This is a genomic window from Streptomyces sp. NPDC005576, assembly GCF_042871745.1.
Taxonomy (GTDB): domain Bacteria; phylum Actinomycetota; class Actinomycetes; order Streptomycetales; family Streptomycetaceae; genus Streptomyces.
The window spans coordinates 274,473-332,143 of sequence record NZ_JBIAJC010000008.1 but is presented as its reverse complement, the minus strand read 5'-3'; the positions used below and the strand labels follow the sequence as shown (position 1 = coordinate 332,143).

Annotated in this window: 31 protein-coding genes (2 of these 31 cut by a window edge); 23 read left to right on the top strand and 8 right to left on the bottom strand. The window is 70.7% G+C overall.

Annotated elements, in window-relative coordinates; translation table 11 throughout:
• The 6 genes from ACFYPN_RS17025 to ACFYPN_RS17000 form a co-directional block, all read left to right on the top strand.
• Positions 1–921, top strand: the 3' portion of a protein-coding gene (locus ACFYPN_RS17025) for an AAWKG family protein (RefSeq protein WP_389298943.1). 2,106 nt of this gene lie to the left of the window's left edge; the window shows 921 of its 3,027 coding nt (coding positions 2,107–3,027); its start codon lies off the left edge, out of view; it ends in the stop codon at positions 919–921.
• 64 nt (positions 922–985) lie between these two features.
• Positions 986–1,480 (top strand): YbaB/EbfC family nucleoid-associated protein, encoded by a 495-nt coding sequence (locus ACFYPN_RS17020; protein WP_358757023.1) that lies wholly within the window; start codon positions 986–988, stop codon positions 1,478–1,480.
• Positions 1,477–1,797: a hypothetical protein gene (locus ACFYPN_RS17015; protein WP_358757021.1), complete on the top strand. Its 321-nt coding sequence runs from the start codon at positions 1,477–1,479 to the stop codon at positions 1,795–1,797. Before ACFYPN_RS17020 ends, ACFYPN_RS17015 begins: the two co-directional genes overlap by 4 nt.
• 3 nt (positions 1,798–1,800) lie before the next feature.
• Positions 1,801–15,189, top strand: coding sequence for a hypothetical protein (locus ACFYPN_RS17010; RefSeq protein ID WP_389298939.1), 13,389 nt, complete (start codon positions 1,801–1,803; stop codon positions 15,187–15,189).
• A 97-nt stretch (positions 15,190–15,286) separates the two neighbouring features.
• Positions 15,287–17,845: a hypothetical protein gene (locus ACFYPN_RS17005; protein WP_389298936.1), complete on the top strand. Its 2,559-nt coding sequence runs from the start codon at positions 15,287–15,289 to the stop codon at positions 17,843–17,845.
• Between the two features lie 101 nt (positions 17,846–17,946).
• Positions 17,947–19,401 carry a hypothetical protein gene (locus tag ACFYPN_RS17000; protein ID WP_389298934.1) on the top strand — a complete coding sequence of 485 codons (1,455 nt, stop codon included), beginning with the start codon at positions 17,947–17,949 and terminating at the stop codon, positions 19,399–19,401.
• Positions 19,402–19,474: 73 nt separating this feature from the next.
• Here the strand turns inward: ACFYPN_RS17000 and ACFYPN_RS16995 are convergent, their stop codons facing one another.
• The gene (locus tag ACFYPN_RS16995) at positions 19,475–20,995 is read right to left on the bottom strand and encodes a xylan 1,4-beta-xylosidase (protein ID WP_389298931.1); all 1,521 of its coding nucleotides are present in this window, start codon (positions 20,993–20,995) and stop codon (positions 19,475–19,477) included.
• A 388-nt stretch (positions 20,996–21,383) separates the two neighbouring features.
• Here ACFYPN_RS16995 and ACFYPN_RS16990 point away from each other — a divergent pair, with 388 nt between their 5' ends.
• The 5 genes from ACFYPN_RS16990 to ACFYPN_RS16970 all read left to right on the top strand — a co-directional run bounded on the left by ACFYPN_RS16990 (position 21,384) and on the right by ACFYPN_RS16970 (position 28,100).
• A complete protein-coding gene (locus ACFYPN_RS16990; protein ID WP_389298929.1) occupies positions 21,384–22,673 on the top strand; it encodes an ABC transporter substrate-binding protein in 1,290 nt (429 codons plus the stop codon).
• Between the two features lie 10 nt (positions 22,674–22,683).
• Positions 22,684–23,706, top strand: coding sequence for a sugar ABC transporter permease (locus ACFYPN_RS16985; RefSeq protein WP_358757009.1), 1,023 nt, complete (start codon positions 22,684–22,686; stop codon positions 23,704–23,706).
• Positions 23,706–24,599: a carbohydrate ABC transporter permease gene (locus ACFYPN_RS16980; RefSeq protein WP_358757007.1), complete on the top strand. Its 894-nt coding sequence runs from the start codon at positions 23,706–23,708 to the stop codon at positions 24,597–24,599. The genes ACFYPN_RS16985 and ACFYPN_RS16980 overlap by 1 nt, the downstream gene beginning before the upstream one ends.
• A 121-nt stretch (positions 24,600–24,720) precedes the next feature.
• Positions 24,721–26,220 carry an alpha-N-arabinofuranosidase gene (locus ACFYPN_RS16975; protein ID WP_389298925.1) on the top strand — a complete coding sequence of 500 codons (1,500 nt, stop codon included), beginning with the start codon at positions 24,721–24,723 and terminating at the stop codon, positions 26,218–26,220.
• A complete protein-coding gene (locus ACFYPN_RS16970) occupies positions 26,217–28,100 on the top strand; it encodes a CocE/NonD family hydrolase (RefSeq protein ID WP_389298922.1) in 1,884 nt (627 codons plus the stop codon). The genes ACFYPN_RS16975 and ACFYPN_RS16970 overlap by 4 nt, the downstream gene beginning before the upstream one ends.
• Here the strand turns inward: ACFYPN_RS16970 and ACFYPN_RS16965 are convergent.
• The 3 genes from ACFYPN_RS16965 to ACFYPN_RS16955 all read right to left on the bottom strand — a co-directional run bounded on the left by ACFYPN_RS16965 (position 28,029) and on the right by ACFYPN_RS16955 (position 32,462).
• Positions 28,029–29,072 carry a LacI family DNA-binding transcriptional regulator gene (locus tag ACFYPN_RS16965; RefSeq protein WP_389298920.1) on the bottom strand — a complete coding sequence of 348 codons (1,044 nt, stop codon included), beginning with the start codon at positions 29,070–29,072 and terminating at the stop codon, positions 28,029–28,031. The genes ACFYPN_RS16970 and ACFYPN_RS16965 overlap by 72 nt on opposite strands.
• Before the next feature lie 133 nt (positions 29,073–29,205).
• Entirely contained in the window at positions 29,206–30,735 is a 1,530-nt protein-coding gene (locus tag ACFYPN_RS16960) for a glycoside hydrolase family 43 protein (protein WP_389299000.1), read from the bottom strand.
• A gap of 263 nt (positions 30,736–30,998) precedes the next feature.
• Entirely contained in the window at positions 30,999–32,462 is a 1,464-nt protein-coding gene (locus tag ACFYPN_RS16955) for an endo-1,4-beta-xylanase (RefSeq protein WP_358756999.1), read from the bottom strand.
• Positions 32,463–33,026: 564 nt separating this feature from the next.
• On the opposite strand from ACFYPN_RS16955, the gene ACFYPN_RS16950 reads away from it, so the two are divergent.
• Positions 33,027–34,493 (top strand): non-reducing end alpha-L-arabinofuranosidase family hydrolase, encoded by a 1,467-nt coding sequence (locus tag ACFYPN_RS16950; RefSeq protein ID WP_358756997.1) that lies wholly within the window; start codon positions 33,027–33,029, stop codon positions 34,491–34,493.
• A 609-nt stretch (positions 34,494–35,102) separates the two neighbouring features.
• Here the strand turns inward: ACFYPN_RS16950 and ACFYPN_RS16945 are convergent.
• Entirely contained in the window at positions 35,103–35,450 is a 348-nt protein-coding gene (locus tag ACFYPN_RS16945) for a VOC family protein (protein ID WP_389298998.1), read from the bottom strand.
• Between the two features lie 1,038 nt (positions 35,451–36,488).
• On the opposite strand from ACFYPN_RS16945, the gene ACFYPN_RS16940 reads away from it, so the two are divergent.
• The 3 genes from ACFYPN_RS16940 to ACFYPN_RS16930 all read left to right on the top strand — a co-directional run bounded on the left by ACFYPN_RS16940 (position 36,489) and on the right by ACFYPN_RS16930 (position 39,781).
• Positions 36,489–38,816 (top strand): chitobiase/beta-hexosaminidase C-terminal domain-containing protein, encoded by a 2,328-nt coding sequence (locus ACFYPN_RS16940; protein WP_389298917.1) that lies wholly within the window; start codon positions 36,489–36,491, stop codon positions 38,814–38,816.
• Positions 38,817–38,873: 57 nt separating this feature from the next.
• Positions 38,874–39,011 (top strand): hypothetical protein, encoded by a 138-nt coding sequence (locus ACFYPN_RS16935; RefSeq protein WP_389298914.1) that lies wholly within the window; start codon positions 38,874–38,876, stop codon positions 39,009–39,011.
• A gap of 386 nt (positions 39,012–39,397) precedes the next feature.
• On the top strand, positions 39,398–39,781 hold the full coding sequence (locus ACFYPN_RS16930) for a hypothetical protein (protein WP_389298912.1): 384 nt from the start codon (positions 39,398–39,400) through the stop codon (positions 39,779–39,781).
• A gap of 109 nt (positions 39,782–39,890) precedes the next feature.
• Here ACFYPN_RS16930 and ACFYPN_RS16925 read toward each other — a convergent pair whose 3' ends face one another.
• The gene (locus ACFYPN_RS16925) at positions 39,891–40,313 is read right to left on the bottom strand and encodes a secondary thiamine-phosphate synthase enzyme YjbQ (RefSeq protein ID WP_389298909.1); all 423 of its coding nucleotides are present in this window, start codon (positions 40,311–40,313) and stop codon (positions 39,891–39,893) included.
• Between the two features lie 130 nt (positions 40,314–40,443).
• Here ACFYPN_RS16925 and ACFYPN_RS16920 point away from each other — a divergent pair, with 130 nt between their 5' ends.
• Positions 40,444–41,562 carry an NAD(P)-binding domain-containing protein gene (locus ACFYPN_RS16920; RefSeq protein ID WP_389298995.1) on the top strand — a complete coding sequence of 373 codons (1,119 nt, stop codon included), beginning with the start codon at positions 40,444–40,446 and terminating at the stop codon, positions 41,560–41,562.
• A 79-nt stretch (positions 41,563–41,641) separates the two neighbouring features.
• Here ACFYPN_RS16920 and mltG read toward each other — a convergent pair whose 3' ends face one another.
• Both mltG and ACFYPN_RS16910 read right to left on the bottom strand, forming a co-directional pair.
• The gene (gene mltG / locus ACFYPN_RS16915; RefSeq protein WP_358756989.1) at positions 41,642–42,499 is read right to left on the bottom strand and encodes an endolytic transglycosylase MltG; all 858 of its coding nucleotides are present in this window, start codon (positions 42,497–42,499) and stop codon (positions 41,642–41,644) included.
• Between the two features lie 175 nt (positions 42,500–42,674).
• The gene (locus tag ACFYPN_RS16910; protein ID WP_389298906.1) at positions 42,675–44,480 is read right to left on the bottom strand and encodes an ABC transporter ATP-binding protein; all 1,806 of its coding nucleotides are present in this window, start codon (positions 44,478–44,480) and stop codon (positions 42,675–42,677) included.
• A 231-nt stretch (positions 44,481–44,711) separates the two neighbouring features.
• Here ACFYPN_RS16910 and ACFYPN_RS16905 point away from each other — a divergent pair, with 231 nt between their 5' ends.
• The 7 genes from ACFYPN_RS16905 to ACFYPN_RS16875 all read left to right on the top strand — a co-directional run.
• Entirely contained in the window at positions 44,712–45,155 is a 444-nt protein-coding gene (locus ACFYPN_RS16905; protein ID WP_358756985.1) for a MarR family transcriptional regulator, read from the top strand.
• 56 nt (positions 45,156–45,211) lie between these two features.
• On the top strand, positions 45,212–48,154 hold the full coding sequence (locus ACFYPN_RS16900; RefSeq protein ID WP_389298904.1) for an FAD-binding and (Fe-S)-binding domain-containing protein: 2,943 nt from the start codon (positions 45,212–45,214) through the stop codon (positions 48,152–48,154).
• 119 nt (positions 48,155–48,273) lie between these two features.
• Complete coding sequence (locus tag ACFYPN_RS16895; protein WP_389298902.1) at positions 48,274–50,196, top strand: ABC transporter transmembrane domain-containing protein; 1,923 nt, start codon at positions 48,274–48,276, stop codon at positions 50,194–50,196.
• Positions 50,193–51,974 carry an ABC transporter ATP-binding protein gene (locus tag ACFYPN_RS16890; RefSeq protein ID WP_389298900.1) on the top strand — a complete coding sequence of 594 codons (1,782 nt, stop codon included), beginning with the start codon at positions 50,193–50,195 and terminating at the stop codon, positions 51,972–51,974. Before ACFYPN_RS16895 ends, ACFYPN_RS16890 begins: the two co-directional genes overlap by 4 nt.
• 245 nt (positions 51,975–52,219) lie before the next feature.
• A complete protein-coding gene (locus tag ACFYPN_RS16885) occupies positions 52,220–56,476 on the top strand; it encodes a molybdopterin-dependent oxidoreductase (RefSeq protein ID WP_389298899.1) in 4,257 nt (1,418 codons plus the stop codon).
• A gap of 158 nt (positions 56,477–56,634) precedes the next feature.
• Positions 56,635–56,955, top strand: a complete 321-nt coding sequence (locus ACFYPN_RS16880; RefSeq protein WP_389298897.1) for a hypothetical protein — start codon at positions 56,635–56,637, stop codon at positions 56,953–56,955.
• Between the two features lie 348 nt (positions 56,956–57,303).
• Positions 57,304–57,671, top strand: the start of a protein-coding gene (locus ACFYPN_RS16875) for an NAD(P)/FAD-dependent oxidoreductase (protein ID WP_358756975.1). Its footprint extends 994 nt past the window's final position; 368 of the gene's 1,362 nt are visible here — the first part of the coding sequence; it begins with the start codon at positions 57,304–57,306; the stop codon falls past the right edge of the window.

Sequence of the window (57,671 nt, the reverse complement as noted above, 5' to 3'; positions counted from 1 at the left end):
GTCTCGGCGAACGGGACCGTGACCACGGTCGACCCCGACGGCACCAGAACCGTCTCGCACCTGGGCAAGGGCACCTCCACCGTCCAGTACGCCGACGGCTCGGTGTCCCAGGTGGGCAAGGACGGCACGGTGTCCACCACGTACCAGGACGGCAGCACCACCAAGCTGGGCCCCGACGGCACGTACACCACCACCGACGCCGACGGCCACAAGCGGACCGAGCACCTCAACACCGTCGGCGGCAACGGTACGCAGACGCGGACGACGCACAACGCGGACGGCTCGTCCACGACGACGTACCCGGACGGCACCGTCGACAAGACGCTCAAGAACGGCGGCCACCGGATCAGCTATCCGGACGGGCGCACGGTCACCACCGACGCGTACGGACGGACGACCGGCACGACGGGCGGTACCGGCGGGCTCGGGCCGAACAAGTCCGGTGGCGGTCTCAGCGACTTCGACTACTACGACTACCCGGACGGCGGGAGCGCCACATCCCCCCTGAGCGGAAGCGGTTACGGATACTCCGGCACCGACACCGGCGGGGCCGGCCGGCTCCCGCTGAACCCGCTCGGCAGCCAGGGGCTCATGCCCGGCGGCGGCACGGGTGCCTCGGCGGGCGCGGCCGGAACCGGGCTGGGCGGGGAGCGCGCCCGGGCGATGGCTGCCGGAGAGGCGTCCGCGGCGCGGAACGGCAAATCGGCTCAGCTCGCCGCGGAGGAGGCCGCGACGGCCGGCCGGCGGCCCAGCACCACCTCGTCCAGCGGCACCCCGATGATGCCCCCGATGGGCGGCGGCACGGGCGGCGCGGGCGGCAGCACCCAGAGCGACGAACGCGAGCGGTCCACCTGGGTGAGTGAGGACGAGGAGACCTGGGGCACGGACGAGGGCGGCGTGGCGGCGGTGATCGGCCGGTGACGGCCGTCGTCGGGCGGACGAAGGGACCGAGTGGCATGCGTGTGACGAAGGGCGCGGAACGCATATGAGCAACCCGATGGAAGAGCACCTGGCCGAGGCGCTTGCGGAGTTCGAGGAGGCCCGGACCAAGCTGACCGAGGCCGGGGCCGCTGCCGCCCGGATCTCCGCGACCGCCATGGCGAAGGACCGCTCCGTGGAGGCGACGGTCGGGCCGCAGGGCGAGCTGACGAACCTGCGCTTCCCCACCGCGAGGTACCGGACCATGCCCCCCGCCCAGCTCGCCCATGTACTGATGGCCACCATCGGATCGGCCCGCGCCCAGGCGGCCGAGCAACTCGCGGACGTGTACCGGCCGTTCGGACCCATCCCCGGCCTCTCACCCACCGGCGAGGGCGGCTTCCAGGAGCTGGACTGGGACACCCTGTTCGCCCCGCTCCGCGAGGAGGGACTGCCGGTGCCCCCGTCGAAGGCGCCCACCCCCTCGTCCGGTGGCGCACTGCTCGACGAGATCGTCGAAGAGGACGACGCGGCCGGCACGGGCAGGGAGGCACAGCGATGAGCGGACTCGAGGTCGACACGGGCGGGCTCGACCGGAGCAGCGAGAACCTGGACCAGGTGGCCGACCACATCAAACTGATCCGCGACGACTACCTGGACAAGATCACCTCGTACCACGGATGCTGGGGCACGGACAAGTTCGGCATGACCTTCGCGGAGAAGTACCTGCCCGCGGTCGAGGACGCCAAGACGGGCATCACCGCGCTGAGCGACGCGCTGGTCGGCAGCGGGCAGAGCCTGCGCGATGCCTCGACGGACTTCGGCAACCTCCAGACCGACATCACCGACTCGCTCGGCCAGCACAACCGGAAGAGCTGAACGTTGTCACTGGAGTTCCCTCCCGACTGTGCCTGGCTGTTCGCCGCGCTGACCGGTGAAGTACCGCCGAACGGTGACGAGGACAAGCTGTTCGCCCTGGCCGAGGTCCACAAGGACCTGCACGGCAAGCTGAACAACGACATGAAGCAGCAGATCGCCGCTGCCCTCGGCTACACCAGCGAGAGCTTCGACGGTGACGCCGCCGCGATGTACCAGGCGGCGATGAAGAGCTTCATCGGCGAGGAGGGGCTCAACTACTTCGACGCGGTCGCCGACCAGGCGCAGTTGCTCGCGACGTTCACCCGCAAGGCCGCGACTCAGCTCCAGTACACCAAATACATGATCATTGCCCAGCTGGTGGAGCTGCTGTTCGAGGCGATCGTCGCGGCAGCGCTGGCGTTCTTCTTCGGGGCGTCGATCCAGGCGTATCTGGCGAAGTGCGCGATCGTGCGGTTCCTGATCCGCTCGTGGCTCGGCCGGGCGCTGATGACGCTGGTGATGCACCAGCTGATCAACGTCGGCATGGGCGTCGCGATGGATCTGCTGGTCCAGTGGTCGCAACTGAACAAGGGCACCCGCGACGAGTACGAGGGCGACCTGACCAAGGGCGCGGCGCTGTCCGGCATGATCCAGGGGTTCCTGGCCGGACCGTTCCAGTTCCTGGGCAACAAGCTGGGGAAGAGGCTCGCCGACCTCTTCGGCAAGGGTGGCGGGAAGCAGCTGGGCAGGGAGCTCGACAACGCGTTCCCGCAGCCGCCCGTGCAGGGCCCCAAAGGGCCGAAGGGCGCCGGACCGAAAGCCCCGAAGACCTTCGGTGAGGACTTCGCCCAGAACTTCGCGAACGACCTTCCCCCCACCGTGGGACCCCACAGCAAGGCGGCCGGGGACAAGTTCGTCCGCAACATCGGTGAGACCTTCAGCAACCACCTGGGCGGTGACAAGGCGGGAGCCGTCGGCCGCAATTGGGCGAGGACGCTGCTGGAGAACACCGGCAAGAAGGACCTCCCGAAGCTGCTCGAGGACGCGCTCAAGCCGCTCGCCAAGGAGGGCGACGGCGCCCTGGGCAGGATCCTCGGCCAGGGCGCGGCCGACCAACTCGGCAGGAGCGCCATCCGGGCGATGGCTCAGTCAGGCGTCCACGGCATCACCGAGGGCGTGTCCGAGGGGGCGCACGCGGCGGTCTCCGAGGGCTTCTACAACCTCTTCTTCAGCGACGACCATACGTTCACCACCTCGGGCCTGACCTTCGGCTCGGGCATGGTGGAGGGCCGCGTCGGACACATCCTCGAGGGCGCGGGCGACAAGCTAGGGGCCGATCTTCGCAACCGGACGCTGGAGGCCGGGTTCAAGCTGCCCGGCGCCCGGCTGGAATCGGGCGGACAGACGGGGTCGGAGTCCGGCGGCACGGGGAGCAACCCGGTCGGCGGTCCGGGCGTTCAGCCGAACCCGATCACCGTGAGCAACGACCTGGCCCCTGATCCGAGCGACAGCTCGTCACTGCTCTCCGTGGACGACGACAGCGCCGGCACGGCCAACTCCCCTTCCCGTTTGGAGCAGTTGTACGACGACGAGGGATTTCCCCTGCTCGACGTCTCCGGTCCCTCGCGCGACGACTACGGCAACCTCGTCGGCGAGGACGGGAACGACAACACCGGCGGGGGCGGGGAGCAGCCCGTCGTGGCCGCACAGCCGGCGACGCCCCGGGGCACCAGCGCCCCGCTCACGACCACGGCGAACACCTCCGCCGCGCCACCGGCACCTGCTCCGGCCAACAGCCCTCTGAAGACGTCGAATTCGACCGACCAGAACGCGGTTGGGAGCCCCCGTAGCCCGTCGAACGGCCCGAACACGACGTCTACGGAGCCCACCGCGGCGCAGGAACAGGAATCGCGGCAACAGGCTCCGAAGGAGGATCAGGAGCAGAAGCCGGAGCGGGATGAATCCTCCGCGCCCACGGACCAGCACTCCACACCGCGGACGCTCTCGCACTCCGATACCCCGCTCGCCACCGCCGAGTCCCGCCTCCCCCCGTCCGAGGCCCTCGACGAGCCGAACCGGTCCACCGGGACGACCGCACCCGCCTGGACGAGCAGTCAAGCACCGGGTTACGTGGCGCACACGGCCATCACCATCGAACCCGATGCCCCTACCGACACCGACACCGACACCGACGTCCGCATAGGCATCGGCAGCGACAGCGACAGCGACAGCGACAGCCGTGAGAACGACGACGCTCCGGGACCGGTCGACTCCACTCCCCCGCCGTCGCCCCCGCCACCCCCGCCGCTCCAGTTGCCGATACCGATGCCTGTCCCCGTCCCGCTGCCGATGTCGAACGTGCAGCTGTCCGACGAGGTAAGACGGTTCGGCACCCACACCTCCGAAGGCGTCAGCGGCGTCCACCTCGCACCGATCCCGGACCAGGTCGCCACCGCCCTCCAGCAGCAGGCGCTCGCCACACTGGAGGCCGTCACCGGCCCCCTCACCGGGGCAGAACGCGCCGAAGCGCGCCGCCGGCTGGCCGAGCTGCTCTCCCCGCAGGCGCTCCAGGACAACCGTCTGATGCTGCTCAGCAGGGACGGCCACCCGATCACCCTGACCGTCAACGGCACGCCGCGCTCACTGGCCGTTCAGCTGCAGCTGGAGCGGCCCAGGCCTTCCGCGCTGTTCGGCGCCGGAAACCGTATGCCGCCGCACAACAACGAGCAGCGGCACGCGGCCGCGTTCGACAGCACGTCCACCGCCTCCACCACCGGCGTTCGGACGATCTCCCTCAATCCGTTCTCGAACACCTTCAGTGCGATCAAGGGCTTCCTCACCAGCGTGCCCGTCTCGTTGAACTTCAACGTCACCCACCAGCAGAAGACCCTGTCGACGACGGTGAGCAGCGCGGTCAACTCAACCAGTCTGTTGCGCAGTTCGGAGCCTGCCAGTCCGTTCGACTACACCGCGCTGGGCCGGGTGCGGGAGGCTTCCTCGCCTCCGTTCCAGGAGATCGGGCCGGACCGGACGGGGGTGCGGGAACTCGGCACGGTCTCGGCGTGGTTCCCCGAGCACCTCGCCGTGCACGGGCACGGCACGGCAAACGGGAACATCTTCAGCCACGAGGACTTCACCGGCTTCCGAGAACATCTCGACGATTCGCCGCTGTGGGTGATGGACTCGATGTCCGATCCCGGCAGTCTGCTGCGCGAGGTCCGGACCCGGTTCGGCGGCCGGCTCGACTCCCTCGACGGCGGCTCGCTCGCCGGCGTGGAGAAGTTCTTCGGCGCCGAGCACCTGCTCGGGGCGCTCCCTCTGCAACGAGCGACAGGCCGCCCCGGCGGCAGTACGGGCACGTGGTCGCCGGTCCTGCTGGACAGGAGCGGCAACGCCGTCGGCCTGTTCAGGGTCACCGCGGAGGTGACCCCCCGTGAGGGCCAGGACATCCGGGTCGGTCCGAAGTACAGCCTGGAACGCTTCCTCGAACGCCAGTTGAAGACCGACTCGCTGGCGAAGGTGTCCCAGGGGTACGGCGTCGAGGGCGGAATCGGCGGAGTGTTCAACAGGATGCCGGAAGAGGCGGACAAGGCGTTCCGGGACTTCAATTTCGGCGGTTCCGTCCAGCCCAAGGGCGGATACGGCTTTCAGAAGGACCAGGGTCTCGGTGCGGGCGCCACACACGGCGTGACCCACAACATCCGCACCAACGGCGGCCACGTGCTCACCCCGGCGAACGTGGTCTACAGCGTGGAGTTCATCGCGGCGGACGGGACGCGGACAGCCCCGGCGTCGATGCCGGTCACCCCGGTGCGGCTCAGGACGCTCACCCCGCAGACCGCACGCGGCACCGCACCCACGGCGGACACACGGAAGCAGGCACCCCCGGAGGTGGCGCGGCTCGACGCCATCGGCCTCACCACCACCCCCCTGGCTGTGCGCGGCGAGGGCGTCACGGCGGTACTCGGACAGGCCCATGCCTGGCTCCTCGACAATGGCTACCTCCCCGTGCCGGGCGAGCAGAGCGGCAGGTCGATGGACGAGGGCCTGGTCAAGGCCCGTCTGCAGAACCTGCGCAAACTATCCATGCTGGGTTCGCAGCACGGCCTGCTCGGCACCATGGACGAACTGGTCGACGGCGGTCTCGTCCTCCACGTCGACAAGCCCGGGCCCGGCGGCGGTGTGGACCGCGTCCGGCTCCGCTTCACCCTGGACCGGGCTCCCGCGGACACCACCGCCCCCACCCACCTCACGTCGCTGAGCGACGTCCATCTGCCGAGCATCAGCAGCCTGTCCGTGCCCGGAACCAGCCAGCGGTCGTCGGCCGGATCCGGCACCTTCCAGCTGGCCGCCCAGATGACCGGTCTCGCAGCAGGTCATTTCAGGGGCGCGCTCACCGCGGATTACAAGGGCACCTGGCAGACGACGGACACCTCGACGGCCGCCGCGGGGGTCTCGCACTCCCAGATGATCATCACGACCCAGCAGACGACGGAGGTCTTCCGGGTCCCGGCGGTGTTCGCGGTCGAGATCACCGGTGGATCCGGTCCGCTGCCCGCCGGTCCGTTCACCTCCGTCACCCTGCCCGTGACCATCGATCTGGCGGTGCCGGAGAAGCGTACCGGGGGTTCCCCGGAGGTGTACGGCGAGGCGGTGCTCCAGCCGCAGGGCACCGCGCTGCCTCCGGACGCGCAGACGTTCCTGCTGCCCGACAGCTCCCTCGTCGACGTCGTACGCGGCAGCAAACAGCTGTACGAGGCGGTCGACGCGATCCTGGGGGGCCTCTCGGCGCCCCCCGTGGAGCAGGAGCGCACCGACGCCGTCGAGCTGAACGAGCTGGGCAACGCCGCCGGTTCCGGCCACGGCCCGATCCTGCCCGTGGCCACGACACGTCCGGTGGCCGCGACCCCGGCCGGCAGCCCCTCGGCGTCGACCTGGTGGGGGGCCGCGACCGGTGCCGCGAAGTCCGTCGTCGACGCGGTGCTGTCCATGGCCACGGTGGTCCGGCAGACGGTCTCCACCGGGGACCGCACCGATCAGGCGATGCTGCTGCACGAGGCCCTGCACGCGCAGTTGGCTCCCGCCGCGCTGATGTCGCGCGCGCACCAGATGGTGAAGGGGGTCTTCGTCATCGACGACCTGTTCGTGCCGGGAGTGTCGGGCGGCACCGACCTGGTCGTCGAGGTACGGGCCGTACTCACCGGTCCGCGGGACCTGGGTACGGTCCCGCAGTACGGCGAGACCGATCTCGGTGCCACCGACAGTGCCTCCCACCAGGTCACGGAGACCACCTCGCACGAGGGTGGTCCCGGGTTCACGGCGAAGTACGGCCAGAGCCCGGAGGAGGCCGTGCATTCCGCTGCCGCGCCTCCCGTCACCGATCCGGCCACGCCCGGCGCCGCGAAGCCGACCACGGGCGGCGTCGGCGCCAAGGGCGTCTACGGGCGGGGGAACAGCAGCTCGGTGACGACGTCGGCGTCGACCAACATGACGCGGGTCCCCGTGGAGGACGGCACCCACCACCGGATCAGCGCGGACATCACCTACGAGGTAACCGTCCACCGGGGACACCGGCGGGTTTCGCCGCTGAACCGGACCGCGGACTCGGTGACGCGCACGGTTCACGTACCGGGCGGCATCACGTTCCTCGCCACGGCCGATCAGCTACGGCGCGGCGGCTCGATGCTGGAGTGGATGGCGGGCGAGGAGACCGGGGCGCCCCGCCCCGCCACCGCCCGGCTGCCGTACCGCTTCGTCGAGTACGGTGCGCTCGGACTGGCGGCGGTACTGGAGGCGACGCCCCTGGTGGAGCCGCTGCCGGTTCCCGTCGAGGAGCCGGATCCGAATCCTGCCCCGGCCGACGGGAGCACTTCCCCGGAAGAGAGCTCCGCCGAGCAGACGTCCGAGGAGACGGAGCCCACCACCCCGGACCGGCCTCCTCGGCCCACCGCCAACGAGGACCCGCGCCGGCCCCATCTGCTGCGCCAGGAGCTCACCGGCCTGGTCCAGCGGCACGCGCCGGGCAGCCTCACCCCCGGCCACCGGCGCTACGTACCCGGGCTGGCGCAACGCATCGCGGACTACACCTCGCCCGCCGCTCTCGGCGCGTTGCCGGGCCGCGGCGCGGGCGGAGCGCTGAGCTTCGGCTTCCCGTACACGGACGGCCTGACCACCCGTACCGTCACCGTGCGGGTGCATGCCAAGCCCACGTGGACGAAGGACCAGCTCCGCCTGGTGACCGGCCGCAGCGGCGACGCGGGGGCGGGGGTGGAGAACTTCTCCGCCCACTCCCCCGCGAACGTCACCGAGAGCCGCGCGCGTACCACCCGCTGGGGCTTCGCGGTGCCGGGCAGCATCGTGGTGCCGACGTCGGAGGAGACCTCCCGCAAGGCGTCCCTGAGCCCGTCCGGCAGCGGCTCGACGACCCGTTCGGACACCGTGAGCCGGACACTCACCGCCGAGGACCGGCTGTGGCAACGCGTCGCGGGCGGGAACGAGTTCACCCTCGCGTACACCTTCACCGCCGATCTGCACGTCGAAGGTGATGACCCCGCTGCCCGTCCGTCCAGGGAGGTCGACGGACGGGTCACCCTGCGGTTCTCCGGGGACCACGCCCAGCAGCAGTCCCCCTCGCGCCCGACGGAGCACATTCCGCAGGTGGTCGGCACCGACGACCCGAGGCTCTCCGGTCCCCTGGCCGGAGCGACACCGCTCCGGCCCACCGGGAACGAGGTCGCCTACGCGCTCAGCAACCAACAGGACCTCCTGAGCGCGGTGCGGGAGCTGGCGCCCGAGCTGGCCGGCGAGGGCATCGGCTCCGGAAACTCGTCCGAGGCTGCGGCCGTGCGGCTGACCGAGCTGCTGCACGGCGGGAGCATCACCATGGACCCGGTGCGGGAGGCGGCCGGAGCGGGCGGGACCGTCACCGGGACCGCGAAGCACCCCCGGGTCACCCTGACGACGCAGGTGTTCCGGCCGCGCGTGACCGACACCACGAGGAACGTGGCGGTCGACCGGGTCCGGGTGACCGGCTTCAGCACGAACTCCGGCTCCTCGACCTCCCGCAGCAGCGCCTTCACCCTCGGTGTGTCCGGATCCCTCAGCGCGAAGGGCGGGTTCGACGTCGGCGGGGCGCTCCCCCTTCTCTCGAACCAGTCCACCCCGGGCGGTCGGGGCGGGGGGGTGTCGGCACTCGCCCGGCACTGGGAGAAGACCGGCACCGCGGGCATGCCCGGGGCCGATCAGGGACTCCGTACGCACGAGGTCGAGGTCGATACCGTCACCACGCTGACCGGCCCCGGCGGGGAGGTGCGGTACGCGACGGGCACCGCGTTGCTGCGGGTTTCCGAACGCGATCTGCTGGGCCTGGGCGTGCTCACCGAAGCACGCCGGGGCGAGGGGGTGTGGGACCTGTCCGCGCCGGACGTACGGGACCTGCCCCCCTCACAGGTCGCCCGGCTGATCACCGCCTCCGACGACGTCCTGCCGCCGGGAGCCGTGGTGCAGCTGTGGCTGGATCTGGGGACGGACCCCACCCCGAACGCCCGCTTCGAGGCGCTCTACCGGGCCCAGTCCATCGCCCGGGAGAGCGGGCAGCCCCTGGAGCTGGCACTGCGCGACGGCGACGGCACCCGCGTCTGGACCCTGACCCCGGACAGCACCGTGTTCCCCGACCACAACGGCGCGCGGCAACAACTGCTCCTCGCACAGGAGCAGTTGCAACTGTTCGAGGAGGAGTACGGCCGCCCGCCCGCTCCGGACCCGAATCCGCAGGACGCGCTGCGGCGTGCCACCGACGACCATGCCGCCGCCGAACTCGCCCTGCGGCAGGCACGGCAGGCGCACGCGGACCGGCAGGCTCTCGTGGCAGGTCTCGGCCGCACGGAGGCCGAGGCCCACGATGCCCAGCGAACCGCCGCCCGCATGCTGGAGTCCACCCGCGAGCGGCTCGCCGCGGCGGCCCCCGACCAGGCCGGGCCGCTGGCCCGGCGTCGGACCATGCTGCGCGACGCGGTGGACGAGTCGGAGCGGCACATCGCGGCGTACGACGATCTGCGGGTGGCCGCCGAGTCGCGGCACGAGGCGGAAGTACTGCTGGAGCAGGCGGTGCTGACCGAGGAATCCGCGCGGCTGGAGCTCCGGTGGCACGGGTTGACGCAGAGTGTCGAGCAGGCGAGCGCACGGCTCGTCGAGATCGGGGTGGAGCAGCTCACGCTCGGTGCCGGCCTTGCGCGGGCGCACCTGGCCGGCGGCGCCGGGGTGCCCGGTCTCCCGGTGCCACCGCTCTCGGACCCGGCCGCCCAGTCGCTCGCCTCGCTCACCCCTCAGTGGCCGGCCCCCCACTCCCCGGACGGCGGTGCGCCGACGCCCCCGGCCGGGACCGCCGACTCCCGCGCGGTGGGCGGGCGGACGAGGAACCCGGTGCTTCCGCACGAGGTGGCCGCGTTCCACGCGACGAGGACGGCCGCGGTGCACACCGAGCGCTTTGATCCCAAGCTGGTGCAGACCCGTAGCCGGGCCGGGCGCCTCGACGGTTCGATGACCCTGGTCCGCAACCATGTGCGTCGAGTCCGGATGCCGGACGGACGGACGGTCCGGCAGTTCTACGTGACTCTGCCCGTGCGGCTCACCGACGGGCTGAGCGCGCAGAACCTGACCGCGTTGCAGACCCGTCTGCAGTCGACCCTGGACGCCCATGTCAACACCGGTTACGTCCTCCCTGAATCCGGTGACCAACTGCACGTCACGGTCGAGCTCCTGGAGTCGGCCGGGCACAGCGAGGCGGTGACGCTGTCGCGGTCGGACGGTCCGCCGGTCCGCGCCGACCAGCGCAGGTGGGACGTCGGGCACAGCGACGCGGTGCTCACTCACGAGATCCTGCACTACCTCGGTCTGCCCGACGAGTACTCCGACGCCCGGGAGCGGCCCGAGGACCGCCACCTGTTCCGGCGCGACGACCTGGCGAGCGGGGTACGCCGCGAGGGCCTGATGGTGAGCGCCCTCCAGGAGAACCTGGAGAACCTCCCGTACGACTACCTGGCCACCATCGAACGGGTCAGCGAGAACGCGGTCGTCCCGCTGAGCCCCGAACCACTCGGCGACGAGGAGCGGCCCGCGGTCCACGAGAGCGGCCGGCACCCGGCCGACGGCTCGGGCGACGCCTCGCAGCAGAGTGTCAGCCCCGCTCCGCAGAAGGACGACCGGCTGACCTACCTCAAGCAGCCGCACTACGCCTCCGGCGACCAGTTCGCCATCGCCGCCGCGCTCATGGCGGACCCCACACTCTCAGTCGTGATCACGTACGGAAGGGAGCAAGCCGCCTCGTCGGACGGCGACACCTCCGGCGAAGAGGCGGCGGACCTGCGGAAGGCGGAGACGATCCAGAGGTTCTATCTGGAATCCGGAATTCCGGACACCCGGATCCGGGTGATCCAGGCCGCCGAGTCCAGGGCCTTCTTCAGGTCGTTCGGCGATGCGCGAGGTCTGAGCAGCAAGGACAGGGGGACCAGGGTCCTGGGGGTCGGAGATGCCACCCAGATCGTGGGAAGACTGTTCAGTACGGTACTGCGCGAGAGCGTCAGGCGGTCCTGGAACCTGGATCCGAAGCAGGACAGCGCCGTCGAGTCCTGGTTGGGGACGAAGGGCGTCACGCTCGGTGCGGACGACCGGGTCGCGGTGGTGTGGTCGCGGTTCAGCGGCAAGAAGGGTGAAGTGCACATCGAGCACGACACCGCCTACATCGGCATCGCACAGATCATCGCGGGACTCGGTGACATCAAGGCCGTACTGATCGTGGGGGACTCCGGCGCCGAGCAGGCCGGAGGGACGGAGCTGTCTCCCGGCAAGGAGAAGTTCCGTTCCATGGCGGCGTATTTCAACGAGGGGGCACTCCCCGGCAGCGACGAGCGGGTCACCCACGACACATTCGACGCCCGGGTGGTCGACCTCACGGAGTTCTGGAACGACCCCGGGGCCGCCGCCTGGGGAGGTAGCAGCCGTACCGGACAGTTCCGGCTGTTCGACTACCTCCACCGTCACTCGACGACCCGGCACCTCGGCTTCCGCAGCGGCAACCTCGAAGCCATGGCGCTCATGGGTTTTCCCGTCCGCTACCTGGAGGAGCCCAACAGCGAGATGGGCGGCGCCCGGATGACCGTCTGGCACACCGCGGGGAACGGACCGGACGGTACCGGGCGCACCACCCTGGGAGGCGTCGCCCCGGGGTACGAGCGCCTCATGGTGAGCAGGCCCCCCACCCGGTCCGGGCAGCACCAGAAGACCCTGGAGCTGACCGTGCGCGCGAAGGAGGAGAAGCACGCGCGGTGGCATGTCGAGGACCGGCTCGCCAAGCACCTGACCACCTCCCGGCCGAAGGGGTTCACCGACGAGGACCTCGCCAACTTCGACGCCTTCCTCAAGACGGGCGACCCCGGTGACGGCATCCCCACGGGCCTGCGGGAGCAGGTACGGGACATCGGCCGGCGTGCCCACACGGAGCACATCGCGGTCGAGGGCCTGAAGCAGGACATCGCCAAGGCGGAGCGCGCGACCAACGCGCAGGGCCAGCAGCGCAGGGCGGCGCTGGAGCGGAGGCTGCTCCCGGCGCAGGAGGGACTGGACAGGATTGTCGCGGAGTTCTCCGCGCTCTTCGACGCGGAAGCGGGACACCAGCGCCTGGACATCCTGCGCGCCCGCAACGTGGAGACGCAGTCGGTCGCCCACCTGCTCACCGAGCCCCTGCCGTCGGCCGCCGGCACGGGTGGACAGGGTGCTGTGCGGGGTCCCGAGTCCCGGCTGGCCCCGGACGGCATCGTCGAGACGGCCGTCAGCCAGGCACCCGGCAACGGGCAGCAGAACCGGCGGGGCGGGCCGGACCGCGACGCCGGTCAACGAGGCTCCGACAACGGCGCACGCGGGCGGGGCCAAGGACGCGGGCGGGGCGGCCACCACGGCAGCGCCGGCCGGGGACAGGGCATCCGCACCACGAGCGCCCCCAGCACGGCCACGTCGTCCGGCAGGGGCGGACCATCCAGCACGGCCACGGCGTCCGGCAGGGGCGGGCCGTCCAGCACGGCCGGGTCGTCCGGCAGGGGCAGCTCCTCCAGCCATTCCCCGGCTCCTCAGCCCGCTCCCACGGCCCCGCCCTCCCCGACGCCCGAGATCCGGTACCACAACGACTCCTTCGCCGCCCTCACCGGGGACGCAGCGGGGCGCGGCACTCTCACGCCGGAGAGCTACCTCACGCACGTGGCCGCCAGTGTCGAGCAGGGGCGCCCGGTCTCGTACGTGGTGAACGCGATCGTGGACGGAGGGACGTTCGCGCAGGAGGGCCGGCTCCGGAGCTTCATCGACTCGGTGCTGCGCGGGCTGGACCCCGCGATGCGGGGGCGGGTGGCCATCGTCATCGGCGTCAACGGACGGGTCACCTCCGAGAACGAACGGTCGCTGCTCCTCGACGCCATCGACGCCGGAACCCGGAACATCGACTCACCGGTCCCGCTGGCCGTCGTCGCCGTGCCCATGCGGTGGAATTCCAAGGCGTTCCCCTTCGGGGAAGCGCGCAACACGACCCTGACGAGCGACGCCACCCGGCAGGCCCTGCACGGCCTCGTCGCACGGAACAGCCACCCTTACCTGTCCTTCATGGACTTCGACGAGTACCCACACACCACGCCCTCGGGCCCGCACGTCTTCGACCACTTCGCGCGCGAGCTCGCCTTCCCCCCGCACACGACGACCGGCTCCGCCGCGGCGATACCGCCCTTGCGGCCGTTGCTGATGTCGGGCGGTTACCGGATTCCCGACCGGACCGACACCGCGGGGCGCGCCCAGCTCGTCAGGGAGACACGCGAGCGGTGGCAGCGGTACAACGCGGAGAATCCGAAGAAGAGTCTCGGGGAGCCTCCCGCGGACTTGGCGGAGATGGTCGACGAATTCGACCGGGAGATCAAGGAGGACATGCGCGCCAGGGCCCGCATGGCAGGCCAGGCCCCGTTCCAGGCCTACTCACCGGAGCCGAATCTGTTCGTCGACGGACTGGCCACGTTGCTGGAGGGCGACAAGCTGCGGCCCCCGGTCCGCTTCAGCCCGGGCAGTGCCGAGTTCAACGGTCTGGCCCTGTCCCTGATGCACCTCGCGGCCTGGGAGATCGTCCAGGACCACGGGACAGAGCCCGATGGGCGGCTGAGAACGGCTGCCGAAATGCTGCGCCCCTCCGTGCGCGGCACGGCCTTCGTGATCGACTTCGAAAACGCCGCGACAGAGACCGACCTGTCACGGCTGTACTTCGGCATGCTCCAGTCCCGGCGCACCGCGGCGACACAGCTGGCGCCCGGCCTCACCGAGTCGCAGGTCGACCGGCACCTGCTGCGCGTTCCGCAGAGCCACCTCAACCCGGTCCCGTACGCGAAGCTCTTCGAGGAGCCCGGCCCCTCGGCGGGGAAGGCGCTGTCGAAGGCCGGCACCTGGGAGACCTTGGCCGGCCTGCGCGATTCCGGGGTGCCGCTGACGGATCCGCCCTCTTCCGGGAACGTCAACCGGACGCCGACGATCCTTGATGTCCTCGCCCAACGGGAGTTGCTGGGAAGGCTGTCGACGCCGCTGCCGATCCCCGGTGGCCTGCGGGCCGGACTGCAACCGGGCCCGACGAACGCGTACGCGTACGCGATGAACCTGCTGTACGGAACCGACGCGGGGGTCCTTCAGCGGAGCTTCCACGAAATCGTGTCGACCTACTTCACTCCGGAGGGTGGCCACACCACGACCACGCGGCCCGGATCGTTCTTCGCCGCCCTCACGCTGGCGCTGGCCCCCGGTCCCCGGACGACAGCGCAGCGGGACCCCGCCTCCTCCGCCGTCCCGCAACCCCTCCACGACGCCGTGCGCCAGATGCTCGTGGACCTCCAGGAGAGGTACACCACCACCGCCGACGCCCGGGAACTGCTCGCGAACGCCGCACGGCAGGGACTGACCGTCGAGGACCTGACCACCCGGCTGTTCACCGGTCGCGTGCACCCCATGGACCACGGCCTCGACGACTACATCAGCGGACGGACGGAATCCCGCCCCGGCCGGTCGGCGCCCGTCGCGTTCACCATCGACGGCTCCGCGTACTTCCTGCTGAACCTCTACGCGACCTCCCTCGGTCGCGGCCTCCGTGTCACGGGGCCGGACGGAACGGTCCACGCCCTCGGTTCTGACACGGACCCCACACCGCTCCGCATCAACTGGCGGGCCGGCGAGGGCTGGTCGGCCGCCCCGGAGGACAGCGGAAACGGTCGGACGACGGCGGAGCCCTCGGAGGAGAGCACCGAGGAGCATCCGGACCACGGGCCCGCGCACTCGGCCCTCTCCGACCTCGCCCTGGACATCCTCACCGGCGGCTCCGCCACCGGCCCTGCGGGTCCCGCGTGAACGCCCGGGAGCTATGGTCAGCGTCGCAACCGGGCACAATAGTTGATGGAGGGTCAGTGCAGCGCAGCAGCGGCTTCATTCGTCGGGAGGGCTCCCGATGAGCGGACTGGCCTCGCGGCTGCCCCGATGGCGCGGGCGGCACTCGGCGGCGGCGCCCGCGTCCGGCCCTGCCGCCACCGGCCCCGTCGCCCGTGATCCCGAGGGGCCCCACACGGTCCTCGACGAGTTCGGCCCGGGATCCGGTCCCGACGGCGCGTCCGGATTCCTGCTGCGTTCCTCCGCCGACCGCCATGCCCTTGTGCGGGAGCTGGCCGGGAACCTGCCTGTCGAGCGGGAACGCCCGGTGGTCGTCGTCGATGTGGCTCCGGACGCGGCGGGGAACCTCGGCGAGGAACTCGGTGGTCTGCTCGCCCGGCTGCGGGACGAACACCGCGCCGCAGCCCGGCTGGTGATGTCCGGCGCTGCCGCGCGGAAGCCCGATGGGCAGCTCCCCCTTGCCCAACGGCTGGCCGAAGCATGGGACTTCGAGATCGAGGCACCCGACGCCGCAGCGATCCTGGTGCCCGGCGGCGGACTCTTCGTGAGCGAGCCGGCGAGCCCGGCGGGCGGTTGGTGGCGCTTCGCGCCGGGCGCGGAACCCGTGGCTCTGGGCGCACGCCTGCCCGCCCCGCGCTGGCAGCGCGCGCTGGCCCGGGTACCGCTGGGCGAACTGGGCGACCACACGGTCCGGCAGATACCCGCGGGGCTGCTGCTGCACCCCACGGGCACGGCGGCGCCCCGCCCCGGCGACCTGGCCTTCGCCCTCGCCGTGCACCCGGACCGACTCACCGTGCTGGTGAACGGCGCGGAGAGCCGGAACGACCTCGCGGAGGACCTAGCGACGCTGCTCGCCCGACTGCCCGCCGAACTGCGCGACCGGGTGCGGCTGGCCCCGGGCGGCGGACCCGATGTGCTGCCCGTAGCCCAGCGGGTGGCGGACCTGCTCGGCACGGAGGTGGAGGTCTGCACGGGCCTCCCGCTGTCCGTGCCGGACCCGTCGGGGGGCGCGCGTCAGGAGCGGATACGGCTGGTGTCGGCCGAGTGCGAACACACCTGGCCCGCCCTGCTCGCCGCGGTGCGCTGCGTCCCCGCGGAGGCGGAAGCCGGGGTAGCCGGAGCGGACGCGTCACGGCGTACCCCGCTTCCGGTGCAGTGGCTGTTGCCCGACACCGTGACCCCGGATCCGGAACCCGGCGTGGGCCGCCTGCCCGGCGGATCGTACGTGGTGGCGGTGCGGGCCGGGCTGTGGGTGGGCCGCTCCCCCCACCCTCCGGCCACGGTGCGGGAGCGGCCCGCCGAGGCGCGGGCGGTGCGCATCGAGGTGGAGGACGCCGGCGGCGACGGAGAGACCCGGGGCACCCTTCTGAAGGCACTCGCCGCCCTGTTGCCGGAGCTTGACGGTCAGGTCCGCGAGTACGCCGAGATCGCCTCGTCCGCCGGTGCGGGGGCCGAAACGGTGGACGCGCTGCGGCGCTTCGCGGTACGGAACGCGCTGATGTTCGCAGCGCCGCCCCCGCGTTCCGCGGTCGCGGCCAGGTGGACACCACCCGAAGCACCGGCGCCCATGACCGCCGCGCCCACCCCCGCGGTGGCCGCACCCCGGCCGGTCCCCGCCGAGGCGCGGACCGCGACGACACCCCCGGCCCAGGTTCCGGCGCCGGCCACCCGCCCGGCCACCAGCAGCGGCCACGCCGGACCGCCGAAACCCCCCGTGCCGGGAGCCGGAGCGCCCCCTGAAGCTCCGCAGCCCCGCCCCGCCCCGCAGGTCGCATCGGCTCCGAGCGCACCCGCGGCCCCGAGTGCGACGCCGGCTCCGGCTCCGCCTGCTCCCCGGGCCCCCGTCGCCGTCGCGTCCCCCCGTCTCCCCGCCCGTGCCTCGGCTCCGACGGATTTCAGCAGTGGCGCGGACCGGGCCGCCTTCCGCGAGTTGGCCGCTTCGGTCTGGGAGGAACACACCGGACCGGTCAACCGGGCTCTCGTACACCTGCCCGCCCTGCGCGGCCCCAAGGAGGAGCAGGCCCAGGTCGACCTCGTCGCCGTACACCTGTATCTGACGTCGGCCCCGGACGGGCGGTTCGGAGCACTCGCGCTGGCGGCCGACGCGGGTGCGGGGGGCGGCGGGCTGGCACCGTACGCCGCCTGCCTCACCTCCGGGCTGCGGAGGCTGCCCGCACTGCGGGGGACGCTGATCCGGGCCGTGCCGGGGCCCGGGATCCCGGACGAGGCCGTCCCGGGGACCGTCCTGCGCTGCGACGCGCCGCTCGACGTCGTACACCGTGAGCAGAAGGGTGCTCCCGCGCCGCCGGACGGCCATGTCCGTTACGTCATCAAGCCGGTGACCGCGCGTCGCACCTCGGTCCTCGCGGCCCCGGGTGCCGGTGGCACGACGGCGCTCTTCGCGGCGGGTACCGAGTTCTCCGTACTGGTCAGGCACGAGGCGTCCGAGGAAGCCCCGGCGCGGGTGTTGCTGGCGGAGATCCCGGGCGGGACGACGCGGTTCCGGCCGCCGTCGGACGAGGCGGTCGCCCGGCTCGACGAGGCGGCCCGCCGGGACGCCGACGGGCCGGCCGACGGCTGGCCGGCGCGCTGCACCGGCCCCTTCCCGTGCCGTACCTGAGGCGCACCCGAGCCGGCAGCCGCACCCCCCGTCCGTTCTCTCCGTCCCCATTCCGACCGTCCGATCCGCTCGATCCGTTCGATCCGTCCGAGAGGTGTCCCATGGCAACCAGCGAGTCAGCCGCAGCCGGTGCGCAGTCCGGCACTCCCGGCTCACCGGTCCCCCGCGCCGCGGCCGTCACGGTCCTGGCCGAGGAGCCGTCCACCGGGCTCTTCCCGGCGAAGCCGGCGGCCGGGGCCGCCCCGGCACCGGCCGCCGGCGGTACCCCCGCCACGGTGTCCGGCTCCGCCGCCCCGGCCGCCACAGAGGGCGGGGGCAGGAGCGGGATGGAGGAACCGCTCCGGGCAGCGGCCGAGGAGCAGCCCGGAGCGGGAACGGAGACCGAGGAGCGACCCGAGGCCGAGACCGAGCCGGAAGCCGCCCCTGCAGCCGGTTCAGCTGTTCCCGCTGCCGCCACGGCCGCCGCGACGAGTACGGCCGCCTCCGCCAAGAGTGCCACCGCGAAGGCAACCGCCGCCGCGACGGGCGGCGCCACCGGAACGCGCCGTACCGGAGTGCTCCCCCTGGGCCGCCCCGGCAAGCCGCTGATCGCCGCAGCAGTGGCCGGCGGGCTGGTCCTGGTCGGTGTGCCCTTCCTGATCTCCGGCCTGTCCGGCTCCGGCGACAACTCCTCCACGCCCACCGCGCTCACGCCCGCGGGCAGCCGGATGGGCCCGGACGGCTCCGGCCCGGGATTCGTGCCGGGCCGGCAGAACGCCCCCGGTGACAACCGGCAGAAGTCCGACGGCAAGCCCGCCGCCGGTTCCGCGGCAGGCAGCTCCGGTACGGGCGGCTCGGGCACGGGCGGGGCGGCGACGGACGCACTCCACGAGACCGGCACGAAGGGCCTCCCCGCGGGCAGCACGGCAAAGCCCCGGAGCACCGGGACGGAGAGCACCGGGACAGAGAGCACCGGTTCCGGGAAGGACACCGGATCCGCGCCGGCCGACGCTCCGGCAGCAACGCAGGACAGCGCCGCCAAACCCGTGGCGCCTCCGCAGAAGCCGGTGGCCGCGGTCACGTACAGCCACTTCATCGGCCCCGGCTGCGACACCCCCGGCTTCGCCACGTCCGACCAGTACCGCGACGGCCTCAAGGGCTGGGTCGGCAGCACCGGCAGCCAGACGTCCTACGGCTGCAGCGGCTTCTACTACAGCGTGCCGCTGTCGAACAGCACCACGACGTCCACCGGCTACGCCCAGTGGAAGTTCCCCACCGGGTCGGTGACCAACGGCACCTGCCAGGTCTCCGTCTACATACCGAACGTCAAGGACATCAGCCGGGTCGGCGGCAATCCGGCCCACTACGCCGTCCACCGCTACTTCCAGGCCAAGCCGAGCACCCAGATCGGCAGCTTCGACATCGACCAGCCCTCGCACCTGGGCCAGTGGATCAACGCCGGAACGTTCCCGGTGAGCACGGGCAAGATCTCCGTCGTGCTGGAGAACCGCGGCAAGACCTCGGGCAACCGGCACGCCGCCGCCGCTCCGGTCAAGGTGAACTGCACGGCGACGTGACCCGCGTGCCACAGGTGCCGTCACAGCCGCGTGCGTGGACGTCCGCGTCGGTGTCCGAGCGGGGGCCGGCCGGTCACCGGGTTTCGAGGCCGAAGAGCCGGTCCTCGCTCCACCACTCCGGCGTCTCGTCGACGACCGGAGTGAGCTCCACCAGCGTCACCTCGTGGCGGCCCAGAACGAGATCGAGGTCGGCGCGCCCGCCGGTGACGGGCACGCTCCGGTGGGAGCGGGCCGGTTCGGCGGCTTCGCGCAGGGCGTCGAGCCGGCGGTTGCCGGGGGCGAGCGGTCGCCCCATCTCACTCCAGGCCGCCCAGGCGTTACCGGCCTCCTCGCTCACGGAGCTGCGTCGGACGAAGGCGGAGTTCGGCGTGTCCGGGGCACCGACGGGCAGGGACAGTCGGATGGTGTGGCCGTCCACGGCATCGCGGCCGGTCGGGTCGGCCGGCGCCCAGGCCAGTACCGTGACGCGCCCGTCGCGGTGACGCGTCACCAGGTGGTCCTCGCCCCGGGCGAGGACCTGCTCGCCCATCTGGGCCATGAAGGCGTAGAGGTGGTAGGTGGGTTTCTTGATCTGCCGGTGCGTCAGCAGGCCGAAGCCGCCGTGGAACGGCGCGGTGGGGATACCCACTTCCTCGAACACGTCGCTGAAGGTCCAGTACGAGAACGAGTCCGCGAGGTCACCTCCGTTCACCAGCACCGGTGCCAGGTACGCCGCGTGGAACGCCGTGTCGTGGATCGGGTTGTCCGGCCGGTAGGAGGAGTTGAACTCGGTGATGTGCAGGGGCAGGGCCGCGAGACCGGTGCCCGCCAGCTGCCGCCGCGGGGCGCCGAACTGCTCCAGCAGCGCCGACGCCGGCATGAGCGTCTGGTGAGCGCCGAACGGCACGGACTGGACGGGGCCGGACGAGTAGGCGTGGCGGCTCACGAAGTCGATCGGCAGGTCGCGTGCCTCGACGAACTCGGCGAAGCGCTGGATCCACTCGTCCTCGTAACCAGGCGCCAATGAGGGTCCGCCGACCTGGAGTTCGGCGTCGACCTCCTTGACGGCCAGCGAGGTGACCTCGTAGAGGCGGTGGTAGGCGTCCTGGTCCGAGGACCAGAACGGCGCCAGGTTGGGCTCGTTCCACACCTCGATCGGCCACTGGCGCACCTGGTCGAGGCCGTAGCGGTCGACCAGGTGCCCGATGACGGCGCGGACCAGGTCCGCCCACTCCTTCTCGTCGCGAGGAGGAGTGATGTTGCCCTTCCACCAGAAAACGGTGTCGTCGCCGGAAGCGAGCCCGGAGGGCATGAAGCCGAGTTCCAGAAAGGGTGCGACGCCCCTCTCCAGGTAGGCGTCCACCACTTGGTCGACGTAGGTGAAGACGTGGCGCACGCGCCGCTCACCGGCGTAATCGTAGGGGCGGTGCACGCCCATGCCGTCGCTGAGCAGACCGTGCCCCCGGATGTACCGGAAACCTATCTCCCGCTGAACGAGGTCGAGCGACTCCTGGTAGTCGCGCCGCAGCGCGAGGTCGAGCCGGCCCGTGCCGACGCACTGGCGCCAGGCGTCGGAGAGCCGGGCGGTCGGCTGCCGGGGGACGACGATGCGCATGGTGGGTTCCTTTGCCGCGGTGTGGTGGGGCGCGCCGGGACGGATGGCCGGAGGATGACCGGCTCCCGCGCACTGTGCTGCGCACCGTAGGGAGCCGGTGAAAACGGTGTCAAGACGTCGGTCGGTCCGCATGCCGGCCCCCCGGCCCCTCCTCGGCGCGTGGCCCGGACGGCCGCCACCGGGCCCCCTCCTGATCGGCGCGGGCCTTGGTTCATCTTCGCGTACGACGACTGCCGCGATCGATAACGATCGCGCAACTTGCGAAAACTACCCGTTGCCTTGCGTTCATTTCAGGCGGTAGACCTTGCTCCTGCTTCGCCGATGGCTCATTAGTTTGCGCAAATTCATCAGCAGTTGGACCACTGCCAACAGATCAGGAGTTCCCACGATGACGAGGAGAACCCGCAGCGCCACCGCTGCCGCGATCGGCTTGTGCGTCGCACTCGCCGCTGCCGGCTGCGCCGGTGGCGACGACGGTGGCGGTGCGACCGACGGCCAGGGCACGGTGACCCTCTGGACGAACGCGATGGACGGCCGCGGTGCGCAGTACTGGAAGGACGCCGCGAAGGCGTACCGAGCCGTGCACCCGGACGTCACGATCAAGATCCAGTCGGTCCAGAACGAGGACCTCGACGGCAAACTGCAGAACGCGCTGAACTCGAACTCCGCGCCCGACGTCTTCCTCCAGCGCGGTGGCGGCAAGATGCAGGCCATGGTCGAGGCCGGACAGATCCAAGCACTGGAACTGACCGACACCGACAGGGCCAACGTGGGCGAGGCGGCCCTCGAAGGTGTCTCGATCGACGGCAAGGTCTACGCGATGCCGCTCGACACACAGCCCGAGGGGATCTACTACAGCAAGGACCTGTTCAAGAAGGCCGGTATCACCTCGCTGCCGACGACGATGGACGGACTCAAGGACGCCGTCGCGAAGTTGAAGGCGATCAAGACCGCGCCGATCGCGGTCGGCGCCAAGGACGCCTGGCCGGCCGCGCACTGGTACTACAGCTTCGTCGTGCGCGAGTGCAGCCAGGAGACCATGCAGAAGGCCGCCAAGTCGCTCGCGTTCGACGACCCGTGCTGGGCCAAGGCAGGCGAAGACCTGGCCGGACTCCTCAAGGAAAACCCCTTCCAGAAGGGCTTCCTGACGGCAACGTCGCAGCAGGGCGCCGGCTCCTCGGCGGGCATGCTCGCCAACCACAAGGCGGCCATGGAGCTCATGGGCAACTGGGAACCCGGTGTGGTCGCCGACCTGACGCCGCAGAAGAAGCCGCTCCCCGACCTGGGATGGTTCCCCTTCCCCGCCGTGCCCGGCGGCAAGGGCGACCCGACCGCCATCATGGGTGGCGCCGGCGGATACTCCCTCTCCAAGAACGCGCCGAAGGAGGCTCTGTCCTTCCTCCAGTTCGTCGTGACCAAGGAGCAGCAGGAGACCTACGCCGAGGCTTTCCGGTCCATCCCGGTCAACAAGGAGGCCCAGGGCGTCGTCACCGAGTCCTACAACATCTCGGCACTGGAGGCCTTCAACAAGGCCGCCTACTCGATGCAGTTCCTCGACACCGTGTACGGCCAGAACGTCGGCAACGCCATGAACATCGCCGTCGTGAACCTGATGGCCGGCAAGGGCTCCGCCGCCGACATCGTCGAGGACGTCAAAGCTGCCGCCGAGAAGGGCTGAGTAAGCAGACATGAGCGACACCCTGGGTACTGACACGGCCGACGGCCGCCAGTCGCAGGGCACGCACGGAGCCGGGGACACGGCCACGTCCGTGCCTCCGGCTCCGCCGCGAGCGGCTGCGTACCGCCGGGGCCGTGCCAGGATGCGACTGGAGATCGCGGTCCTGTCCGCACCGGCGGTCATCACGTTCCTGGCGTTCGTGATCTTCCCGGTCGCGCTCGCCGCCTACTACGGCTTCTACCGGTGGAAGGGGTACGGAGATCCCACCGACTGGGTCGGCCTGAACAACTACAAGCTGATCCTCACCGATCCCGCGTTCCACGACGTCCTGTGGCACAACGGCCTGATCCTGGTGCTCTCCCTGGTCATCCAGGGTCCGGTGGCGATCCTCCTCGCACTCCTGCTCAACCAGAAGATCCGCGGCCGCTCGGTCATCCGTGTCCTGATCTTCGTGCCCTACATCATCTCCGAGGTCATCGTCGGCAGCGGCTGGGGCCTGATCCTCCAGAGCAACGGAGCCGCCAACGACCTCCTTCACCGGATCGGCCTGGGCTCCCTGGAGGCCGACTGGATCGCCGACCCGGACCTGGCCATCTGGACGCTGACGGCCATCATCACGTGGAAGTACGTCGGCTTCGCGGTGATTCTGATGCTCGCCGGCCTGCAGTCGATCCCCGAGGAGATCTCCGAGGCCGCGCAGATCGACGGCGCCTCCTTCTGGCAGATCCAGCGCCGCATCACACTGCCGCTGCTGGGACCGACGATCCGTATCTGGGCCTTCCTGTCGATCATCGGCTCACTGCAGTTGTTCGATCTCGTCTACATCGTCTGGGGACCGTACGTCTCGGGCACGACGGGCACCTCGACCATGGCGATCTACATGCTCGCCCAGGGCCGCAACGCGGGCAACTACGGCTACGGCAGCGCCGTCGCCGTCGTGATGTTCGTCGTCTCGCTCGTCGTCGCGCTGGTCTACCAGCGCACCGTTCTGCGCCGGGACCTCCGGGGCGCCGTCACCGAAGGGACCCTGTGATGAGCGCGACGACCACCACCTCCCGGATCTCCCCCGCGGCGGAGCCGGCTCCACCCGCCGGGCGCCGCGACACGCCCCAGAAGTGGGGCAGCCCCGTCACCTACTTCGTCGCGCTGCTCTTCGTCGGCGTCTGCATCGCACCAGTGCTCTACATCGTGCTCGGTGGATTCCGCACCAACGCGCAGATCACCACCGATCCGGCGGCCCTGCCGCACCCCTGGGTGGTCAGCAACTACACGGGCATCCTGAAGTCGTCGGTTTTCTGGGGCGAGTTCGCCAACTCGCTCGTGGTCGCGATCAGCAGCACCGTGGGCATCGTCGCCCTCGGTCTGATGGTGAGTTTCGTGATCGCACGCTACGACTTCAAGCTCAAGGGCGCGATGTACTCCCTGTTCGCCGCCGGCCTGATGTTCCCCATGGTCATCGCGATCACTCCGCTCTACCTCGTCATCAAGGACCTCGGGCTCGTCGACAACCTGCTCGGTGTGATCGTCCCGCAGATCGCCTTCGGCCTGCCGACGACCGTGATCATCCTCGTGCCGTTCCTCAGAGCCATCCCGAACGAGATCGAGGAGGCCGCCGCGATCGACGGCATGAGCCGACTCGGATTCTTCTTCCGCATGGTGATCCCGCTGTCGCTGCCCGGTGTGGTCACCGTCGGCATCCTCGGATTCGTCGGCAGCTGGAACAACTACCTCCTGCCCCTGTACGTCCTCAACGCGCAATCGACCTACACCCTGCCACTCGGCGTCCAGGTCTTCTCCTCCCAGTACTCCACGGACACCGCGAAGGTCCTCGCCTTCACCTCGCTCGCCATGCTCCCCGCCCTGATCTTCTTCTCGGTCTTCGAGAGGCGCATCGTCGGCGGCCTCACCGGTGCCGTGAAGGGCTGACACCGCTACCAGGACCCCACCGGACCCGTCCCGTGCCTGCCCCTGCCACCTCTTGGCGGGGGCGGGCCGCTGACCCACGGCATCCGCCGCCCCGCGCCATCCCCGCGAAAGGACCGCCGCGTTGCCCCGCGCCCACATCGAACTCGACAGACAGGCCGTCGTCGCCCCTGTCCGGCGCCGCACCTTCGGCTCGTTCGTCGAGCACCTCGGCCGCTGCGTGTACACCGGGCTCTACGAGCCCGACCACCCGAGCGCCAACGAGGACGGGTTCCGCATGGACGTCGTCGAACTCGTCCGCGAACTCGGCAGCACCACCATCCGCTACCCGGGGGGCAACTTCGTCTCCGGGTTCCGCTGGGAGGACTCCGTGGGCCGGCGCGAATCGCGCCCGGTGCGCCGCGACCTCGCCTGGCGTTCACTCGAGACGAACCAGGTCGGCCTCGACGAGTTCGCCAGATGGCTCAGGCTCACCGACTCCGAGCTCATGCTGGCGGTCAACGTCGCCACCCGCGGCATCCTGCCCGCTCTGGACCTGCTCGAGTACGCCAACCACCCGTCCGGCACGGCCCTGTCGGACCTGCGCGTCGCCAACGGCACCCCCGAACCGCACAACGTGCGCATGTGGTGCCTCGGCAACGAAATGGACGGGCCCTGGCAGACCGGGTTCATGACGGCGGACGACTACGGCAAGTTGGCCGCCCGCACCGCCGCCGCGATGAAGCGGGCCGACAAGGACCTCGAACTCGTCGTCTGCGGCTCCTCCGGATCCGCCATGCCGACTTTCGGCGACTGGGAGCGCACCGTACTGGAGCACACCTACGACCACGTCGACTACGTCTCCTGCCACGCGTACTACCAGGAGCACGACGGCGACCTCGGCTCCTTCCTCGCCTCGGCGACCGACATGGACTACTTCATCGACACCGTCGTCGCGACCGCCGACCACGTGGGGCACAAGAAGCGCTCCACCAAGAAGATCGACGTCTCCTTCGACGAGTGGAACGTCTGGTACCTCAAGGAGCACCAGGAGTCCGACAAGACCCACGACGAGTGGCGCCACGCACCCCGGCTCCTGGAGGACGCCTACTCGGTGGCGGACGCGGTCGTCGTCGGCAACCTGCTGATGACCCTCCTGCGCCGCAGCGACCGCGTCACCTCGGCGTCCCTCGCCCAGCTGGTCAATGTGATCGCCCCGATCATGACCGAACCCGGCGGCCCGGCCTGGCGCCAGACGACGTTCTACCCGTTCTCGATCACGAGCCGACTGGCCTCCGGCGAGGTGATCCGCCCACGGATCGAGTCGCCGGTCTACGGAACGGCGCGTTACGGGGAGGCGGCCCTCGTCGACGCCGTGGCGACCGTGGACGAGGACCGGGCCGCCGTCTTCCTCGTCAACCGTGACGTGACGGAAGCCGCGCAGGTCACGATCGACGTGCGCAGCCTCGGCTCCTCACGCATCACGGAGGCGGTCACGCTCGCCGACTCCGACGTGTACGCCCGGAACACGCTCGCCCACCAGCACAGGGTGACCCCGGCCGCGAACACCGGCGCCGCACTCGCCGACGGCCTGCTCTCCATCGAACTGCCGCCGACCTCGTGGACGGCGGTCGCCCTGCGATGAGCGACGGCACCCTCCGGTGCACCGGTCCGGCGGGTGAACCGCCGGACCCGGTCGCCGAACGCCGCGAGGTGGCCTGTGCGGTGCGCGACGGAGTACGCCTCCGCACTCTCCTGCTGGTACCGCACGGGACCGGGCCGTGGCCGGCCCTGCTGACCCGTCACCCCTACGACGTGGCCCGTGAGGAGCACGAGGGGATACTCGACGTCGGGCGCCTCGTCGCCGCCGGTTACCTCGTCGCGCTCCAGGACGTACGGGGCCGCTTCGGCTCCGAAGGCGACTTCGTCCCCTGTGCGCAGGAGGTGGCAGACGGCGCCGACGCCGTGGCGTGGCTCGCGGCGCGTCCCGAGTGCGACGGCTCCGTCGGGATGTGGGGGGCCTCCTACGCTTCGGACACCCAGTTCAGCGCCCTGCTGGGAGGGGCACCGGCGCTGCGGGCGATCGCTCCCGCTCTGACGCCGGCGCTCTCGGCGCTCGACGGTTTCCGGTTCCGCGGCGGGGTGCCGGAGATCGGCAGCACCCTGGCGTGGACGCACTACGCAATCGCCCCGGACATGATCGCGCGCCTCGGTTCCGCCCACCAACGGGAGGCCGAACGGAAGCGGTGGGAGGCGACCGAGCGGGCGATCGTGAGCCGCGACGCGTTCCGGGCCGCGACTCGGGACGCGGGACTTCCGGAACGCGGCCCGAGCGCCGAGGCGATCGTCGGGTGGGGTCTGGACCGGTTGCGGGAGCCGCTCGGGTCGGCGCGCCACCGCGAGGGGAAGGTCGTCGACCGGATCGACGCGGTCGACGTCCCGGTCTTCCTGATCGGCGGATGGTTCGACGTCTTCCTCGGGTCGACCCTGGAACTCCACCGGCGACTGGTAGGTCGCGCGAGGGAGACCGGGGGCCCGGTGCCCCGCCTTCTGGTCGGCCCCTGGACGCACGACAACCTCTCGGGCCGGACGGCGGGTGTGGACTTCGGACCGGGCGCTTCCGCCGACGATCTCGGCGGCGGAGACCTCACCGCGCAGCACGTACGGTGGTTCGACGCCACCCTGCGCGGGGGCGCGGCGGAGATGCCGCCGGTGCGCGTGTTCCTGATGGGCGCGGACCGGTGGGTCGAACTGGAGCAGTTCCCCCCGCCCGGGACCCGGACGCTGGAGCTGTACCTCGACGAAAGGGGCCGGCTGACGACGGGGCCGGCCGGGGCCGGCGAGCGGCGGCTGACCAGCGATCCTGCGTCCGCGGTGCCGACGTGCGGCGGTGCGGTGCTCCTGTTCGGACCGTTCGAGGCGGGCCCCGCCGAGCAGTCGGCGATCGAGGCGCGGCAGGACGTGGCCTCGTGGCGCACCGCGCCGCTCACCGGGGAACTGACGGTGATGGGCGCGGTCCGTGCCGTCGTCCACCTCGCGACCACCGGAACGGATGCGGATGTGGTCGTGCGGCTGTGCGACGAAGGCCCGGACGGCAGCAGCCGCCTCGTCACCGACGGCGTGCAGCGGGGGTCGGCGCGGTCCGTCGACCCGGTCACGGGCGTGGGCGAAAGACGGCCGTTGGAGCCGGGCCGTGACCACGAGTTCGTCGTGGACCTCTGGTCGACGGCGCACACGTTCCTGCCGGGCCACCGGGTGCGCGTCGACATCGCGCCGAGTTCGTCGCCCCGCTGGGACGTCGGACCCAATGTCTTCGCTCCGCGCGGGGAGCCGGTGGAGCCCACCACGGCTCAGTACACGATCGGTCACGGCACCGCCCGCCCGAGCCGCCTCGTCCTCCAGCTCGTGACGCCGGCACCGCGCGATGACGCGGGCGGGAACCCGCCGCGCACGTCAGGGGGACGAGGCGGGTCCGGTGGAGGCTCGGAGGACCAATTCCGTGGCCAGTTCCATGCGGGCGGGTGACCGGGCACCGGCGTTCTCGCCCCGGGAGAGCTCGATCAGACGCTTGACGGCCGCGGCCCCCAACTCGGTGCTGGGCTGTCTGACGGTCGTCAGGCCGGGGGTGATGTACTGCGCCTCGGGCAGGTCGTCGAACCCGATGACGCTGATGTCCTCGGGTATCCGCAGGCCCCGGGCCGCCAGCGCGTCGTAGACGCCGAGGGCCATGGAGTCCGCGCAGGCGAAGATGGCCGTGATCCCCGGGTCGCCGTCGAGCAGGGTCTGGGTGGCGGACGCCGCCTTGGCGCGGTTCCAGCCGCCGTGGGCCACCGACACCGTGGTGGTGCCGACGTCCGTGGTGTCGGCCGCCGCCCGGAAGCCGTCGACGCGCGCCCTGCTGAAGAGGTGGCGGGCGTGGCCTGCGACCACCCCCATCCGCGCATGGCCGAGGGAGAGGAGGTGCTCGGCTGCCATGCGGCCGCCCTCCCAGTTCGCCACTCCGATGCTCGCCACCCCCGAGGGGGGTGTGGTCATGGGGTCGATGAGTACCAACGGGACACCCGCGGCGAAGAGTGCGCCGAACTGCGGCGACGCGGGATCAACCAAGGTGCCGATCACGCCGATGGTGCGCCTTCTCAGCAGCCGCGACACCCAGTCGCCGTCCGGCTCCGCGAGTGTCAGGACGACATCGAATCCCGCCGCCGCCGCCTCACGCCCGACGCCGGCTATCAGCAGGTTCGCCCACGAGCCCTCGAAGTGGGTGACCACGAGGTCGAGCACGTGGGAGAGGCCGCTCTCGTCCCGTACGTTCTCGCCCTTGGACCCGGCCCGGCGGGTGTAGCCGACGGCCCGCACGGCTTCCATGACCTTCGCGCGGGTCTCCGCCGAGACGTCCGTTCCGCCTCGCAGCACCTTGGACACGGTGGGGACACTCGTACCGGCGGTCATGGCCACCAAGGACAGGGTGGGGCGCGATCCGGCTGGTCGAGGCGGCATGGGGAAAGGTTAGCCCAACCGCCGAGGGGCCCAGCCGGGGGCCGGGGATGCACGTCGGAAGGGGTGGGGCCCGCTGCGGGCGTGCGGGCGGGGTTGCCCCCGGGGGCGCGGTTCCCGCCCGCTCCCCCGGGCCTCACACGGACGGCGTCGGGGCCGGGACGTACTCGAACCAGTCGAAGGCGACCGAGCTCCGTGTGGCGTACATGCCGATCACGCGGCCGGTGAAGCCGCAGGCGACCTCGGTGGAGAGGTAGCGCCCGTCCAGTTCGGCAAGCGGTCGGGCACCGGGGGCGCCGGGATCGCCGAGCCAGAAGCTGATGGTGTCGGGGCCCGTGGTGCCGCCGTCGGTCAGGTGGGGCGACGCGGGAACGAGGTCGGACGTCCGGATCGTCACGGTGAGGTGCAGCGGCCCGGCCGGGGCAGGCGTGCGGGCCAGGGTCTGGCGCAGCGGCCCGATCCGGGCGACGACGGAGACCTGCCCGTCCCCGGCCTCCACCTCATAGTGGTGGGCCTCGTCCAGGCGCACGCAGAGTCCCCCGCGTCCCGTGCCAGGGTCGAGCAGGGTGCTGACGCGGCAGTCGTGGTGCTGCTGGCGGCGGCCGACGAAGGTGTACCCGGGGCTGTCCAGGGCGGGGCCCGTGGCGTGGAGGACGAGTCGGCCGGGTCGTTCGGCGAGCGACCAGGCGCCTTCCGGGCGGGCGAACGGTGAGATCCAGTGCGGCGCGAGGGTGCCCGCGTCGAAGTCGTCACGGGCGGGCGGGGCCGGTGCGGGGTGCCAGGCACCGCCCGGGGCCACGTGGTGCTCGGGAACGGGCGCGACGACGGGCCAGCCGTCCTCGTCCCACTCCACCGCGGTCAGGAACGTCTCGCGGCCGAGCACGTGCACGTCGGGGGTGAAGCCGCGGGGGCGGACGCCCAGTAGCACCATCCACCAACTGCCGTCGGGGGCCTGCACCAGATCGGCGTGACCGGTGTTCTGGATGGAGCGGGCGGTGCCGCTGTGGGAAAGCAGGGGGTTGCCGGGTGCGCCCTCCCACGGGCCGCGCGGCGAGCGGCTGCGGGCGATGGAGACGCTGTGGCCGCGTTCCGTGCCTCCTTCCGCGATCAGCAGGTACCACCGGTCGCCGATGCGGTAGAGGTGCGGCGCTTCGGGGAACTTGAGGCCGCTCCCCGACCAGGTGGGGAAGGGTCCCTCCAGCACCTCCCCCGTGACCGGGTCGATCCTGGCCATGTTGATGCCCCCTTCGGGGCCGGAGAAGGCGCACCAGCAGGTGCCGTCCTCCTCCCATGCCAGGTCGGGGTCGATCCCGGACAGGTCGATCCAAACGGGGTCGCTCCACGGTCCCTCGGGCCGCTCGGCCGAGACGATGAAGTTGCCGCCCCCGTCGATGTTGGTGTTGATCACCCAGAAACGGCCGTCGTGGTGGCGGATCGTGGGGGCGTAGAGGCCCCCGGACGCCTTGGCGCCGGGGAGGGGCAGCGGCAGTTGGCCGGGCCGGTCGAGCACGTTGCCGATCTGCTCCCAGTGCACCAGGTCTTTGCTGCGGAAGAGGGGCAGCCCGGGGAAGTACTCGAAGCTGGAGCACACCAGGTAGTAGTCGTCACCGACCCGGCACACGCTCGGATCGGGGTGGAACCCGCTGATCACCGGGTTGTCGTACATGTGCACAGGAACGTTTCCCTTCGAGCTGCCGGGCGCCGGGAAGCGAGTCCGGGCAGTGGTTCGGTTCTCGCTCATCCGTCCGTTTCGGCCCGCCGCGCCCAGGGGCGAGTCCGGGGGCGGGCTGCGGCCCACGCCGCGAGGGTCGCCGCCCCACGGCGGCGACCCTCCGGTCGGTCAGCGGTGTCCTCGTCGGAATCTTCGGAATCTTCGCGTTCTTCGGAGTCTGCGGAGTCTTCGGAAGAGGAACGCAGCGGCGGACCGTGTCAGGACGACAGGGTCCAGCGCTGGTTGCTGCCGTTCGAGCAGGTGTAGAGCTGGAGCTGGGTGCCGTTGGCGGTGCCGGCGCCCACGGCGTCGAGGCAGAGCCCGGACTGGACTCCGACGATGGACCCGTCGGAGTTCACGCGCCACTTCTGGTTGTCGGCGCCCCAGCAGCTGTAGATCTGGATCTTGGCGCCGTTGCCGCTGCCTGCGGCGTCCAGGCACTTGTTGCCGTAGACACGCAGCTCACCGGCGGAGGTCAGCTCCCACTGCTGGTTGGCGGCGCTGTGGCAGTCGTACAGCTGAACCGCGGTGCCGTCCGCGGTGCCGGAGTTGGGCACGTCCACGCAACGGCCCGAGGCGACACCCTTGAGCGCTCCACTCTGGCCGCCGCTGCCACCGTCGCCGCCACCATCGCCACCGCCACCGGAGGAACCGCTGTTGAGTGCGTTGAGGACGGAGTTGTAGGCGGCCTTCTTACTGCCGTCGTTGTTGAACAGCAGCGGAGTGTCCCCCGAACGCCAGGAGTCGGAGTCACGCACGCCCCAGACGGTGATGCCGAGGCAACGCGAAACAGCCAGGCAGTCGTTGGCCACGTTGGCGTAGGTCGTGGCCGGGGCGCCCTGGATGTCGAGTTCGGTGATGGCCACGTCGACGCCGAGGGCGGCGAAGTTCTGCAGAGTGGTGCGGAAGTTGCTGTCGTAGGGGCTGCCGCTGTTGAAGTGGGACTGGAAGCCCACACAGTCGATGGGCACGCCGCGCGACTTGAAGTCCCGGACCATGTTGTACACGCCCTGGGTCTTGGCCCAGTTCCAGTTCTCGATGTTGTAGTCGTTGTAGCAGAGCTTGGCGGACGGGTCGGCGGCGCGCGCGGTACGGAAGGCGACCTCGATCCAGTCGTTGCCGGTGCGCTGCAGATTCGAGTCGCGGCGGCCGCCCGAACTGCCGTCGGCGAAAGCCTCGTTGACGACGTCCCACTGTGCGATCTTGCCCTTGTAGTGGGCCATCACGCCGTTGATGTGGTCGGTCATCGCCTGCCGGAGCGAGCTGCCGCTCAGGCTCTGCATCCAGCCGGGCTGCTGGGAGTGCCAGGCCAGGGTGTGACCACGCACCTTCTTTCCGTTCTGCACCGCCCAGTTGTAGACGCGGTCACCGCTGGTGAAGTTGAACTGCCCGCGCTGCGGCTCGGTGGCGTCGATCTTCATCTCGTTCTCGGGCGTCACCATGTTGAACTCACGGGACGCGATCGAGGTGTAGGCCGAGTCGCCGAGCTTGCCCGAGGCGACGGCGGTACCGAAGTAGCGGCCGCTCTGCGCCGCCGCAGCACCGAGCGTGGTCTCGGCGGCGTGTGCGTCGGACGGTGCCACCAGCGCGGCGGACGCACCCAGGACGCCGACGAGCAGCGCCGGCAGCAGAGCGCGCAGCGGACGGCCGAGAGCGGATCTCGGTAGGGCGTAGGAGCTCATGGCTGTGCCTCCAAAATAGGAATCGCGGAAGGACCGGATTGCGGCCGGCCCTGTCGTCCGCCCCCGTTCGGTCGACGGACGGCAGGCCGGCGCGTGCGCCTTACTGGTCGTGCGGTTGTGCGCTGATCTGCCGCGCGGCAGAGATCACCCGGAGCCGTCGTGGTGGGCGTCCGGACCCGCGTCCGGTGTCTCAGACAGGGATGATTGAGGCATTGACGGTGGATCGTCAATACTCTGCACAGAAATTGTTCGCGCTCACATTTCGAAACTTTTCGAAGTGCAGGTGAGCCTGCCGACGGCTCGCGACAGACCCACCGGCAGCCGACCCACACGCGCCGAACGACATCAACTGCGTGGCATAACACCGCGCGTCGCCCGCAGGGCGGGCTCAGCCACAACCGGATCCGTCGCGCATCTTGACTGCGAGCGCTCACATTCCTAGCTTGTGACGTCATGAGAACGAAGCTCTCTCGAAATGTTTCGCAAAATGCTTCGGCCTTCCTGCACCCCCACACCGTGGCCCGTCGGGTCGCCTCGCCACGCCCCCTCCCAGGAGGTCCTTCGATGCGGTTTCGCCATGTGTTCCCGGTCCGCCCGGAACGCCTACTCGCCCTCCTCGCACCCTTGTTGCTCGTGGCCGGCTTCCTCGGGGCCCAGCCCGCCGCTGCCGCGACCGTCGATTCCAGCGCCTCGTACGTACTGGTCAACCGCAACAGCGGCAAGGCCCTGGACGTCTACAACCTGGCGACCGAAGACGGCGCCCGCATCACCCAGTGGACCCGGAACGATCAGGCGCAGCAGCAGTGGCGGTTCGTCGATTCCGGGGACGGCTACTACCGCATCAAGTCCGTCCACTCGGGCAAGGTGCTGGACGTCTACAACTGGTCCACTGCCAACGGCGGCTCGATCGTCCAGTGGACCGACCTGAACGCCACCAACCAGCAGTGGAAGCTGGCCGACAGCTCGGACGGCTACGTGAGGCTCGTCTCACGGCACAGCAACAAGGCCCTCGAAGTGCAGGGCGCCTCCACCGCCGACAACGCGAACGTCGTCCAGTACGACGACTGGGGCGGCACCAACCAGCAGTGGAAGCTGGTCAAGGCCGGCGGCGAAACCTCCGGTACGTGCAACCTTCCGTCGGCCTATCGCTGGGCGTCGACGGGCGCGCTGGCGCAGCCCAAGCAGGGGTGGGCTTCGCTCAAGGACTTCACGGTCGTCCCCTACAACGGCAAGCAGCTCGTCTACGCGACGACGCACGACACCGGGTCGAGTTGGGGTTCGATGAACTTCGGCCTGTTCACCAACTGGTCGGAGATGGCATCGGCCGGCCAGAACACGATGTCATCGGCGACCGTCGCACCCACGCTCTTCTACTTCGCGCCGAAGAACATCTGGGTGCTCACCTACCAGTGGGGCGGGACCGCCTTCTCCTACCGGACGTCGAGCGACCCCACCAACCCGAATGGCTGGTCCGCCCCGCAGGTGCTCTTCTCCGGGAGCATCAGCGACTCCGGAACCGGACCCATCGATCAGACGGTCATCGGTGACGGGACGAACATGTACCTGTTCTTCGCCGGTGACAACGGCAAGATCTACCGGGCCGCCATGCCGATCGGGAACTTCCCGGGCAGCTTCGGGACGTCCTCCACCGTGGTCATGAGCGATACGACGAACAACCTCTTCGAAGCTCCGCAGGTCTACAAGCTGCAGGGACAGAACCGGTACCTCATGATCGTCGAGGCGATCGGTTCGCAGGGCCGCTACTTCCGCTCGTTCACGGCCACCAGCCTGAACGGGTCGTGGACACCCCAGGCCGCGACCGAGAGCAATCCCTTCGCCGGCAAGGCCAACAGTGGTGCCACCTGGACCAATGACATCAGCCATGGCGAACTGATCCGCACCGGCGCCGATCAGACCATGACCGTCGATCCCTGCAACCTGCAGTTGCTCTACCAGGGCCGCAGCCCCAGCTCCGGTGGCGACTACGGCCTCCTGCCCTACCGCCCGGGTCTGCTGTCCCTGCAGCACTGACGGGACGTCACGGCGCGGCCGGCTCGGTCACCTACCGAGCCGGCCGTCCGCCGCCCCGCCTCCCTCACTGCAACTGCTGCTGCCGATAAATGAGCCATCGCCCCCAACGCGGAATGCCGGCCTCAGCGCCACCCAACCCACCCCCGTGAAGCTGAGGCAACCGATCGACCGCGACGGCGGCAAAGTCGTCGTAAGGGGCCTTTTCATCGCGGAGTCATGGGCCCCTCTCGGACGAGTCACGAGGTCGGGGGCGCCTGACGCATCCCAGTCGTCGGCCCGGAAGACTTCTTCGACCGCCGCCCGGCCGCGGGATGCTCGGTGGCATTCCATCGCGGTCGGGGACACGACGCAGATGAGAGAAAGCACCCCTTGCTACGACTGCTTGGTGAACTTCACCGCCAGGTCACGGCAGGTCAGGGTCGTCCGTCGCACACAGCGCTTTACCACCGTCCACCACCGCCAGGTCGATACGACAGTTCTCCGCCACGCCATGGAACGAAAGACCGATCCGGGAACCAGACTTGGCGGCCTCCTCTGCTATTTCTGGTCGCGGCCATCAACGAGTGGCTATGACCAGCACGGTCATGGGGACAAGGAGCACGAAGCCGGCTACCGGTGGCTCAGCACGTTGACCACCTGGCCGTTGGGATCCCGGACGAAGAACCGGCGCACTCCCCATTCCTCGTCCTGCAAGGGATGCAGGATCTCCGCGCCGCTGTCCCGCACGATCGCATAGGCCGCGTCTACATCGTCCACTTCGACGCTCACATCGGGGATCACCGGTGCGGTCCTGTCGTGCGTCATGACGCTGACCTGTGCCGCCGGAGTGGACGGAGAGGCAAGTGTCATGATCCAGCCGTGGTTCATGACCTCCTCGAAGCCCAGCAGACCGTAGAAATCCCGGCTCTCTCGCATGGCCCCGGACTGGATATTGGGCACGACACGGCGAACAGCCATCAACGCCTCCATGAGAAAGCAACATGTTTCTGGGCATCCCCAGAAGTCCTACAACACACCCGTCGCCGCACACGCTTTCGCAGCAGGCCCCAGTGTTCTCAGGGCATTTGGATCCACGCAGTCACTCTATCAACGGGGTGATACGGGACCGATTTCGGCTCCGTATCACCCCGTTGCACTCGATTCCGCGAAAACGCCAGTCAATGGCCCGCGAGCACACAGACATTACGTCGATGCGGCTGGATGCCCCTCTGCGTCGGCGCGGGATCAGCTGCACGATTCCGGAACCGGCCGATCGGTCCGGGCAACGCAAGCGCCGGGGAACGGCCGCCGGGCGGCCTCCGTCCTTCGACCGAGGACCACAAGGCGCGGCACGCGGTCGAGTGCGGCATCAACCGCTTGACACGGAACGGGGCGGAGGCCCTCCGGTTCGACAAGCTTGCGGTTCGCTGGCTCAAGCGGGTTCAGCGCGCAGGAGTCGGCCATGGGGCCCCCTCCTCACGTTGTCGGCTCGTCACCCTGCCGCAGGTAATGCTCGTCACCGTCCGTCTTCATGCCACGCGGGACAGCTCTGCCCACGCCGATCGTTTCTTACCCGAACCACACCGCACCGTACGCCGCGGCACCTCGCGCACATGGCTGGATCACGTCAGCCTAGAAGAGCACCTTCCGCGCAGGACCCGAATCCTGGGAAGTCGATCCCTGCGGCCAGGTGCGGCCAACTCGCGAGCTCACCTCATCTTGGGGCGAACTTAGATGCGACTTGACGCAGTAAGCGTTCAAGACTTGAAGCTTGTGCATCTTCTTGACGGTTCACCGTTGTCACTCAACACTGCCTTGACGGCCCCAGCACCTCGCTCATCCGCAGATTGAGAGCGTTTTCAAGAGGCTCATTCAAAGGTCTGCAGAGTCGGCAAGGCGATGCCTGCACAGTGTCGAGACTGTCTGCACCCTGTCCTTCGCGTTGCTCCGGTGTTCACTTCACGAAACCAGGTGAAAGGACTCCCACCCATGCGCACTACCGTCCCGCCCTGCCGCATGAGACCCCTGCCAGGTCCGAAGCACCGCGTCATCGCTCTGCTGAGTGCGCTCCTACTCGCGCTCGTCGGACTGCTCGGCCTCGATCAGAGCGCCGCTCCCGCATCGGCAGCCGCGCCTGACTACACCCAGAGCGTCACTCAACTGAGCTCCACGCAAGCTCAGATCTCGTTCACACCGACCACGTCCGCGGTCTACGTCGATGTGCACTACCTGGTCAACAGTGCCAACCAACAGAACGTCCGTATGACCAACAATGCGGGCACGTGGACTCAGACCGTCGGCTCGCTCGCCGACGGAACGGTCCTGGAGTACTGGTTCACCTACGAGAAGAGCGGGCCGCAGTACGACACTCCCCACTTCACGTACACCCAGGGCGGCGGTGGAACCGGCACTGTTGCCACACCCACCTTCACTCCCGCAGCGGGCACCTACGCCTCGGCCCAGAGCGTGACGCTCGCCGACGCGACCGCGGGCGCGAGCATCCGCTACACGCGTGACGGCTCCACCCCCACCGCGGCGTCCGCTCTGTACAGCGCGCCGATCAGCGTCACGGCGACTGCCACCATCAAGGCCATCGCCATCAAGTCCGGGCTCGCCGACTCCGCCGTCGCCAGTGCGACTTACACGATCGGCGCATCGGCGGGCTGCCCCACCCAGTCGGACACGCCGAACTTCGGCCCGAACGTGCACATCTACGACCCGAGCATGTCCAGTGCCACCATTCAGGCGCAGCTCGACGCGCAGTTCGCCCAGATGAAGGACACCGCCTCCGCGCAGTTCAGCGAGAACCGGGTGGCACAGCTCTTCAAGCCGGGTACGTACGCCGTCGACGACAATGTCGGCTACTACACCTCGGTGGCGGGTCTCGGGCAGAATCCGGGCGACGTGACGATCAACGGACACGTCACCGTGGACGCCTTCAATGCCTCGGACGCGGGCAACGCGACGCAGAACTTCTGGCGCTCGGCCGAGAATCTGGCCATCAATCCGGTGGGCGGGAACCGTTGGGCCGTGGCCCAGGCTGCCCCGTTCCGCCGGATCGACGTCCGCGGCGACCTGCAGCTCTACCCGGCCAGTTACGGCTGGGCGAGCGGCGGCTACATCGCCGACACCAAGGTCAGCGGCCAGGCGGCGTCCATCTCGCAGCAGCAGTGGTACACCCGGGACAGTAACGTGGGCAGCTGGGCCGGCGGCGTGTGGAACATGGTCTTCTCCGGCACCGCCGGCGCTCCCGCGAACACCTTCCCCAACCCGCCCGAGACCACCTTGGCCACCACCCCGGTCTCCCGTGACGTGCCGTATCTGTACGTCGACGGCGCCGGAAAATACCGAGTGTTCCTTCCGTCGCTGCGCACCAACGCATCGGGGGCGAGTTGGGCGAACGGCAGCACGCCCGGCGCCTCCCAGCCGATGAGCCAGTTCTACGTGGTCAAGGCCGGCGACACTGCTGCGACCATCAACAACGCCCTTTCTCAGGGCTGCAACCTGTTCGTCACGCCGGGCGTCTACCACCTGAACCAGACGCTGAACATCACCCGGCCCGACACGGTCGTCCTCGGCATCGGCTACCCGACCTTCGTCCCGGACAACGGCGTCAACGCGATCCAGGTCGCCGACGTGGACGGAGTCCGTCTCAAGGGCCTGCTGATCGACGCCGGAACCACCAACTCGGCATCGCTGCTGACCGTCGGCCCGTCCGGATCGTCCGCGAACCACGCGAGCAACCCGACGACCATCCAGGACGTGTTCTTCCGGATCGGTGGCCAGATCGCCGGCAAGGCGACGACCAGCCTGATCGTCAACAGCAACAACGCGATCATCGACCACATCTGGGCCTGGCGGGCCGACCACGGCAAGGCAGGAAGCTTCGGCTGGACGACCAACACGGCGGACACCGGCGTGATCGTCAACGGCAGCAGCGTTCTGGCGACCGGTCTCTTCGTCGAGCACTACCAGAAGCACGAAGTCGTCTGGAACGGCCAGAACGGCAAGACGATCTTCTTCCAGAACGAGATGCCGTACGACGTGCCCAATCAGGGCGCGTGGATGAGCGCGGCAGGGGTCAACGGATATGCCGCTTACAAGGTGGGCGCGGGCGTCACCACCCACGAGGCGTGGGGACTCGGCAGCTACTGCTACTTCAACGTCAACCCCGCGGTGAACAGCTACCACGCCTTCGAAGTGCCCAACACTCCGGGCGTGAAGTTCCACAACGCTCTGACGGTCTCACTCGGCGGCGTGGGCACCATCACCCACGTCATCAACGACGCGGGGGCGGTGACCGCCTCGAACACCACTCCCAGCAATGTGGTCGCCTACCCGTGAGGCAATGACCTGACGTGAACAGCGGGCCGGGGCTCCTCGCGGTTGCGAGGGGCTCCGGTGTTTGCCGTATGCGGCGCCGCCGAGGGCTGCGACGCCGACGGCATCGTCCTCGTCGAGAACGAGTACGCCTTCCCACAGGTCTGCCAGCAGGCGCAAGGTGCCTGCTGGAGCGGCTACAGGTGTAGTCCCACGTGAGCGGTCAGGGCATCGCTCGGAGAGCAACCCTCATACCGGCCCTCGCAAGTCAGTAGTGTCCTGGGCAGATCTTCGGGGCCGACCGGCCGGTCAACCGAACCCCATACCTGTTGGCCCCGACTGGCCCGGGAAGCCGCCCAGACCGTCTTCGCGGGTCGGGAGCGGTCGCGTACACCCCCGGCCAGCGACGAGCGCGTCGACGAGGAGCAGTCTGCGGCCTCCAATCGTCCGGATCGGGAGCCGAACGCGACAGCCGAGCCGGGTGGATGTCGGCCACGTCGATCCGGACGACGCCCAGACTCTCGTCTTGAGGAGGGACGAGAAGAAGCCCCGCGTCGGCACCGATCACGGCACCTCCGCGGTCGCCGTGGAATCGATCCGCCGCGATGGTGCGGCCAGGGCGAGGTTCCTTACCGCGGGCTTCATCTCTGCTGATCTGCGCCGATGCAAGCGAATCCAACGGACACCGCTCCCGGGCCTGGAGGCTTGACCTCGGCTGCCCGGCTGGCGACACCGGCCAGACCATCACGGTCTGTCACCTGCTGCTGGACCCAACCACTGATCCACGTCACGAGATCCGAGAAACAGAACCCACCGAGCTCCAGCCGCTGCCCGCGTTCGAGGTCAACGACGAGATCGAGCGGCCCGTGAACCGGCGGCACCACTTGAGGTCGGCGGAAAAAGCCGGCTTGCGGAGACAGTCGAAGACTCCCCAGCGGCAGTCCTGCTCGTCCGGCACCACGGCCTGTCGTCGAGTTCTTCCCGGGTGACCTCTCCCAGACGTGCACCGTCACACAGGTCCGCTCGCCCAGCCCTGAGCTGGGGCCCTCTCACTTGGTGCGGCCGGACATGACTCCTGCAGTGACGGCAGACCCAGCCCTACCCGAGAAATGACAGACGGACCTGACGATTCGCATTGTCGCGATTTGTATCCACCAGGCACACCGACTGCCAGGTCCCCAGCTCCAGGCGGCCCGCGATCACCGGCAGGGTCGCGTGGGGCGGTACGAGGGCGGGGAGGACGTGGTCGCGGCCGTGGCCCGGGGTGCCGTGGCGGTGCTGCCAGCGGTCGTCGGCGGGGAGCAGGGTGTGCAGGGTCGTCAGCAGGTCGTCGTCGCTGCCGGCGCCGGTCTCCAGGACGGCGATTCCGGCCGTGGCATGGGGGACGAAGATGTTGAGCAGGCCGTCCCGGCCGGCCGCGGCGCGGGACAGGAACTGCTCGCAGTCGTGGGTCAGGTCGGTGACCGTCTCCGTCTTCCCGGTGGTGAGGTGCAGGACGTGCGTGGTGAAGGAATCAGGCATGGTGCCATCTTCCCGTCCGGGGCCGCCGGACGCGCCACGAAGGTCGGCAGCCACGACCGCATCTGTCGCCCAACCCGGGAAGAGGACCCGCGTGTCCGGAGTTGGTAGAAGCGTGAACGATTCCGGAATGGTGCGGGCGATGGACGTGGTGGTGATCGGTGCCGGGCAGGCCGGGCTGGCTGCGGCGCATCACCTGGCGCGGGTCGGTATGGAGCCGGACCGTGATTTCGTCGTTCTCGACCACGCACCGCGTCCGGGCGGCGCCTGGCAGTTCCGCTGGTCCTCGTTGACGTACGGCAAGGTGCACGGGATGCACTCACTGCCGGGCATGGAGCTCACCGGGGCCGACCCGGATCTGCCCTCCTCCGAGGTGATCGGCGCGTACTTCGACGCGTACGAGCGCCGCTTCGGCCTTCGGGTGCACCGGCCGGTGGACGTCACGGCGGTCCGGGAGACGGGCCGGGAGGGAAGCGGGGGGAGCCTGCTGGTCGAGACGTCCGAGGGGGCGTACGCGACACGGGCGCTGATCAACGCGACCGGCACCTGGGACCGGCCGTTCTGGCCCCGGTACCCGGGGCAGGAGACTTTCCTGGGGCGGCAGCTGCACACGGCCGGCTATCCCGGACCGCAGGAGTTCGCCGGGCTGCGAGTGGTGGTGGTCGGCGGCGGGGCTTCCGGGACGCAGCACCTGATGGAGATCGCCGACGTCGCGGCGGCCACGTACTGGGTGACCCGGCGCGAGCCTGTCTTCCGCGAAGGCCCGTTCGGAGCCGAGCAGGGGCGTGCCGCCGTCGCGTTGGTGGAGGAACGGGTACGCCGGGGGCTGGCACCCCGGAGTGTGGTGAGTGTGACCGGCCTGCCGCTCAACGACGCTGTCCGCGTCGCGCGGGCGCGGGGGATCCTCGACCGGCTGCCCATGTTCGACCGCATCACTCCGACCGGGCTGGCTTGGGACGACGGGCGGATCGCCGACGTCGGTGCCGACGTGATCCTCTGGGCGACCGGATTCCGGCCCGCGGTCGACCACTTGGCACCGTTGAAGCTGCGGGAGCCCGGGGGCGGCATTCGGGTGGAGAACACGCGGGCGGTACGGGACGGGCGTGTCCACCTCGTGGGCTACGGCCCTTCCGCGAGCACCGTCGGTGCCAACCGCGCGGGGCGCACCGCCGCGCGGTCCGTCACGCGCCTGCTGGCCGCGACCCCGGTCGCAGCGCCCGCAGCGCCCGTGGCGGCGTACTCCCCCGCCTGAAACCGCCCGCACCGGACGCGCAGACGGAGCAGACCGCACCGTCCGCACCGCACCGCACCGCACCGACCACGCTCCGGCGTCATCCGGCGGGTGCCGTGCTCTTTCCGCGCCGGTTGAACTCGGCGACGTTGCGCTGATGCGCCTCGAAGTTCTCGGTGAAGCGGGTGTCCCCCGGGCGGACCGTCACGAAATACAGCCACGGGCCCGGGGCGGGGCCGATGGCGGCCCGCATCGCCTCTTCGCCGGGGTTGCCGATGGGAGTGGGCGGGAGCCCCTTGCGCCGGTAGGTGTTGTACGGGCTGTCGATCCGGGTGTCCTCGGTGGTGGTGCGCAGCGTGGAACGCCCCAGGGCGTAGTTGAGCGTCGAGTCCATCTGGAGGGGCATGTCCCGGCGCAGGCGGTTGTAGACGACTCGGCCCACTTTTCCCATGTCGGAGGCCGTGTCCGCCTCTGCCTGAATGACGCTGGCGAGCGTTACCGTCTGGTAGCCGGAGATGCCGCGGTGCGGCGCTCCCTCGGAGATCCGGTCGATCCCGAACCGCTGGGACGCCGTGGCCACCATGTAGCGGAGCAGGCGCTCGGGGGTCGTGTCGGAGCGGATGGGGTAGGTCGCCGGGAAGAGGTATCCCTCGGGATTGCCGTGCGCGGCGGCGGGCAGCGGCAGTCGCGCCCCGGGTACCGCCTTCTGGGTGGTACCCGGCGGGACGTCGAGGGCCTGGTCGACGGCCGCGTAGATCTGACCCGCCCGCCAGCCCTCGGGGATCACCAGGGAGGCGGTCTCCTCGACGCCCGTTTCCGGGCTGTCCTTCAGAAGCAGCAAGGGAGCCGCGACCGTGGCTGCGGCCACGAGCGCGCCTCCGAGGAGCAACATCGCCTTGCCGCGCCGAGTGGGGCGCAGCCTCCGGCGGCGCCGGAGAGTACCGGGCTCGTTCACCATGCGGGCACGATAACCGTACAAATGCCCTGCACCGTGGGGATCGCCACCCGACACCCGGTATCCCTGCGGGCGGGTGAGAGGAAGCCCGCGTCCGGGGCGACCGGAACCCACCGCGGGCGCTCGGCCCTCTGCGGGCGCGCTCCGCCCACCGCCGGCCCGCGGCCCCCGTGGGCGGTCAGCCCGCTGCGGGCGTCAGTCGGGTGTCCCGGCGGATGAGGGCGGCGTAGCGGCCGTCCCTCGCGAGGAGTTCCTCGTGCGTGCCCCGCTCGACGGTCCGGCCGCCCTCCAGTACGACGATCTGGTCCGCGTCCCGGATGGTGGAGAGGCGGTGCGCGATGGTGAGGGTGGTGCGACCGGCCGAGAGAGCGTCGATCGCCTCCTGGACGGCGTGTTCCGTCCGGGTGTCGAGGGCGCTGGTGGCCTCGTCGAGCACCAGGATCGGAGGGTCGCGCAGGATCGTACGGGCGATGGCGAGGCGTTGTTTCTCACCGCCGGAGAAGCGGTAACCGCGCTCGCCGACGAGGGTGTCGTAGCCGTCGGGGAGTGACGCGATGTGGTCGTGGATCTGCGCGGCGCGGGCCGCCGCCTCGATCTCCTCGTCGGTGGCGTCCGGCTTCGCGAAGCGGAGGTTCTCGGCGACCGACGCGTGGAAGAGGTAGGTCTCCTGCGAGACCACGCCGACCGCTCGCGCGAGGGAGTCGAAGTCGAGGTCCCGTACGTCGACCCCGTCGATCGTCACACGGCCGGCGGTGACGTCGTACAGCCTGGGCACGAGGTAGCTCAGGGTGGATTTGCCGGATCCCGTAGGGCCGACCACCGCCAGGCTGCTGCCCGCGGGCACCTTCACGTCGATGTCGTCGAGGGTCGGGCCGCTCTTCTCGTCGTAGCTGAAGCCGACGCGCTCGAAGGCGACCTCTCCGCGGATGCGGTCCAGCCGTACGGGGGTCGCCGGCTCCGTGATGTCGACTTTGAGATCGAGGTATTCGAAGATGCGCTGGAAGAGCGCGAGGGAGGTCTGCATCTGGACGCCTGTGGCGAGCAGGCTCACCGCGGGTCGGAAGAGTCCCTGCTGGAGCGAGACGAAGGCGACGAGCGTACCGATGGAGACGGCCGTGCTGTTTGAGCTCAGCGTCAGGCCGGCGGCCCAGTAGATGACGGCGGGCATGGCGGCCATGACGATGCCGATGGTCGACATCCGCCAGCGTCCCGCCATGTTGGCGCGGACCTCGAGGTCCACCAACTGCTCCGACTCCTCCGCGAAGCCCTTGATCAGCGAGTCCGATCGGCCCATCGTGCGGCCGAGCAGGATGCCGCTGACGGAGAGGGATTCGGTGACGGTCGCCGCCATCGCGGCCATCTGACGCTGGCGTTGTGTGGTGATCTTCTTCCGCTCGCGTCCGACGCGGCGGCTGATCCAGACGAAGACGGGCAGCAGGAGCAGCGAGACGAGGGTGAGCCGCCAGTCGAGCGCGATCATCGCGACGACGGTCGCGACGACGGCGGTGAGGTTCGAGACCAGGGACGTGGCGGTGGAGGTGACGGTCGCCTGCATGCCGCCGATGTCGTTGGCGATGCGGGACTGCACCTCACCGGTTCGCGTCCTGGTGAAGAAGGCCAGGGGCATCCGCTGGAGCTGGGTGTAGACGCCGGTACGCAGGTCGTGCATGACGCGCTGGCCGACCGTGGTGGAGATCAGGGTCTGGAGGACTCCGAAGACGCTGTTCATCACCGCGGTGGCGATCATCCCGAGCGCCAGCAGCGTGAGCAGACCGGTGCGCCCCTGCGGTATGGCGGTGTCGAGGATCTCGCGGAGCAGGAAGGGGGAGGCGACCGACACCAGGGAGGAGGCGCCGACCAGCACTCCGACCAGGACGAGACGGCCTCGGTAGGGGCGGAAGAGGCGGAGGATGCGGCGCACCTCGGCGGGCGGCTGCGTGCCGTCCTTGGGCGGGGGCGTCCAGGTGGGTTCGTCGGGTTTCATGGGCTCCTTCATGGGGTGCGGCGGTACGGAGGGAGGGGCGGGCCCCGCGCGGCGTACCGGCGGGCGTGGTCGGTGGTCGGACCGGGAGTCCCGGCGCGTTCCCGCGGGCGGGCGGTTAGCGGGCGGGCGAGGGCGGGACGGCACAGCCCGAAGGCGGTGATCCGAACCGTGAAGAGCGTACCTCACTGTTACCTATACTCACAATGAACAACATCCTGATATTGTTCCGTCATGGACTCCCCCGAATCCGATGGCCACCTCGCCGAGCAGCTCCTGCGGCTCACCCGCCGGCTCCACCGCATCCAGAGCCGGCAGCTGGAGCCGATCGGCATCACGCCCGCACAGTTCCGTCTGCTGCGCGCGGTCGCGATGTACGACTCGCCGCCCCGGATGGCCGATCTCGCGCAGCGGCTGGACGTCGTTCCGCGTGCCGTCACCAGCCTGGTGGACGGCCTGGAGGCGGGCGGGCAGGTGCGCAGGGCGCCCGATCCGGCGAACCGTCGGGTGGTGCGCATCGAGATCACCGACACGGGGAGGACCACCCTCGGATTGCTGCGCGACGCGCGCCGAGCCGCCGCGGAGGAGATCCTGACACCGTTGACCGCCGAACAGCGCGAGGTGCTCGGCGGGCTGCTGGCCGCCCTGGTCGACGGATTGCCGGGGCGCCACTGCTGAGCCGTCGCACCGGACGCGGGAGGACCGCGCCCGACCGCCCGAAGGGATCGCCGGAGATGCCGCTGCTGGAGCCGGAACCGGAAACCCTCCGCCCGGGCAGGACGCGCGGGCCGGCGCCCGACCGCGTCTCCGACCGGAGTGCGGCGGGCACCCCCGAACCCCTGCGCTCGGAGCTGATCGCCCTGCTGGGGGCGGCGAAGGTGCTGTGGAAGGTCTCCGACCTGGTGAAGTACGCCTCCGACGCCAGTCCGTACCGTTTCCTGCCCCGGGTCGTGGTGGTCGCCGAGGACGTGGACGACATCTCGGCGGTGCTGTCGTACGCGCACGGCAAGGGGCGCCACGTCGTCTTCCGGGCCGCCGGCACCAGTCTGAACGGTCAGGCCCAGGGCGAGGACATCCTGATCGACGTGCGCCGCCACTGGTCCGGCGTCACGGTCCTGGACGGCGGCGCGCGGGCCAGGATCCGTCCCGGCACCACGATCGCCCGGGCCAACGCCGCCCTCGCCCGGTACGGCAGAGTGCTCGGCCCCGACCCGGCCAGCGCGATCGCCTGCACGGTCGGCGGGGTCGTCGCCAACAACGCCTCCGGAATGACCGCCGGCACCACCCGCAACTCCTACCGGACGGTCTCCTCCCTCTCCTTCGTCCTGCCGGGCGGCACGATGGTCGACACCGCAGACCCGGCCGCCGACGCGCTCCTCGCGCACGCGGAGCCACGCCTCTGCGAGGGCCTGATGGCGCTGAAGGCGGAGATCGAGGCGGACGAGGCACTGACCGCACGTATCCGCGCCAAGTACGAGATCAAGAACACCAACGGCTACCGGCTGGACGCGTTCCTGGACGGCGCGACGCCGGTGGAGATCCTGCGCGGGCTGATGGTGGGCTCCGAGGGCACCTTCGGTTTCCTCTCGGAGGTCGTCTTCGACACGCTGCCGCTCGACCGGCGGACCTCCACGGCGCTGCTCTTCTTTCCCTCGCTGACCGCCGCTGCCGCCGCCGTGCCGTTGTTCAACGCGGCGGGTGCGCTCGCCGTGGAGCTGATGGACGGCAACACCCTGCGCGCCTCGGTCAGCGTGCGGGGGGTCCCTGCCGACTGGGCGGCCCTCCCCCGGGAGACGGCGGCCCTGCTGGTCGAGTTCCGGGCCCCGGACGAGGCGGCGCAGGAGGGTTGTGAACGCGCGGCGGCCGAGGTGGTGGCAAGGCTCTCGCTGGTCACCCCGGCCGCGTCGGTCACCAACGAGTTCACCCGCGACCCGGGGACGATCAACGGGTACTGGAAGGCCCGGAATGCCTTCGTGACCGCCGTGGGCGGCTCACGCCCGGCCGGTACGACGCTGATCACGGAGGACTTCGCGGTCCCGCCCTCCCGGTTGGCGGAGGCATGCGAGGCCCTGCTCGAACTCCAGGCGCGCCACGGCTTCGACGCGGCGGTGGCCGGTCACGCGGCGCACGGCAACCTCCACTTCCTGCTCGCCTTCGACGCGGGCGTCTCCTCCGACGTGGAGCGGTACGCCGCGTTCATGGACGCGTTCTGCACGCTGGTGGTGGACCGGTTCGACGGTTCGCTGAAGGCGGAGCACGCCACCGGCCGCAACATCGCCCCCTTCCTGGAGCGCGAATGGGGCCCGCGGGCGACCGAGTTGATGTGGCGTACGAAGCGGCTGATCGATCCGGACGGGGTGCTGGCCCCCCGCGTGGTCCTGGACCGCGATCCCCGGGCACATCTGCGCGGCCTGAAGACGATCCCCTCCGTGGAGGCGGTCGCGGACCCCTGCATCGAGTGCGGCTTCTGCGAACCCACCTGCCCCAGCCAGGACCTCACCACCACGCCGCGCCAGCGGATCGTGCTGCGCCGGGAGATGCTGCGCCAGCCGGACGGCTCCCCGGTCGAGGAAGCACTGCTCGACGCGTACGGCTACGACGCGGTCGACACCTGCGCGGGCGACTCCACCTGCATGCTGGCGTGCCCCGTCGGGATCGACACCGGCGCGATGATGAAGGGCTTCCGCTCGCTGCGTCACTCACCCCGCGAAGAGCGGATCGCGGTGCTCACGGCACGGCACTTCCGGGTGGTGGAGTCCGCCGCCCGCCTCGCCGTGACCGTGGCGGACGGGCTCGGCGAACGGGTGCGGGACCCGCTGCTGACGGCGGTGACCCGGCTCGCCCGCAAGGCGGTCCGCCCGGACCTGGTACCGGAGTGGCTGCCGGAGATTCCACCGGCGGCCTCCCGCAGGCTCCCGCCCACCTCGCGCGCCGGAGCGCACGCCGTGTACTTCCCGGCGTGCGTGAACCGCATCTTCGCCGGCCCCGGCGGGGACCGGGAGCCGTCACTGGCGCACTCCGTCGTCGCCCTCTCCTCGCGGGCCGGCAAGCCGGTCTGGATCCCGGACGACGTGACCGGAACCTGCTGCGCGACGATCTGGCACTCCAAGGGGTACGACGCCGCCAACGCCGTGATGGCCAACCGTGTCGTGGAGGCGGCGTGGGGCTGGACCGGCGGCGGCGCCCTGCCGCTGGTGGTCGACGCCACCTCCTGCACCCTCGGCATCGCGCGGGAGGTCGTCCCTTACCTCACTGACGACAACCGCGCCCTGCACCGGGAGCTGACGGTGGTGGACTCCCTCGTCTGGGCCGCCGACGAGCTGCTCCCCCGGCTCACGGTGGAGCGCAGGACCGGTTCGGCCGTCGTGCACCCGACGTGCTCGATGGACCATCTGGAGCTGGTGGAGCGGCTGCGTACGCTCGCCGGGGCGTGCGCGGAGGAGGTGCTCCTGCCGGACGACGCGAGGTGCTGCGGGTTCGCCGGCGACCGCGGGATGCTGCACAAGGAGCTGACCGATTCCGCGACGGCCAAGGAGGCCGTCGAGGTCAACGCCCGGGAGCACGACGCCTACCTCTCTGCGAACCGGATGTGCGAGATCGGCATGGAGCGGGCCACCGGGCACCCCTACCGTTCGGTCCTGGCGGAGTTGGAGCGGGCGACGCGGCCGTCCGGCTGACGTTCCCGGGAAAATCATTTGCCCGGGAAGGGCAGGAGAAGCAAACCTTGCCGTTTGCCCTTCACCACTTCGGTAGCCCCGTCGCCGGTGGACTCCGTCCTTCCGATTCTTGGGACCCCATGCAGATTCGTGATCTTCCGTACCAGGACCCCGGCGATCCTGACGTCCGGTCCGGCCCCCGTTTCCTCGTCTGGCTCGGCCGCAATCAGCTCAAGGGGCAGCTCGCGTCGCTCTCCTGGGGGCTGTTCCACCAACTGGCCCTGGCCGGGCTGCCGCTGGCGGCCGGCCTGGCGGTGCAGGCGGTGATCGACCGCTCCGGCGGGCGGCTCGTCATGGCCGGGGGCATGATCCTGCTCCTCGGCGTCGGCATCGCCGTCGGCGACACCATGCTCCACCGCACCGCCGTCACCAACTGGATCACCGCCGCCGCCCGGGTGCAGCAACTACTCGCCCGACGGACCGCCGAACTCGGCTCCGCGCTGACGCGGCGGGTGGCGGCCGGTGAAGTCGTCGCGGTCTCCACCGGCGACGTGGAGAAGATCGGATGGTTCGTCGAGGCGCTCTCCCGCTTCCTCGCCGCAGCCCTCGCTCTCGTGCTGATCTGCGTCGGCCTGGTGCTGTATCTCCCCTCGCTGGGCGTGCTCATCGCGCTCTTCGTACCCGTCCTCGCCCTGACGGTGCTGCCGTTGCTGCCCCGGGCGACCCGGCGGGCCGACCTCCAGCGGGAGAAGGCGGGCAAGGCCACCGAGCTGGCGTCGGACACTGTCGCGGGGCTGCGGGTGCTGCGCGGCATCGGCGGGGAGGAGCTGTTCCTCGCCCGGTACCGACGGGCCTCCCAGGAGGTACGCGGCGCGGCCGTGCACAGCGCCCGCATGTGGTCGCTGATCTCCGCGGTCCAGGTGCTGCTGCCCGGAGTGCTGCTGATCGCGCTGGTCTGGTACGGGGCCGGGCTCGCCCACGACGGGAAGATCGAGGTGGGGCAGCTGGTCACGGTCTTCAACTCGGCGATGCTGCTGCTCTTCCCGCTCCGGCACTTCGAGGAGATCGCCATGGCGTACTCCTTCTCCCGTCCTTCCGCCCAACGCGCCGTCCGGGTTTTGTCCTTGCGGCGGGACGTGCGTCCGCCCACCGCGGACGCCGGGGCGGAGCAGCCTTCCGGTGACCTGTACGACCCGGTCACCGGTCTGCTGGCCACCCAAGGGCTCCTCACCGCCGTGGTCTGCGGGGATCCTGACGAGGCGGGCCGCCTGGCAGAGCGTCTCGGCGGTCACGCCCCGGCCGACGAGACAACGGCCGGGGAGCCCGACGGCGCGCCCGCCGGGAGCCCCGAAGACGCCGGGACGGAGCCCGTGGTGGTGCCGTCCGTGCTGCTGGGCGGTGTCGCGCTGGACGAACTGCCCCTGGACCGGGCGCGTACGGCGGTCCTGGTCCAGGACAAGGACCCGGTACTGCTCTCCGGCACGCTGCGCGAGCTGCTCGACGTGCCCGCGTCGGGAGCGGTCCGCCCGCAGGACGCGCTGTCGGCCGCCCACTGCGGGGACGTGCTGGACGCGCTGGCCCAGGCGTCCGTCGCCGCGGACGGCGACCCGATGGGGACCCGCATCACCGAGCGCGGCCGCTCGCTCTCCGGCGGGCAGCGGCAGCGTCTCGCGCTGGCCCGCTCGCTGGTGACCGACCCCGAGGTGCTGGTCCTCGACGAGCCGACCTCGGCCGTGGACTCACACACGGAGGCGCGGGTCGGCGCCGGGATCAGGGAACTGCGCCGGGGCCGCACCACCGTGGTGTTCTCCTCCTCGCCCCTGCTGCTGGACCTCGCCGACCGGGTCGTGCTGGTCCACCGGGGGACGGTCGTCGCGGCGGGTGCGCACCGTGAACTCCTGCTCACCGACCCGCTCTACCGCTCGGTCGTCACCCGGGAGACCGAGGAGGAGGCGGCGACGGCAGCCGCACCGACCGGGCCGCCGCACGGCTTCGGGCCGGAGAGCGCCACCGATGAGCTGAACAGCCTCCGGGAATCCGGAGAGATCGAGGAGAGGGCATGATCGGCCTCGCACCACCGTCGTACGACCCGGCCGCGCCGACGACGGCCACCACCCTGCCGGTCGGATCGGCCGCCACCGTGCGGGAGTACGTCCGGGACCTGCTGCGGCGTCATCGCAGGCCGTTCGCCATCCTCGTCGCCGCCAACGCGGTCGCGGTGATCGCCTCCATAGTGGGTCCTTACCTGCTCGGTGGTCTGGTGGAGGACCTGGCGGACGGGGCCGCCGACCTGCATCTGGAGCGTACGGTCGCGATCTTCGCGGTCGCTCTGGTGATCCAGACGCTCTTCACCCGGACGATGCGGCTGCGCAGCGCGATGCTGGGTGAGGAGATGCTCGCCGACCTGCGCGAGGACTTCCTCGTACGGGCGGTGGGCCTGCCCCCCGGCGTGCTGGAACGGGCGGGCACGGGTGATCTGCTCTCCCGGATCACCACGGATGTCGACCGGCTGGCGAACGCCATGCGCGAGGCCGTGCCGCAGCTCGCCATCGGCGTGGTCTGGTCCGGTCTGCTGATCGGCGCGCTCACGGTGACGGCGCCGCCGCTGGCGCTCGCGGTCCTGGTGGCGCTCCCCCTGCTGCTCACCGGCTGCCGCTGGTACTTCAAGCGGGCCCCTTCGGCGTACCGCTCGGAGTCGGCCGGGTACGCAGCGGTGGCCGCGATGCTCGCGGAGACGGTGGACGCGGGCCGGACCGTGGAGGCGCACCGGCTGGGCGCGCGCCGGGTGGCGCTCTCGGAGCGGCGGGTCATGGAGTGGACCCGGTGGGAGAGGTACACCCTCTTCCTGCGCTCGGTGCTCTTCCCGGTCATCAACCTCACCTACGTGACGATCCTCGGCACGGTGCTGATGCTGGGCGGCTGGTTCGTCCTGGAGGGGTGGCTCACCGTGGGGCAACTGACCACGGGCGCGCTGCTGGCGCAGATGCTGGTCGATCCCCTGGGGCTGATCCTGCGCTGGTACGACGAGTTGCAGGTGGCGCAGGTGTCGCTGGCGCGGCTGGTGGGGGTGCGCGACATCGAGCCGGACGCCGGGGACGACTCGGTACGCCCCGAGGGCCGGGAGGTCCGGGCGGACGAGGTGCGTTTCGGTTACCGCTCCGGGGTGGACGTTCTGCACGAGGTGTCGCTGGACGTGGCCCCGGGCACCCGGATCGCCCTGGTCGGCCCGTCGGGGGCGGGCAAGTCGACGCTGGGCCGTCTGCTCGCGGGCATCTACGCACCGAGGACGGGAGAGGTGACGCTGGGCGGCGCGGAGTTGTCCCGGATGCCTGCGGAGCGGGTGCGGGAGCACGTCGCGCTCGTCAACCAGGAACACCACGTGTTCGTCGGTTCGCTCCGCGACAACCTCCTGCTGGCGCGCAGCGGCGCCGAGGACGCCGAGCTGTGGGCATCACTGGCGGCGGTGGACGCGGACGGCTGGGCGAGGTCGCTGGCGGACGGCCTGGACAGCGACGTGGGTTCGGGCGGCCTCGCCCTGACTCCGGCGCAGGCCCAGCAGATCGCGCTGGCGCGGCTGGTGCTGGCCGATCCGCACACCCTGGTGCTCGACGAGGCGACCTCGCTGCTGGACCCGCGCGCGGCCCGGCATCTGGAGCGGTCGCTGGCCCGGGTGCTCGAAGGCCGGACGGTGGTAGCGATCGCGCACCGGCTGCACACCGCGCACGACGCGGACGTGATCGCCGTCGTGGAGAAGGGCCGGATCAGTGAACTCGGCAGCCACGACGAGCTCGTCGCCGCGGACGGCGCCTACGCGGCGCTGTGGCGGTCCTGGCACGGGTGAGCCGGGCGGGAGCGGGGCGGGCCTCGGGCGCCGCTCCGGGCCCGCCCTCCCGTCCGTACCGGCCCGCCCTCCGGGCCGCGCGCCTCACACGGCTCCCCCCGGTCGTGTGCGCCGGGAGTAACCCCCTGTGCCTCCGGGACGACACCGTCCGGAAATTCGGTTTTCCTACGGTGGCGTTCTCGGGACCGCGACCTCCGGTGGTCGGTCCCGCCCGGTAAGGCACACACCGCGGGGTGGGGGGTTCGGTGGCATCTGGCTCGGACGACGGCAGCGTCCGTACGGTCTGTTCGTACTGCGGCGTCGGCTGCGGGATCGTGCTCGACCTGGTGCGGGACCCGGCCCACGGCCGCCGCCGGGTGGCCAAGGCGTACGGGGACAAGACGCACCCCGCCAACTCGGGGCGGCTGTGCACCAAGGGGGCGACCAGCGCCGACCTGATGTCGGCACCCGGGCGCGTGGGCAAGGCCCTGGTACGCGCCGAGCGGGGCGCCGAGCCGGTGGAGACGGACGTCGACGAGGCCGTCGCCTCGGTCGCGGGCCGGCTGCGGGCGATCCTGGACGAGCACGGGCCGGACGCGCTGGCCTTCTACGTCTCCGGGCAGATGTCCCTGGAGGCGCAGTACCTGGCGAACAAGCTGGCCAAAGGCTTCGTACGCACCAGCCGGATCGAGTCCAACTCCCGGCTGTGCATGGCGTCCGCGGGCACCGGCTACAAGCTGTCGCTCGGCGCCGACGGGCCGCCCGGCTCGTACCAGGACTTCGACCGCGCGGACGCGTTCTTCGTCATCGGCGCGAACATGGCCGACTGCCACCCCATCCTCTTCCTGCGCATGATGGACCGGGTGAAGGCGTCCGGCGCCAAGCTGATCGTCGTGGACCCGCGCCGCAACGCCACCGCCGACAAGGCCGATCTCTTCCTGCGGATCAAGCCCGGCACCGATCTCGCCCTGCTGAACGGCCTGTTGCATCTGCTGGTCGCTGACGGCCACACCGATGAGGAGTTCATCGCCGGGTTCACCGAGGGCTGGGAGGAGATGCCCGCCTTTCTCGCGGGCTACACCCCGGACCGGGTCGCGGGGATCACCGGTATCCCGGAGGCGGACATCCGGCTGGCCGCGCGGTGGATCGGGGAGGCCGGGGAGTGGATGAGCTGCTGGACCATGGGTCTGAACCAGTCGACCCACGGGACCTGGAACACCAACGCGCTGGTCAACCTGCATCTCGCCACCGGCGCGATCTGCCGCCCCGGCTCCGGTCCCTTCTCGCTGACCGGCCAGCCCAACGCCATGGGTGGGCGCGAGATGGGCTACATGGGCCCCGGCCTGCCCGGCCAGCGGTCGGTGCTGGTCGACGCCGAGCGCGCCTTCACCGAGAACCTGTGGCGGATACCCGAGGGTTCGCTGCGCACCGACTCCGGGCGCGGCACGGTGGAGATGTTCGAGCAGCTGGCCGCCGGTGACATCAAGGCGTGCTGGATCATCTGCACCAACCCGGTCGCCTCGGTGGCCAATCGCAGGACGGTCATCGCCGGTCTGGAGGCGGCCGAACTCGTCATCACCCAGGACGTGTTCGCCGAGACCGAGACCAACGCCTACGCGGACGTGGTGCTGCCGGCGACGCTCTGGGCGGAGTCCGACGGCGTCATGGTCAACTCGGAGCGGAACCTCACGCTCGTCCAGGGGGTCGTCGACCCGCCCGGCCAGGCGCTGCCGGACTGGCAGTTGATCGCCCGGGTGGCCTGCGCGATGGGCTTCGCCGACGGATTCACGTACTCCTCGGCCGAGGAGGTGTTCGAGGAGCTCAAGCGGGCGTGGAACCCGGCGACCGGATGGGACCTGCGTGGGGTGACGTACGACCGGCTGCGGGCCACCCCCGTGCAGTGGCCGGCGCCGGACTCCGACGGGCCGGACCGGAACCCGGTCCGCTACCTCAACGACGGGGTCAGCCAGACCCTGGTGGAGCGCGAGGACGGCACCCGCCCCCGGCTGGCCTTCCCCACCGCGAGCGGGCGCGCCCGCTTCTTCACCCGGCCGCACCTGCCGGCCGCCGAACTCCCCGACGACGACTTCCCGTACCTGCTCAACACGGGCCGGCTGCAGCACCAGTGGCACACGCTGACCAAGACCGGCAAGGTCGCCAAGCTCACCAAGCTGAACCCCGGACCGTTCGTGGAGGTCCACCCCGAGGACGCGGGCTCTCTCGGCGTCGTGGCGGGCGACCACCTGGAGGTCACCTCCCGGCGCGGGCGTGCCGTCCTGCCCGTAGTGGTCACCGACCGGGTCCTGCCGGGCACCGTGTTCGCCCCCTTCCACTGGAACGACCTGTTCGGCGAGTACCTCAGCGTCAACGCCGTCACCAACGACGCCGTCGACCCGCTCTCCTTCCAGCCCGAGTTCAAGGTCTGCGCCGTCACCCTCGCCCGGACGGCCGCCCCCGTCCCGGCCGGCCGCCCGAGCACCGAACCGGAGACCACACCCGTGACCTCGTTCCCCGCACCCGTGACGGTCCCCGCGGCGTCGACCGCCCCGGCCGGCTCCCCCGTCCTCGCGCTCGCCGCCCTGCTCGGCCTCCCCGAACTCACCCCGCCCCCGCTGGCCGAGCCGGAGCGCCGCTACCTCTCCGGTTACCTCTCCGGGCTCGCAGCCGCCCCGCCCGCGGCGGGCGTACCCGTCCTGCCGCCGGACGCGCCCTTCGACACCGGCCACGCCCTCTGGGTCGACGGCGTCCTCGCGGGCATGTTCTCCCGTACCGTCGCGCCGGCCGGCACCGCGGCACCGGCCGGTACGCGGGGCCGGCCGGGCCCACCGGTCGGCGGAGCCGCCGTACCGGCCCGCCGCCTGGTCCTCCTGTGGGCGTCGCAGACCGGCAACGCCGAGGAGTTCGCCCGGGGCGCCGCCGCGCACCTGGCGCGGGCGGGCCGGGTCCCCGAACTGCTGCCCATGGCGGAGGCGACACCGGCGAACCTCACCCCCGGGACCGACGTACTCCTCGTCACCAGCACGTTCGGCGACGGTGATGCCCCGGACAACGGCAGCGCGTTCTGGCAGGACCTGTCCGCGGAGGGAGCCGGCGGGCTGGCGGGGGTCAGGTACGCGGTACTCGCCCTGGGCGACTCCTCCTACGACGACTTCTGCGGCCACGGCCGTCGGCTCGACGAGCGCCTCGCAGCCCTCGGCGCCGCCCGCCTGGTCCCCCGGGCCGACTGTGAACCCGATTTCGGGGAGCGGGCCGAGGAGTGGCTCGGCCAGGTACTCACCGCCCTGGCCGGGCCCGGGGGCGACGACCGGCGGCCCGACCGCGCGGGCCCGGCGAGAGTGGCTTCCATCGCCGCCTCAACGCCGGTCGCACAGGCCACCGCGCCACCCGCTCCCGTACCGGCCGGCTACACCAGGACCTCGCCGTTCGCCACCCTGCTCGTCGGCAACAGACTGCTGAGCCTGCCGGGTTCCGGCAAGGAGGTGCGGCAGTTCGCCTTCGACACCCGGGACGGCGAACTCGCCTACGACGCCGGGGACGCTCTCGGCGTGTGGCCGGCCAACAGCGCGGGGCTCACCGCCGAGTGGCTGGCGCTCACCGGCCTCGACCCCGACGAGCCGGTGGACCTCGGCGACGGCGGGCCGCTCACGCTGGAGGAGGCGCTGCGCACCCGGTTGGACATCTCGCGGGTCAGCACCGGTCTGCTGCGGTTCCTGATGGAACGCACCGACAGCCACGACCTGAAGCGGCTGCTGCGCCCCGACAACAAGGACGCGTTGGCCAAGTGGAGTTGGGGCCGTCAGGCGGCCGACGCCCTCGCGGAGTTCCCGGTCCGCGCGTCGGCGGCGGAGTGGACCGGGGCGCTCAAGCGCCTCCAGCCCCGCCTGTACTCCATCTCCTCGAGCCCGCTGGCCCACCCCGGCGAGGTCCGCCTCACCGTGTCCGTGGTCCGCTGGACCAACCGGCTCGGCCGGGACCGCAAGGGCGTCTGCTCCACCTATCTCGCCGACCACGCAGACGACGGCCCGGTCCAGGTCTTCGTGCAGCGTTCTCCGCACTTCCGGCCGCCGGCGGACCCCGCCACTCCCATGATCATGGTCGGCCCCGGCACCGGGGTGGCGCCCTTCATCGGCTTCCTCGAAGAACGGCAGGCGCGCGGCCACTCCGGCCCCAACTGGCTCTTCTTCGGCGAGCAGCGCCGGGCCACCGACTTCTACCACCGTCAGGACCTTGAGGCGTACCGGGCGTCCGGCCACCTCGACCGCCTCGACCTCGCCTTCTCCCGCGACCAGCGCAACAAGGTCTACGTCCAGGACCGGATGCGTGAGCACGGGCCCCGCCTGTGGCAGTGGCTGAAAGCCGGTGCCCACTTCTACGTGTGCGGCGACGCCGGCCGCATGGCCAAGGACGTCGACCGGGCTCTGCGGGACATCGTGGCCGCGCACGGTTCCATGGACGCCGACGAGGCGGCCGCCTACGTCAGGCGCCTGGCGGCGGACAAGCGCTACGTCCGCGACGTCTACTGAGCCCGACTCCTGAGCAGGTGTCCTACCGGTGGTCGGTGTCCCACGATAAGCTGAAACGATATCCGGGTTCGCACTGGAGGCGCACCATGCGTCAAGGAATTACCAGGTCAGGGTCAGTCAACAACGTGCGGGACGGGTGGCAGTATTTTGCGTCCTGGGTGCTGGTAGGAACCCTGTTCGCCTTCTCGCTGGCCGGCCTTCTTTCGATTGGTCTCTTCTTCGTGCCGCTCGCTCTCGTGGGCGCCGCCCTGCTTCTGTGGAAGAGGGCTTTCCCGGGCGCCTTCGGCCTGCTGTCCGGTGCGAGCCTGATCGCTCTTTACCTGGCCTACATCAACCGCGGTGGGCCCGGCACCGTGTGCAAGGGGGCGCATACGGTTTGCACGGACGAGTATGCGCCGTGGCCTTTTCTTGTCGTGGCCGCCGTCCTTGTGGCCGGCGGCCTCTTTGGGTTCGTTGCCGTCAGACGCAGGAATCATTGAGCCGAGCTGGAATCTGCTGGACGGCGACGGATGTGCCCATCACCCGCCGCACGCACGGCACCCGATGGTGCTCCCGTCGAAGCTGCGACGGTGGCGGCCGGCGCCGGATCCGCCGTACGCCGTACGCCGTACGGTCCGTACGCGGTGCGCCCCGTACGGTCCCGGCGGTAAGGGGCGGTCGTTGGCCCGTTCGGGTGGGTCGTGGTTCCGTGGCCCGTCCGGTCCCGAGGCCCGATTCCCCGGGCCGGGAGGCGCGTTCAGGGCTCTGCGGTGAGGATGTGAGGTGACCCGCCCGGACTTCGGGGCAGGTGAGACACGACCGCGTAAGCCTGAGAAGGGACGCACACCGTGGCACCACCCAGGATTCTCGTCGTCGGCGCCGGATTCGCCGGAGTCGAGTGCGTGCGCCGTCTGGAGCGTCGGCTCTCGCCGGGAGAAGCGCAGATCACGCTCGTCACGCCGTTCTCGTACCAGCTCTACCTGCCGCTCCTGCCCCAGGTCGCGTCCGGTGTGCTCACCCCCCAGTCGGTGGCCGTGTCGCTGCGGCGCAGCAGCCGTCACCGCACCCGTATCGTGCCGGGCGGGGCGATCGGGGTGGACACCAAGGCGAAGATCTGCGTGATCCGCAAGATCACGGACGAGATCGTGAACGAGCCGTACGACTACATCGTGCTGGCCGCCGGAAGCGTGACCCGGACGTTCGACATCCCCGGCCT

Coding starts and splice junctions, on each gene's coding strand:
- ACFYPN_RS17020 (WP_358757023.1), top strand. CDS start 986: ATGAGCAACCCGATGGAAGAGCACCTGGCCGAGGCGCTTGCGGAGTTC.
- ACFYPN_RS17015 (WP_358757021.1), top strand. CDS start 1,477: ATGAGCGGACTCGAGGTCGACACGGGCGGGCTCGACCGGAGCAGCGAG.
- ACFYPN_RS17005 (WP_389298936.1), top strand. CDS start 15,287: ATGAGCGGACTGGCCTCGCGGCTGCCCCGATGGCGCGGGCGGCACTCG.
- ACFYPN_RS17000 (WP_389298934.1), top strand. CDS start 17,947: ATGGCAACCAGCGAGTCAGCCGCAGCCGGTGCGCAGTCCGGCACTCCC.
- ACFYPN_RS16995 (WP_389298931.1), bottom strand. CDS start 20,995: ATGCGCATCGTCGTCCCCCGGCAGCCGACCGCCCGGCTCTCCGACGCC.
- ACFYPN_RS16990 (WP_389298929.1), top strand. CDS start 21,384: ATGACGAGGAGAACCCGCAGCGCCACCGCTGCCGCGATCGGCTTGTGC.
- ACFYPN_RS16985 (WP_358757009.1), top strand. CDS start 22,684: ATGAGCGACACCCTGGGTACTGACACGGCCGACGGCCGCCAGTCGCAG.
- ACFYPN_RS16980 (WP_358757007.1), top strand. CDS start 23,706: ATGAGCGCGACGACCACCACCTCCCGGATCTCCCCCGCGGCGGAGCCG.
- ACFYPN_RS16970 (WP_389298922.1), top strand. CDS start 26,217: ATGAGCGACGGCACCCTCCGGTGCACCGGTCCGGCGGGTGAACCGCCG.
- ACFYPN_RS16965 (WP_389298920.1), bottom strand. CDS start 29,072: ATGCCGCCTCGACCAGCCGGATCGCGCCCCACCCTGTCCTTGGTGGCC.
- ACFYPN_RS16960 (WP_389299000.1), bottom strand. CDS start 30,735: ATGTACGACAACCCGGTGATCAGCGGGTTCCACCCCGATCCGAGCGTG.
- ACFYPN_RS16955 (WP_358756999.1), bottom strand. CDS start 32,462: ATGAGCTCCTACGCCCTACCGAGATCCGCTCTCGGCCGTCCGCTGCGC.
- ACFYPN_RS16950 (WP_358756997.1), top strand. CDS start 33,027: ATGCGGTTTCGCCATGTGTTCCCGGTCCGCCCGGAACGCCTACTCGCC.
- ACFYPN_RS16945 (WP_389298998.1), bottom strand. CDS start 35,450: ATGGCTGTTCGCCGTGTCGTGCCCAATATCCAGTCCGGGGCCATGCGA.
- ACFYPN_RS16940 (WP_389298917.1), top strand. CDS start 36,489: ATGAGACCCCTGCCAGGTCCGAAGCACCGCGTCATCGCTCTGCTGAGT.
- ACFYPN_RS16930 (WP_389298912.1), top strand. CDS start 39,398: ATGGTGCGGCCAGGGCGAGGTTCCTTACCGCGGGCTTCATCTCTGCTG.
- ACFYPN_RS16925 (WP_389298909.1), bottom strand. CDS start 40,313: ATGCCTGATTCCTTCACCACGCACGTCCTGCACCTCACCACCGGGAAG.
- mltG (WP_358756989.1), bottom strand. CDS start 42,499: ATGGTGAACGAGCCCGGTACTCTCCGGCGCCGCCGGAGGCTGCGCCCC.
- ACFYPN_RS16910 (WP_389298906.1), bottom strand. CDS start 44,480: ATGAAACCCGACGAACCCACCTGGACGCCCCCGCCCAAGGACGGCACG.
- ACFYPN_RS16905 (WP_358756985.1), top strand. CDS start 44,712: ATGGACTCCCCCGAATCCGATGGCCACCTCGCCGAGCAGCTCCTGCGG.
- ACFYPN_RS16900 (WP_389298904.1), top strand. CDS start 45,212: ATGCCGCTGCTGGAGCCGGAACCGGAAACCCTCCGCCCGGGCAGGACG.
- ACFYPN_RS16895 (WP_389298902.1), top strand. CDS start 48,274: ATGCAGATTCGTGATCTTCCGTACCAGGACCCCGGCGATCCTGACGTC.
- ACFYPN_RS16890 (WP_389298900.1), top strand. CDS start 50,193: ATGATCGGCCTCGCACCACCGTCGTACGACCCGGCCGCGCCGACGACG.